This window comes from Pseudomonas knackmussii B13 (genome assembly GCF_000689415.1).
Taxonomy (GTDB): Bacteria; Pseudomonadota; Gammaproteobacteria; order Pseudomonadales; family Pseudomonadaceae; genus Pseudomonas; species Pseudomonas knackmussii.
The window spans coordinates 2,765,678-2,821,997 of sequence record NZ_HG322950.1; the positions used below are offsets into that span (position 1 = coordinate 2,765,678).

Consider the following 56,320-nt stretch of genomic DNA (forward strand, 5'->3'; position numbering starts at 1 on the left):
CAATCCGGTGACGCCCGAGCAGGTCAGCCTGCTGCGCCTGTCCGCCGTGCATGTATCGCGCGCCGGTGCCGAAGTCGTGCAGCGCGCCTACAGCCTGGCAGGCACCACCGCCATCTACCTGCGCCACCCGCTGCAGCGCTACCTGCGCGACGCCATGGTGGTGACCCAGCACGCCTTCCTCAGCGACGGCATGTACGACGGCGCCGGTGCGGTGCTGCTCGATGTGCCGCCGTTCCCCGGCTACCTCTGATCGACACAAGGACAAGAAACCATGACCCGTCCCACCGCCGAACCCATGCGCGTGCTGTTCTGCATCGGCATCACGCAGAACTTCTTCGACCTGCCCACCGGTGAGGGCCTCAGCGTCTGGAAAGGCTTCAGCCAGATGATGGGCGAACTGGGCGCGCTGCCCGGCATGAACGTCCTCGGTGTACTGGACGACGACCGCCTGATGGTCGGCGCTTCCACTACTTCGCCCTGGACCGTCTACATCATGGCCGACGTCGACTGCCACCAGACCGTGGTGGACGCCTGCAACCTGTTCCGTACCGTGCCGGTCGGCGAATACAGCCTGTGGAAGTACGCCAAGATCGAAGCGCGCATCGGCCGTCCGCTGACCATCCCTGAAGCTGCGCGGAGCTAAGCCATGAGCCAGGCCCTGGAGCAGTTGCAAGCGCGCCTGGCGCGGCTGGAAGGCGAGGCCTCCGTGCGTCGCCTGATGGCCCGCTACATGGACCTCTGCGACGTGCCGCGCGACAGCCTGGCACTGCAGTCCGAGCTCGCCGAGCTGTTCACCGAGGACGCCGTCTGGGAAGGCCTGGGCGCGCGCGCCGAGCAGAGCTTCGGCCGCCACCAGGGCCGTGAGGCGGTCGCCGCGTTCGTCGCGGGCTACCTGCCGCCGGCCGAGCACTTCGCCCTCAACCTGCACTTCATCGGCAGCGAATCCATCGCGGTCGAAGAGGGCGGCGAGAAGGCGAGCGGCCAGTGGCTGATGCAGCAGGTGTCGACCTACACCGATGGCCGCAGCGAACTCTTCGGCACCCGCCTGAACCTCGACTTCCGCCGCGTCGGCGAGGCCTGGCAGATCAGTCATTTCCGTACCCGGCGCCTGCTGGCCATGCCGCTGGGCGCGCTCGCGGAGGGCAAGGCATGAGCATCTTCGTCAGCGAATTCGAACTGGGCGGCGCCGGCAAGCGCGTCGCCGTCAAGGACACTATCGACATCGCCGGCTACCCGACCCGTTGCGGCAGCCGTGCGCTGGCCGACAGCGCGCCAGCTGCCCGGCACGCCGAAGTGGTGCAGCGCGTGCTGGACGCCGGCTGGAAGATCGTCGGCAAGACCAACCTGCACGAGCTGGCCTTCGGCGTCACTGGCATCAACGACTGGAGCGGTACGCCGGTCAACCCGCAGGCGCCCGACCGCGTACCCGGCGGCTCCTCCAGCGGCTCGGCCGCAGCGGTGGGGGCGGGCCTGGCGGAAATCGCCCTGGGCACCGACACCGGCGGCTCCGTGCGTGTGCCGGCGGCCTGCTGCGGCGTGGCCGGGCTCAAGCCGACCTATGGCCGCGTCAGCCGCGTAGGCGTGCACCCCGAACACAGCAGCCTGGATTGCGTAGGGCCCTTCGCCCGTGACATGGCCAGCCTGATCGAAGCCATGCAGGTGATCTGCCCCGGTTTCGCCCCGCGCGAACTGCCCGGCGCGAACGCCCGCGTGGTCTTCCTCGAAGTGCCCGCCGACCCGCACATCCAGGCTTGCCTGGGTGCCGCCGCCGACCGCGCCGGCTGGCGGCGGGCGAGCCTTTACCTAGGCGAGTTCGAAGCAGCCTTCGCCGCTGGGCTCACCGTCATCAACCACGAGAACTGGGCGGCTCTCGGCCAGCTCACTGGCAAGGGACTGCTGGGTGCCGACGTCGAGCAGCGTCTGCTCGCCGCCGGTCGCACCACTGCGGCGGAGCTTGCGGATGCGCAAGGCGTGCGGGCGAGCTTCAGCCGTGCCATCGATGCCGCCCTCGACGACTACGAAGTACTGCTGCTGCCGACCCTCGCCAGCCTGCCGCCGCTGCTTTCCGAAGCGCGCACCGGCAAGAGCGTGGCCGCGCTGACCTCGCTGGTGCGCCCCTTCAACCTCAGTGGCCATCCGGCGCTCAGCGTGCCGGTGGAACTGGAACACGGCGGGCTCAAGGTCGGCCTGCAGATAGTCGGCCGCAAGGGCGACGACGAACGCGTCTGCGCCTTTGGCGCGCAGCTGGAACAAGCCTTGGCCGCCGAGCGGCCAACGAACAAGAAAATGGCATGAGGAGAACCCCATGAGTGCCCCCGAGTACCGGCTGATCGCCAAGACGGGCAGCCCCGAGCAACTGGTCCAATCCGACCGCGTCGACGTCTCGCTCTACCACGACCCTGCGCTGTTCGAGGCCGAGCTCGAGAAGATCTTCTACCGCACCTGGGTCTGGGTCGCGCACGTCAGCGAAGTGGCCAACCCCGGCGACTTCAAGACTGCCATGATCGGCCGTCGCCCGGTCATCGTGGTACGCGACAAGAAGGGCGTCATCAACGTCCTGGAAAACCGCTGCCGCCACCGTGGCGCCACCGTCTGCGAGAAGCACAAGGGCAACGCCACCGGCTTCACCTGCCCGTACCACAGCTGGTCCTACGGCCTGGACGGCAAGCTGCGCGCGCTGCCGTACCCGGACGGCTACGAGGACATCCTCGACAAGGCCGAGCTGCCGCTGACCAGCCTGCGCGTGGAAAGCTACGCCGGCATGATCTTCGCCAGCTACAACGCCGAGATCGAGCCGCTGGAAGACTTCCTCGGCGGCGCCAAGCACTGGATGGACCTGTTCATGAAGCAGGGCGCCGGCTACCCGATCAAGACCCAGGGCGAACACAAGTTCACCTTCAAGGGCAACTGGAAGATCCAGCTGGAGAACACCACCGACGGCTACCACTTCCCGATCGTGCACAAGTCGTGGATGTCCTCGGTCGATGACGAGACCAGCGAAATGCTCTCGTTCATGACCGACCCGCAGGCAGTGACCCACGCCCTGGGCAACGGCCACAGCGTGATGGTGATGGTCCCCGAGCACGTCGACCTCGACCACGACGACGGCACCGAGCAGCTCCAGGAGCGCTTCGCCCACGTCACCGAGGAACTGTCGAAAACCCTGCCGCCGGAACAGGTGCGCCGCATCGTCCGTTCGCTGCACGGCGCCGGCTTCAACCTCAACCTGTTCCCCAACGTGGCCATGTCCATGTCGTTCTTCCGCGTGCTGCGCCCGGTCTCTGTCACTGAAACCGAGATCCGCCACGTCGCCCTCGGCATGGACGGCGGCCCGGAAATCGCCAACCGCGAACGCCTGCGCATCCACGAGCACTTCCAGGGCCCGTTCGGCTTCGGCAGCCCGGACGACGCCGAAGCCTGGGACCGCGTGCAGCGCGGCTCCTACGCCGGCCCCGACGCGCCGATCCTGGTCAACCGCGGGCTGAACCGCGAGATCGTGGCCGAGAACGGCGACAAGGTTTCCCATGCTACCGACGAAGGCGGCATGCGCGAGGCCTACCAAATGTGGAAAAGGATGATGAGCCAATGAGCAACGACACCCTGAACGGCTTCTCCGGCCCGCTGGTCCAGGCCATCGAATTCATCTGGCGCGAAGCCGAGCTGCTCGACCGCAAGGACTACGCGCAGTGGAGCGACCTGTGGAGCGAGGAGGGCATCTACGTGGTGCCGATCGCCGAAGGCGACGACTTCGAAGCCAACTTGAACTACGCCTTCGACGACGCACGTATGCGCGCCCTGCGCATCGAGCGTCTGAGCGCCGGCTTCTCGCCGTCGGCAGTGGATGCGGCGAAAACCGTGCGCAGCGTGTCGCGCTTCCGCCTGGTGGAAGCGGCGGGCGATCTGGTCGAAGTGCATTCGGCGCAGATCCTCTACGCCTACAAGCGTGGCGTGCACACGCCCTTCGTCGCGGACCTGGAGCACCGCATCCGCTTCACCGCCGAAGGCCCGCGCCTGGTGCGCAAGGTGGTGCGCCTGATCAACGCCCAGGACGCCCTCGGCGCCATCGGCTTCCTGCTCTGAGGACCCGCCCATGACCCGTACCGCACTCGTCACCGGGGCCTCGCGCGGCCTCGGCGAATGCATCGCCCGGCGCCTGCACGGCGCCGGCTACCGCGTGGCCCTGGCCGACGTGCGACTGGACGACGCCCAGCGCCTGGCCGATGAGCTCGACCCCAGCGGCGCAAGCGCCCTCGCGCTGGAGCTGGACGTCCGCGAGAAGGCCGACTTCGAGCGCGCCCGCGACCTGCTGCAACAGCAGTGGGGCGGCTGCGACATCCTGGTGAACAACGCCGGGGTGTCGAAGGTCGCTGCGCTGATGGACATCAGCCCGGAAGACTTCGACGCGTCCATGGCAGTCAACCTGCGCGGCACCTTCGTCGCCTGCCAGGTGTTCGGCGCGCACTTCGCCAGCCGCGGCTTCGGCCGCATCGTCAACATCGCCTCGCTGGCCGGGCAGAACGGCGGCACCGCCACCGGCGGTCACTACGCCGCGGCCAAAGGCGGCGTGGCGACCCTGACCAAGGTCTTCGCCCGCGAGCTGGCGCCGGCTGGTGTCACGGTGAACAGCATCTCGCCCGGTCCCCTGGACCTGCCGGTGGTGCGCGAAACCGTGGCCCCGGAGCGCCTGGAGCAGATCCTCAAGACCATCCCGGTGGGCCGCCTCGGCGATCCGGACTACGTGGCCGACAGCGTGCTGCTGCTGGTCGCGGACAACGCCACCTCGGTGACCGGCGCCTGCTGGGACATCAACGGCGGCTTGTTCATGCGTTGAGAAAGACGGCGGATAACGCAGAGCGTTATTCGCCCTACGCCGATCCCGACGTAGGGCGAATAACCGGAACGGTTATCCGCCGAATCCGTGGAGAGGGCGCCCGTCGTCCGCCCAGAAAGCCTTGCAAGGTAAGACCATGATGAAGGTAAGAATCCAAAGCATCGTCGACGAAGCCCTGGACATCCGTTCCTTCCGCCTCGTGCGCAGCGACGGCCAGCCGTTCGACGCCTACGAGCCGGGCGCCCACGTCGACGTCACCGGCCCCACCGGGGTGACCCGCCAATACTCCCTGTGCAGCCCGCCCGACGACCGCGGCGCCTACCTGGTGGCAGTGAAGAAGGAAGCCGCCTCGCGCGGTGGCTCCAGCGCACTGCACGACGTGGAAGAGGGCGCGGAGCTGGACATAGGCGCGCCGCGCAACCTGTTCCGTCTGGCCCCGGAAGCCCGCGAGCACGTGATGTTCGCCGCCGGCATCGGCGTGACGCCGCTGCTGAGCATGGCCTACAAGCTCAATGCCAACGGCGAACCGTACCTGCTGCATTACTTCGCCCGCTCGCCCGAGCATGCGGCCTTCGTCGAGCTGCTGTCCGGCCCGGCCTTCGCCGGCAAGGTGCAGTTCCACTACGGTGTGGAGCCGGCCGACCTGGAAGCCGCGCTGGCGGCCTGCCTGGAGAACGCATCGGCAGCGGCCCACGTCTACACCTGCGGCCCGGCGCCGTTCATGAACAAAGTGGTGGACGTCGCCAAGCGCAGCCGCAGCGAAGACGCCATCCACCTGGAACACTTCCAGGCCGACCCGGCCGCCAACAGCGCCCCGGCCGGCAGCTTCGAAGTCGAGCTGGCAAGCAGCGGCGTGGTCCTGCACGTCCCGGCCGACAGCAGCCTGGTGGACGTCCTCCAGGCCCACGGCTGCGACATCGACACCGAATGCCGCGAAGGCATTTGCGGCACCTGCATCGTCGAAGTCCTGGAAGGCGAACCCGAGCACCGCGACAACTGCCTGTCGACCAAGGAGAAGGCGTCGAACAAGCAGATCTGCGCCTGCGTCTCCCGCGCCAAATCAGCGCGGCTGGTGCTGGATCTCTGATCGCGACTCCTCAGTAGGCGGACCTTGTCCGCGAATCGCTGCTCCTACAGGATCAGCTCCATGAAGTGGCCTAATGATTCTGGACACCCCGATAGGGCGTTAAGCTTTGCCCACAGCAGAGGTGTTCATGAGCAGAAGATCATTCAGTCCAGATTTCAAACTGGAAGCCGCCCGCTTGGTGGTGGATCAAGGCTATACGGTGCCGGCCGCCTGCAAGGCGATGGGGGTGGGGCCCACGGCGATGCGTCGCTGGGTGGCGCAGTTGCAACTGGAGCGTGGCGGCCAGACGCCTGCGCATAGCAAGGCGCTGACAGAGGAGCAGCGGCGCATTCAGGAGCTGGAGGCACAGGTCCGTCGCCTGGAGCGGGAAAAAGAGATTCTAAAAAAGGCTACAGCTCTCTTGATGTCGGACGCCCTCGACTAATCAGGCTGGTCGAGGCATTGGGCGAGCAGTATTCGCGTACGGAGCTGTGCCGGTTATTCCAGGTGAATCGCAGCAGTGTTTATGCGGTGCGCTGCCGGCAGGCGCGTGTTTGCAGTCGACGGGAAGCGCTGCGTCGGCGCGTGGTGGAACTGCATGTCCAAAGCCGCTGCGCGGCGGGCGCCCGAACCCTGTCGGCGGCCCTGCGTAACGAGGGTTTTCACGCGGGTCGTTATCTTGCCGCTCGGTTGATGAAAGAAGCCGGTCTCGTCAGCACGCAGCGCCGTAAACATCGCTACCGGGTTGCCAAGGAACACAGCGCCATCGCGGCCAATGAGCTGGAGCGTCGGTTCAATGTGAGCGGCCCCAACCAGGTGTGGTGCGGGGACGTGACGTACATTTGGGCCGGTGGCCGCTGGATTTACCTGGCCGCCGTAATGGACCTGTATGCCCGCCGGATCGTCGGCTGGGCTATGTCCAACCGGCCAGACTCACAATTGACCGGTCGGGCTCTGCGGGTGGCCTATGAAGCCAGGGGGATGCCCCAGCAACTGATGTTCCACTCCGACCAGGGCTGTCATTACACCAGCTTCGAATTCCGCCAGTTGCTATGGCGCTACCACATCCGGCAAAGCATGAGTCGTCGAGGAAACTGCTGGGATAACGCGCCGATGGAGCGCTTTTTCAGAAGCCTCAAGTCGGAATGGGTGCCGTCCTCTGGCTACGTCGATCAGGCCCAGGCCGAAGCCGACGTGCTGCGTTACGTGACCGATTACTACAACCATCAACGGCCACACAGCCACAACGATTACCAGACACCAGCACGGCGTGAAGAGCTGGCTGGATAGACCTAAACCAGTGTCCAGTTTTACTTGACCACTTCAATCTCATCCGCGAACCGCGTTGCACGGTGTATCCCTGTAGGAGCGGATTCATCCGCGATCTTTTTCGCGGACAAGGGCTAGGCGCCCCCGTCGCTCCTACTGTCACGCGCGATATTTCCCTTCACGTCATCCCCGTGAATGCGGGGACCCAGAAGACTTCGTGTTTCTGCGCCGCTTCTGTGTGTTCGGATAGATCTTGTTTCGCCTCTCGGCGACCCACTTTGTCAAACGACACAAAGTGGGCAAAAGTCTTGCCCCGACATACGGGTCCGGCGGAGCCGGACTTCCCTCGCACATCCCCACACACCCGGAGGCCCGCCCCGAGGGTACGTCCCTGTAGCCCATCGGGGCTTTTGCGACATCCATGTCGCGCAACCTCCTCTGCGTGGGCTTTGCTCGGCCTTCTGTAAGGGGCGGTTCGGAGTGCGCGGACACTCCTGCTCTTCGTAGGAGCGAGCTTGCTCGCGAACCGCACGGCAGAGAGTTCCCCTGTGTAGGAGCTGCCCATGGCCGCGAATCGCGCGCATGGCGCGCTCCTGCAAGGGGATAGGCGCAGGGTTTTTCGCGGATGAATCCGCTCCTTCAGGTGCTTTCCTGGCGCACAACCTCGCCTGGTTGTACGCCCTGCATCACGCCTTGAACTGCTGCACCAGCCGATGCTGCTGTTCGGCGCTCTGGTTGAGCTGCTGGCTGATGCGGGCCGAGGCTTCGGCCTGGTCGGAGAGGGCCTGGGTGACGTCGCGGATCGCGCCTATGTTGCGGCCGATCTCTTCGGCCACGCTGCTCTGTTCTTCTGCCGCGCTGGCGATCTGCAGGTTCATGTCGCTGATGAGGTTCACCGCGCCGGTGATGCGTTGCAGTGCGTCTATCGCCTGGCGGGCTTGCTGGACGTTGTCCTGAGCCTGGCGGTAGCTGCTGTGCATGGCGCCGGCCACCGACAGGCTGCGGGCCTGCAGGTTTTCGATCACCACGCGGATTTCTTCCACCGAGTCCTGGGTGCGCTTGGCCAGGCCACGGACCTCATCGGCGACCACCGCAAAGCCACGGCCGGACTCTCCCGCTCGTGCCGCTTCGATGGCCGCGTTGAGTGCCAGCAGGTTGGTCTGTGCGGCGATGCTCTGGATCACTTCGAGGATCGCGCCGATCTGGTCGTTGCTGCGCGAGAGGTTCTGCAGCTCTTCCATGGCCTGGTTCATGTCGCCGGCGAGGGCGTCGATGCCGGCGCTGGTCGCCTCGATGGTGGCGTAGCCTTCCTGGCTGGCGCGCTCGGCTTCGCTGGCGGCTCCGGCGGCGCTGGCCGCGCTTTGCGCCGAGGCGTTGGCCGTGGCGGACATCTCCTGCAGCGCCGTGGCGACCATGTCGATCTCGCGGAATTGCTGCTGGATGCCGTCGCTGGTCTGGCGGGCGATGGAGGCCGAACGATCGGCGCCGGAACGAGCCTCGCCGCTGGCTGCCTGCACGGCGGCGATGCTCGGTTGCAGCTTGTCGAGGAAGCGGTTGAAGGCGCGCGCCAGACGGCCTAGCTCGTCGCCGCGCGGATAGTCGAGGCGGCGGGTGAGGTCGCCTTCGCCGTCGGCGATGTCTTCCAGCATGCGCGCCAGGCCCAGGATCGGCCGGCTGATGCCGCGCGCGGTGAGCGCTACCAGAAACAGGCCGAACACGCCGACCAGCACGCCCAGGCCGATTTCCAGCCAGGTGCTATGGGTGCGCTGCGCGTCGAGGGTGTTCTTCAGCGATTGCGCCGGTGCCAGCAGCACCTGCTTGGGCACGCTGAGCAGGATGCCCCAGGGGTGCGCGCCGGGCAGCGGTACCAGGCTGCTCAGCACGCTGACGTCGGCGCCCTCGTCGTAGGTCAGCGAGCGGCCTTGAGCCATGTCGCCGAGTGCCTGCGGCAGCGCAGGGTCCTTGAACGGCTTGCCGAGGCCGTCGGCGTTGGCGCTGTCGCTGGCGAGCAGGCCGTTCGGGCTGAGGATGCGGATGCGACCCTGGCCGTCGAACAGCTGGCGGCTGCCTTCGACGCTGTTCTGTTGCAGGGCGGCGAGGTCGATGTCGAAGCCGACCACGGCGACGAACTTGCCGTTCTCCAGCACGGGCAGGGTGATGCTGGTGACCAGCCGGCGCTGGCCCGAGGCGTCGTCGAAATAGGGGTCGAGCACGCAGGGTTTGAGGCTGTCCCGTGAGCAGGTGAAGAAGGCGTTGTACGGCTGGCCGCTCGGGCCGGGGGTGGTGTCGGCGAGCACCAGTTCGGTGCCGATCACGTTCTGCTGTTTGCCGTCGCTGCGCAGCAGATAGAGGGTGTAGCGGCCGTTCTCGTTGCTGCCCAGGTCCTCGCGGGCCTTGAAGGCGGCGTCGTTGCCATCCAGGCCGTCGGCGGCGAAGACCACGAACAGGCCGAGCAGCTCCGCGTGTTCGGCCAGGGTGCCGCCCATTTCCGCTACCAGCTTGCGGCGCAGCGCCTCGGCGCCGAGGTTGCCCTGGTGGTTCTGGTCGCGCAGGGCCTGCAGGGTCCGCGAGAGGCCTTCGCCGAGCAGCAGCTTGTCTTGCAACTGGCGTTGCAGTTGCAGCGCCTGCACCTGGCCCTGGGTCTGCAGGCTGGCGCGGGCGGACTCGGCGAACAGCTTGCCGCTGTCGTCCTTGATTACCTGGCTGTCCTGGCGCGCCTGGTAGAGCGACAGGCCGATCAGGCTGGCGGCCACGCCCAGCAGGCAAAGGCCCGCCAGCCAGGTGATGCGCCCTTGGAGGGTGGACTGGATGCTGCGCATGGATTGCCTCCTTGAAACTGCGAAACCCGCCGGCCCGCCAGGGCCGTGATAGGGGACGGCCGTGGCGCGCGGGCGGGTCTGCAGCGGGTGGTTTAGAAAGTGGTGCTGAAGATCAGCTGGCTATACAGGTTGCTGTCGTTGCTGCCGATCTGGGTGCCGCCATCCTCGGCGCTTTTCTTCGGCTGGTAGAGGCCGATCAGTGGGGTGATGGTCAGGTTCGGGCTGACGATCCAGTCGGCGTACAGGTCCAGCTCGCGGCCGCTGAAGTTGCCCAGGTCGTTGTCCAGGGTGTGGAAGTCGAACCACTGCAGGCCGATGTCGACGTTGTCCGCCGGGTTGACCTTGGCGCCGATGTTGTGGACCCGGGTGTTGTTGTTGAACGGGCCGGCGTAGTTGCCTGCCACCTCGCCCTGGAACCAAGTGCCGAAGCCACGGCTGAAGCCGTAGAAGAGGGTGTCGTAGCCTTCCGAGAAGCGGCTGAAGCGGTAGCTCACGTAGGGCTTCCAGGGCAGGTCGGAGAAGGTCCAGCCGGCTTCCAGGTACCACGCGTTCTCATTGTCGGCGTGGCGCTTGTTCTGCTCGGCGTACTCGCCGGAGAGGAACAGGTCCTGCACGCCGGCGTTGCCTTGGGCACGCAGGCTGTAGGTCTTCATGTCCTTGCGGTCGAGCTGCAGGGGCGAGGCGTATTGCTCGTCGATATCGGTGACGTCGATGTAGGTCAGGCCGACGGTACCGGCATCGGCTACGTGCTCCAGGGTGCCGACGTACAGCTCGGAGTTGGCCTGGGCGCGGTTGTTCGACTTCAGGTGCATGATGTCGCCGCGCCAACCCTGCTTGCCGCCGATGCGCAGGACTTCGGTCTGGTCGAAGTTGCGCCGGCCGGCCAGGTAGTAGGCGCCGCCGCGGTTGAACTCGCCATCGGCCAGGCCCTTGCCCAGGTTGAGGGCGTCGCCGTCGATCAGGAAGCCGTCGCCGACCACGATGTTCTGGCGGCCGAAGGAGAAGTCGATGCCGTCGTCGCCCAGTACCGGGAACAGCTTGCCCGAACGCCAGCCGGCGTAGGCGTCTTCGATCTTGGTGGTGCGCTCGGAGCCGTCGCTGAAGCCGGCGGCGTCGCCGTCACCCCAGGTGGCGGAGCTGAGCAGGCCGAAGGCGCCGTAAGCGGTGCCGGCATCGCCCAGGCGCTGGTCGCCGCTCAGGCCGTACTTGATGAAACCTTCCTGCCAGGACGACGAGCCTTTGTCCTTGGTGCCAGTCTGCGCGTAGTTCTCCTGGCTGTGGAACAGCGCATAGACCGCCGAGACATTGGCGTCGAGGTGGGTGTCGTCGGTCGCGTACAGCGAGTACGCCTGGGCGGAACCTGCGCTGGCCACCATCAGGGCGAGCAGCGTCGGGCGAAGCAAGGTGGGTCGGGTCATGGCTTGCATCCGTATCGTTATTGTTGGCAGGGGGACGAAACTGCCGAGGATGCTAAGGCGATGGGCGGTGCCGGCCTTGCGTGTGTCTGCCAAGTGCTTGGATGTGCTTGCCAGATGAGGCGCGCGAGCGGGCCGGGGGCTTCCACGCTTTGCCCTGGCGATCCGGCTTGTTGGTGTAATAAGTGCGAAATTCCTTACGGATAGATCGGATGTGTCTCGGCGATTCATTCGCCCTGTACGTGCAGCATCGCTGACCTCGAGCACATCAGGCGTGCTGCCTCAGAAGGCAGTTCCTTTTCCTGATCTAACCCCCGAGTTATCTGCCTCGCCCCCTCCCTGGCAGCACCCATCCAGATCTCACAGAGGTCATTGGTGCTCGAGCCATTTGCCAAACGGAGGTTTCACTTTGTCCAACGAAATCCGCCCGCTGTTCTTCTGCATGCATGCAAAAGCTGTGCATTTGCAAAAGGGGCTGCACAAGCACGCTTTGCGAAACTATCGACGCCTCTACTACGCGGATGTGCTCGACAGCGCCTCGACGCCGGAAGGAGAAGCGCCATGAGCCGACGCGATATCGTTGTCCCTCTTTGCCTCAAGTACACCAACGAAGCCACCTGCACCGCGCCCTGGTTCGTGGCCGACAGCGAATACCCGCAGATGCAGGCGCGCTACAAGCCGCTGGTCAATGGCGAGGAGGCGTTTGCCGCCGTGCACCTGGCCATCGCCAAGGCCAAGCAGTCGGTGGACATCATCTGCTGGGGCTTCCAGCCATCGATGTATTTCGTTCGCGACCGCCGTTACCACGACGACCCCGATGCCTTGAGCGAGCTATGCATTGGCGAGCTGCTGGAGCGCAAGGCAAAGCAGGGCGTGAAGGTGCGTGTGCTCGGCTGGCGGATGTTCTGGAACTTCGCCGGCCTTGCGGGCGAAGCCAACCTGCCAGGTAATGCCCCGTACTTCTGGGACGCAACGATGCAGAGCGCCACGCCCGAGCAACACGACTTCGACCACCGCTGGTTCTCCGAGTACGCGGTCGCCGACGACGAGGCGGCGGGGCTGGCGGCGGCCCACCGACCGCTGTTCGTCGGCCGCGATTTCGACGGCGACGAACGCGAGCGGATCGAGGGCCACCTGCGCGAGCACAGCGTGGACAAGGCGTTGAGCGACAGCTCGATCTGGACCATGGCCAACAGCGCCACCCACCACCAGAAGATGGTCCTGGTCGACTACGAGTTGCCAGCGGATACGGTGGGTTTCGTCATGGGCCACAACATGCTCGACGAATACTGGGACACCGATAACCACACTGCACTGCGCCGCGGGAGAACCGACAAGCCCGCTCCCAACCGAGGCCCGCGCGGCTTCACCCCGCGCCAGGACATCTCCTGCCGGGTCACCGGGCCGATCTTGGAATACCTCCACCGCAACTTCGCCCAGGCCTGGCAGAAGGAAACCGGCGAAACCCTGCCCGCGCTGCACTCGGACCTGCATGAGTCGGCCAAGCATTTCCCCTTCCGCGGCGGCAACCAGGACGACGGCACCGCACTGATGGCGCAACTGCTGCGCACCCAGGCGCAGGTGGGCGTGCGCGACATCGAGAAGCTCTACCTGCAGACCGTCAACAACACCACGCAATTCGTCTACGTCGAGAACCAGTACTTCCGCTGGCCACCGTTCGCCGAGGCGCTGAAGAAAACGGTCGACGCGCAGATGCGCATGGGCCGCAAACCAGAAGAGCACGGCAACGTGCACCTGTTCGTGGTCACCAACGACACCGACGAGGGCATGGGCAAGGGCACAGTCAATACCCAGCGCATGCTCGAATGCCTGGGCCGCGCCGACACCATCCCCGAGGTGACCAAGCAGATGCTCATCGACGAGGCGAAGCAAGCAGCGCCACCGAAGCCGCGCCCGGATGGGCCCAAAGACTTCTACGGAAAGTGGCAGCTCGCCGAGTGGGAGGCCCGCTACGGCGAGGAAATCAAGGCCATCGAACAGAGCACCGTCCACTCGCAGGACATCCCCGGCCTGAAGGTCCACGTCTGCTCGCTGGTAGCCCCCGACTCCCCGCCGGGCAAGCCGTGGATGCCGGTGTACATCCACTCCAAGCTGATGATCGTCAACGACGTCTTCACCACCCACGGCTCGGCCAACCTCAATACCCGCAGCATGGAAGTGGACAGCGAACTGAACATTGCCCATGAGTGGGCGAGCGTGACTCAGGCGCTGCGGCGGCGGTTGTGGGAGCTGCATACGGGGAAAAAGGGGGCGCAGGATCGGCCAGAAGAGGCGTTCAGGGCCTGGCAGGAAATCATCAAAGAAAATAAGAAACGCCGGGAAAGCAAGAGCAAGAAGGAGGAACCATTTGCCTCGCTCGTGGAGTTCCACTACGGCAAAGCCACCCTATGGAATCTCGACTGATGCGCCGTCTTTTGCCGCTTCCAACCCTCCTGCTGGCCGCCTGTAGTGCCAGTAACTCCGTTACTTATTTGAAGAAGGACTTTCATGTGGACCATCTTTCCCGGATCAAGGCCAACCTCGCCTTCACCTGCAAATACGAAAGCATTCCCGCACCCTCGGCGGACAGCGATGTGCTGTTCCAGTACGGTCGCTGGCTGGAAAAGAACAATGTGCTCAAGCAAGACCCGAACGTCGATATCGAGATCCAACGCCTATACCGCATTGCCAGCGAAAACGGCCATTTCAAGGCCAATATCAATCTCCAGAACGGCGCCATGAGCGGGCACTACAGGCTCAAAGGTGCTGAGCATCTGCGCATGAGCCAGCAACTGATAGATGCGAAGGTCGCCCGGGGTTATTTCTTCATCGGTTACTTTCTGCAACAAGGCTCGGTGGGACTACAGAAGGACCCTGGAATGGCCTTGCGCTACTTCCGTAAAGCCGCCGACGAGGGTAATGCCGAGGCTCAAGCATATGTGGGCGAAAAGTTGGCACCAGACGACGTTGCCCCAGATGTCGCACGACAGATGCGTCGCTGCGCTGCCGAACAGGGCCATGGCGAGGCCGCTGTCATGCTTTCGCTCTATCTCCGCGATGACAAGAAATTTGACGATGCAATCGAAGTTCTACAAATGGGAGTGGCAGGGGGGGATGAAACATCAGCGGGTTTATTAGAAAGCGCCTTTCGTAATCCACCACCTTCTGACGAGTTACATTACTTGGGGCAATCGGAAGACATTGAACGCGCTGGCCGCTACAAGAAAATCTGGAAAATTCTCGAGGGTTATTCCTACGCCCAACCCAAAGTCCCCGAGATCAACGAAATCGTCCCGCTACCGCCGGCCAAGCTGCCGCCGTGGGATGGCAAACTGAAGTGGGTGGAAGAGCGCAAGGCCAACATCCAGCCGCCCAAACCCAGCGAGTCGCTGATCCAGGAGCTGGCCAAGGCCAAGTTGCTCGACCCGAAGACCGGTCGTCCCACGCCCGGCTCGCCCGCCTTCGTTCGCGCCCGTTCGCCGGAGCCCATCTGCCACAGCGGCGAATCCTGCCCGCGCAGCGGCTACTGGCAAATTCTCGGCGTCGACAATTACTGGTCGACCGTCGAAGGCAGCACCATTCGTCGCTTCCAGCAGGGCGAGCGCATGCCCGCCGTGGTGATCGAGCGGCGGATCAGCCGAATCTGGCCATTGCCGGACAAGGTCATCAAAGGCTCTGAATACGTCAGATGGGTGATGCTCGGTGAGGCTTGAGCTTGCGGGTGTCTGCCTGTTGGGGATGGTCCTGTCCGCCTGCAATGCGGGAAGCAATCCCCAGGCCGCTGCCGCAGACAGTAGGCGCTCAACAGGAAAGGCCAACTGACGCTAGACACGTTGTCAGGGCATGGGCCCTGCAGGCACCGAACGAAGCCATCACACGAGCGTGACTCGCGTCGGCAACCTAACGCCGACGCAACGTCAGCGACGGCTGCTCGTCGAACAGGCGCTTGTATAGCGCGGAGAAGTGGCTGGAGCTGGCGAAGCCGAGGTCCAGGGCCAGGTGGGTGATGCTTTGCGGGGCTTCCAGCTTGAGGCGGCGGCGGGCTTCGCTCAGGCGCAGGGCGAGCTGGACCTGTTGCGGGGTGGCCTGGCAGAGCTGGCGGAAGCTGTACTGCAGGGTGCGCTGGCTGGTGTTCAGCTGGCGGCTGAGGTCGACCAGCGAGAGGGGCTGGGCGAGGTCCGCCTGCATTCTTTCTACCGCTGCCAGGACCAGCCGGCGGTGTTGTTCCAGTGAGCGCGGGGCCTTCGCCACCGAGGTTTCCGGGGAGTCGTCGAGGGCTTGCAGCAGGCAGCTCAGTGCCGAGTGGATGGCGGCTCCGGCGTGGGCCGGGTCGTCCGGGCACCAACTGGCGCGGAAGAAGGCGCCGAGTGAGTCGGTCAGGTTCTGCCGCAGGTGGGCGGCGGCGTGATGCGACAGGCGCAGGCGGCGTTGCTGCAGGGCGCGCTCGAAGCGCTCCTGCTCCTGCGCGCCGAGCAGGCGATCGAGCATGGTCCTGGAAAGGCCCAGGCCGAGCATGTGGATCTCGCCGGGCGCGCAGATTTCCATTTCCTCGCCGCCGGGCAGCACCAGCAGGGTGTCGTCCTGCAAGGGTTGGCCGTTGAAGCGCGAGTCGGCGCAGGCGCGCAGCGGGATGCCGACGACGATCTGGCCGGCCGGCGGCGCCATGTTCTCGCGCAGGTGCAGGTTGGAGTGCTCGTAGAACAGCGTGGCCTCCGGCAGTTGCACGTGCAGGAGTTCGGCCTGGAGGCGACCGCGGCCAAGCTGGGTATAGGACTGGCTCCAGCCGCTGAGGGCTCGGGCCAGTTCGTCGGAGTCGTTCGCCTGGTAGCGGGCAATGCCGGGCATCGGGTTGACCTCGTCGCGGTGGCGCCAGGGGGAGTATCGGTGAGGCCACTGGCGTGCGGCTTGCGCAGCATGCCAGTGGCCTTGCCCTGTCTGCCAGATGCGCGACTTCAGGCGCGGCTGGCCAGATACGCCTTGGCAAGTTGGCAGGCGCGCTCGATCAGCATCGGCGCCAGTTCCTCGGCGGTGCGGCTGTTGCGCCGGGTGTGCACCCAGCCGAGGTAGGTGGTGCCGCGCAGGGCGAGGAACAGCGGCAGGCTGGCGCGGTCTTCGGCGGTCAGCGGTTTCACCGAGTCGTAGCCGGCGAGCAGCGCTGCTTCTATATCCGCCAGGCGTGGGTCGTCCTGGCAGAAGTAGAGCGCAGTGGCCAACTCGAACATGTGCCAGCCGAAGCCGGCGTCGTCGAAGTCGATCAGTTGCAGCTTGCCGCCGTCCAGCAGCAGGTTTTCCGGCACCAGGTCGGCGTGGATCATGCCGAAGTTGTGCAGGTGGCGACCGTAGCGGCGCAGGTCGTGGCGGGCTTGCGCGCGGGCCTGTTGCAGCAGGTCGCGCTGCTCCGGCGTCAGCAGATCGAGCTCCCAGTAGCGGCCCCAGAACGGGTTGGCGCCGATCAGGCCTTCTTCGTCCCAGGCATGTCGGGTGAACTCGTTGGGCTGGCGCCACTGCGCCGAGTTCAGGTGGATGCGCGCGGCCACGGCGCCGGCCTGGAAGAACAGCGCCTCGATGTCGCCGTCGGTCTGCAGGCCGTGCTCGGCGGAGCCCAGGGTGGAGCCGGCAAGCCAGCCGAGCATGTCCACGTAACGCGGTTCGGCAAGTGCCGCGCTGCGTACTTCGGCCAGGTGCTCGCCCTCGCGGGTGCGGATGATCTGCGGCACGCCGATGCCGCCGGCGGCCAGTTGCTCCATCCAGGTCAGCTCCGAGCGCAGCTCGGCCTCGCTGTGGTAGCCGTCGCGGTGCACGCGCAGGGCGCTGCGGGTGCCATCGCTGCGGGTGGCGCAGAACACGGCGTTCTCGCGGTACTTGATCAGCTCCAGGCCGACGAAGTCGCCGTCCCAGTGGCGCAGCGCGTCCTGCGCCAGGGCGTGCAGGCGGGCGACCTGCTGGTCGTGGTCGAGGTGGGAGAAATCGGTCATGGGCAATTCCTCAGAGTTCGCTCAGGGCCTGGTCCAGGCGGTCGATGAACAGCTCGCCGTGCTCGGCCTCGAACACCAGCGGCGGGCGGATCTTCAGGATGTTGTCGTGGGCGCCGATCTTGCTGATCAGCACGCCGCGCTGGCGCAGCTGGTTGACGATGCGCCGCGCCTCCGTGCCGGCCGGCTCGCGGCTTGAACGGTCGCGCACCAGCTCGACGGCGAAGAACAGGCCCTTGCCGCGCACGTCGCCGATGATCGAATGACGCTCGGCCAGGCGATGCAGCGCGGCGTCCAGCTTGGCGCCCTGGCGCAGGGCGTTGCCTTGCAGGTCCTGCTCGGCGATCACGTCGAGTACTGCCTGGCCGACGGCGGCGGCCACGGGTGAACCGCCGAAGGTGTTGAAGTACAGGTTGCTGCGGCCGAATGCTTCGACCCGCTCGCGGTTGGCGATCACGCCGGCGAGGGGGAAACCGTTGCCCATCGGCTTGCCGAGGGTGACGAAGTCCGGCGTGACCGGATGCGCCTGGTGGCCCCACATGTGTTCGCCGGTGCGGGCGAAGCCGGATTGCACTTCGTCGACGATCAGCAGGCCGCCGGCATCGCGCACCAGTTTCGCCACGCGTTCCAGGTAGCCGGCCGGCAGGCGCGGGATGCCTTCGTTGGCGAACAGGGTGTCGATCAGCATGGCGGCGAGGCCGACGCCTTCCGCCTGCAGCGAGGCGATGGCTTCGGCGACTTTCGCCACGTAGCGCTCGGCCACTTGCTTGGGGCTGCCGTCGGCCTGGTACAGGCAGGGGATCGGCACCGCGCGAGCGTGCATCGAGAACGGCTCCGAGCTGGGCAGGGCGGTGGTCACCGCGGCCAGGCTGGTGGTGTTGCCGTGGTAGTTGTAGTCACTGACGATCACCCCACGGTTGCCGCTGAAGTAGCGCGCCATGCGCAGCGCCAGCTCGTTCGCCTCGCTGCCGGTGCAGGTGAACATCACTGCGTCCAGCGGATCGGCGAAGGTCGCGGTGAGGTTCTCCGCATAGCGCACCACGCGCTCGTTCAGATAGCGGGTGTGGATGTTCAGGGTCGCCGCCTGCTCGGCCATGGCCGCCACCACCTTGGGGTGGCAGTGGCCGACGCAGGGCACGTTGTTGTAGCAGTCCAGGTAGCGCTGGCCGTTGGCGTCGATGAGCCAGACGCCTTCGCCCTTCACCAGTTCCAGCGGCTCGTCGTAGAACAGCGGCGAGGCGTCGCCCATGACCCGGTGGCGGCGTTGCAGGAGGGTGGCTTCAGACATGTTCGGGGTTCTCCAGGGTTTTGCCGGTGCGCAGCAGGTAGTTGAGGACCAGCAGCGCGACCACGACGGCGAGGGCGCTGAGCATGGCCAGTTCGAGCTGGAAGCAGGCGGCGATGACGATCAGGGTCAGGCCCATGCCGACCACGGCCACCACGGGGCCGCCGCGCAGGCGGAAGGGACGGGCCAGTTGCGGCTGGCTGCGGCGCAGGCGCAGGTACGCGGCGAACAGCACCAGGTGGCAGCTGCCCAGCAGCAGGACGACGCACAGCAGCAGGTTTTCCGGCGGTACCAGGGTCAGTGGCAGGCCGATCACGCTCAGCACGAGCAGGGCGACGTAGGGCGAGCCACGGCGGTTGGTGCGGGTCAGGGCGGCGGGGAAGAAACCGTCGCGGGCCAGGGCATAGAGTTGGCGAGAGGCGGAGAAGACCACCGAGAAGAAGGTCGCCAGCAGGCCGCACACGGCACCGGAACCGACCAGCAGCGGCAGCCAGTCGTGTTCGCCGTAGAGACCACCGTGGGTCATGGCGGCGTACAGCGGGTCGGCTGCGTTACCGACGGTCTCCACGCCAGCGGCACCCGGTGCGGCGATCACCACCAGCAGGGCGGTCAGCAGCAGCGTGCCGACGGCGGCGAGGATGCCGCGCGGCATGTTGCGGCCGGGGTCGGCGGCTTCTTCGGCGGCGGAGCTGACCTGCTCCAGGCAGATGAACATCCAGATGGCGAAGGGCACGCAGGCGAAGATGCCGTGCAGGCTGGCGTTCTGCAGCAGGTCGCCGGAAGCCGGGACCAGGTTGCCCCACTGCACGTGCGGCAGCATGGCGCCGCCGAAGGCGAGCAGGGCGACGGCGGCCACGGCGCCGGCCAGCAGGGTCAGGCCCAGGGCCTCGCCGACACCGACGATATGGATGCCGATGATCAGCATGAATAGCCCGATGCGTACCGGCCAGCCGCCGAAGCCGAACACCGACTCCATGTAGGCCGCGAGGAAGTTGGCGGCGGCACCGGTGCCGATGGTCAGGGCCAGCGCGCAGGCGGCGCCGACCAGGTAGCCGACGAAGGGCCCGAAGGCCAGTTGCGCATAGGCGAACACGCCGCCGGCGTGCGGCTGCGCGGTGGAGAGTTCGGTGATGCACAGTGCCAGGCCGCCGCAGAGCACGGCCATCAAGAGGGTGGCGAGAAGCATGTTGGTCCAGCCGTTGCCGGCCAGGCCGTAGTTCCAGCCGGAGAACTGGCCGGCGATGACCAGCGAGATGCCGAGTCCGGCGACCTGGGGCCAGCGAAGAACGCCTTGTTTGAGCATGGAGCGAACCCTTCTTTTGTTGTTGTAGGGGGAACTGCACGCGCCCGGCTCTCAAGCGCGGGGCAGGGCAGAAGGTACGAAGGGAGGGCTTGGGGCGATATCAGAAATACGCAAACAAGTTCGCCCCGGAGGAATCCGGCAGCCGGCGCAGTGCGCGGGCTCGGCGCCGATGACCGGCATGCCAGTGGCTATACTCCTGGCTGCGCGCCGGGAGGGCCTGCTCCCGCGACCCCAGCCGGAAGGTGAAGGACGATGAACGCACCGGGCTCCGCCGCCAGACCGACGATCCTGATCGTCGACGACACACCGGACAACCTGGCGCTGCTCACTGAACTGCTGAAGCTTCTCTACCGGGTCAAGGCGGCGCGTTCCGGCGAGAAGGCGCTGCAGATTGCAACCGGCGACGAGCCGCCCGACCTCATCCTGCTGGACGTGATGATGCCGGGCATGTCCGGCTTCGAGGTCTGCCGGCGCCTGCGGGAGCTGCCGCAGACGCGCGACATCCCAGTGATCTTCATCACCGCCCTGGGCGCGGCCGACGACGAGATCCACGGCCTGGAGCTGGGCGCCGTCGACTACATCACAAAGCCGATCAACCCGCCGACGGTGCTGATGCGCGTGGACAACCAGCTGCGGGTGAAGGCCGCGGCCGACTTCCTGCGTGACCAGAACGCGTTCCTCGAACGCGAGGTCGCCCGGCGCACCGAGGAAGTGGTCGCCATCCAGGACGTCACCATCCTCGCCATGGCCTCGCTGGCCGAGACCCGCGACAACGAGACCGGCAACCACATCCGCCGCACCCAGCACTATGTGCGCGCGCTCGCCGAGCACCTGCAGCAGCACCCGCGCTTCGCCGCCGGGTTGGACGAGGACACCCGCCAGCTGCTGTTCAAATCGGCGCCGTTGCACGACATCGGCAAGGTCGGCATCCCGGACCGCATCCTGCTCAAGCCCGGCCGCCTCACAGCGGAAGAGTTCGAGGTCATGAAGACCCACACCACCCTTGGCCGCGATGCCTTGCAGCAGGCCGAGGAGCGCCTCGGGATCGGCGTGCCCTTCCTGCGCCTGGCCAAGGAAATCGCCTATGGCCATCACGAGAAATGGGACGGCACCGGGTATCCCGAGGGCCTGGCCGGCGACGCGATTCCGCTGTCCGCGCGGCTGATGGCGGTGGCGGATGTCTACGACGCGCTGATCAGCCGGCGCATCTACAAGGCCGGCATGCCCCACGAGCAGGCCGTGCAGTTCATCGGTGGGCAGCGTGGCACGCACTTCGACCCCGACATCGTTGATGCCTTCCTGACCTTGCAGGACGAGTTCCGCGCCATCGCCGCGCAGTATCGCGACAGCGACGAGGACCTGAACCTGAAGGCCGAGCAGGTGCAGCGCGGCTTGCCCTAGACCGCGAGACAAACCGTGCCCGGCGCGGCGGGCGAAGAGAGGTCCGGATGGTTTCCCCGCTCGGCATCCTGCAGCGGCTGCGCATGCGCAGCCGCCTGGTTATCGGCTTCGGCGGCCTGCTTGCGCTGGCCCTGTTCCTCGGTCTCTACAGCATCGCGGTGCAATACCGGCAGTACCAGCAGATCAACCTGATCGTCGACAAGGACCTGATCGGCCTGGCGCACATTCAAGGTGCCCAGGTAGCCCTCGCCGATATTGGCCAGAGCCTGCGGCAGGCGGTGATGGCGGCGGATATCGAGGGACACGACCAGGCCGTCAAGCAGCTGCAGGAGCAGAAGGACGTGCTGCGTGACGAGATCGAGCAGGCCCGGCCGCTGCTCTACCGCTCCCAGGCGCTGCAGGGTATGGCCCGCTTCGAGGCCGCCTACGGCGACTACGAGGACCAGATCGACCAGGTCCTGGCGTTGAACGACCAGCGCACGGCGTCGGGCTCGACGAGCGACCAGGCGGCGATCTCGCTGCTGTCGTCCACGCGCCTGCAACGCCCGGCCGAAGTAGCCCAGCAGGCGCTCGTGCAGCTGGTGCAGACCAAGCTGGATGGGGTGAGCCTGGAGGTCAACCAGGTCTCCGAGCGCTTCCGCCACAGCGTGACCCTGACCGTCTGGCTGCTGGCCCTGGGAACGGCTGTCGGGGGGCTGTTCGGGGTGCTGGTCAGCCTGTCGATCCGTCGCCCGGCCGACCGCCTGCGCGGCACGGTGGACGCGCTGAGCAAGGGCCGCCTGGACGTGGAAATCCCGTTCCAGGACTACCCCAACGAGATCGGCGAGCTGGCGCGGGCGGTGACTGCCCTGCAGTCCGAGGCGCAGCAGATGGCCGACCAGCGCTGGGTGAAGACCCAGGTGGCGACCCTTAGCAGCAAGATGCAGGCACTGGCGGAGTCGCAGGAACTGGGCGACCGCATCCTGGCAGCGTTGGCGCCTTCGCTCGCACTGGTACGGGCCAGCATCCACGCCTATGACGAGATCCATGACGAGCTGCTTTTGCTCGGCAGCTACGCCGCGCCGGCCGATCTGCCGCAGCGCATTCGCGTGGGCGAAGGGCTGGTCGGGCAATGTGCGAAGCAGCGCCGGCCGATCCGCCTGCAACGCTCGGAGGAAGAGCTGACGGGTGCCGACCCGCTGGCCGCGGTCATCGAGGTCTTGCCGCTGATCCACGGCGAGCGCCTGCTCGGCGTGCTGATGCTGGAGCTGTTCCGTCCGCTGGCCGCCAGTCAGGAAACCCTGTTGAGCGAGTTCGTCCCGCTGCTGGCGATGAACCTGGAAATCCGCGAGCGCCATCTGCAGAGCGCGCAATTGCTGGAAGAAACCCGCAGCCAGGCGAGCCTCATGGAGCAGCAGGCGGTGAGCCTGCAACGCCAGACCCAGGAGTTGGAGTCGCGCCAGCAAGAGATCCAGGCCACCAAGGCCTGGTACCAGGGCATCCTCGAGTCGGCGCCAGACGGCATGCTGGTGGTCGACCGCGAGGGCCGGATCATCCTGGCCAACCCGAAGCTGGAAGAACTGTTCGGCTACGCCAGCGGTGAGCTGCTCGGGCGTGAAGTCGACAACCTGGTGCCCGACGCCGTTCGCTCGCGCCATCGGCAGCTGCGCAGCGGCTTCATGGCGGAAAGCCATAGCCGCCAGATGGGCCGCTCGATCAGCGAGCTGCATGGCCTGCGCAAGGACGGCAGCCGATTCTCGGTGGAGATTGCCCTGGCGCCTTTGCCGGATTTGCTCGGCCATGGCGTCTGCGTGTGCGCCTCGGTGCGCGATATCAGCGAGCGCCGGGCGATGGAGGCGGCACTGCAGGAAAGCGAATCGCGCCTGCGCTATATCCTCGATTGCAGCCCGGTCAGCGTGACCTTCTCGACGCAGAACGACATCCACCTGGCCAACCCGGAGTTCGTCGAGGTGTTCGGCCTGGACGTCGGCGATCGCGCGGATCGGTTGTACGTCGATCCTGCCGATCGCGAGGCAATCTGGGCTTGCCTTGAGGCCGGCGAACAACGCCACGAGCGCGAGCTGCGCCTGCTCGACCGCAGCGGCAACGAGCGCGACGTGCTGGCGACCTACCTGCCGATTCAGTACCAGGGCGAGTTCGGCGTGCTCGGCTGGTTGTTCGACATCACCGCGCGCAAGCAGGCCGAGGCGCAGATGCGTCGCGCCAAGGAACTGGCCGAGGAGGCGACCCGCGCCAAGAGCGAGTTCCTCGCCAACATGAGCCACGAGATCCGCACGCCGATGAACGTGATCATCGGCATGAGCAGCCTGGCGCTGAAAACCGACCTGGAGCCGCGCCAGCGCAATTACATCCAGAAGGTCCACCGCGCCGCCGAGGGGCTGCTGGGGATCATCAACGACATCCTCGACTTCTCGAAGATCGAGGCTGGCATGCTCAGCGTCGAGCGCATCGAGTTCCGCCTGGAGGATGTGCTCGACCAGTTCGCCGGCATCATCGGCTTCCGCGCCGAGGAGAAAGCCCTGGAACTGCTCTTCGAGGTACGCCAGGACGTGCCGACCGCGCTGCTCGGCGACCCGCTGCGCCTGGGCCAGGTGCTGCTGAACCTGGGCAGCAACGCGGTGAAGTTCACCGAGCGCGGCGAGATCGTCCTGGGCGTCGAGGCGCTGGAAGTGTCCGAGAGCGAGGTGAAGCTGCATTTCTGGGTCCGCGACAGTGGCATCGGCATGACCGCCGAGCAGTGCGGGCGGATGTTCCAGTCGTTCATCCAGGCCGATTCCTCGACCTCCCGCCGCTACGGCGGCACGGGTCTTGGATTGTCGATCTCGCGCAGCCTGGTGGAGCTCATGCACGGGCGCATCTGGGTCGAGAGCGAGCCGGGCAGGGGCTCGCTATTCCACTTCGAGGCGCGCTTCGGGATGCAGTCCGCGCAAGGGCCGCGACGGATGTTCCGCGCCGATGAGTTGCTGCGTGTGCGCGCCCTGGTGGTCGACGACAACGCCATGGCCCGCGAGATTCTGTCGGGCATGGCCAGCAGCTATGGGCTGGAGGTGGACGTCGCACGCGACGGAGCAGAGGCCCTGGCCTTCCTGATCGACGGCGAGCGCCGTGGCCTGCCGTACCAGTTGGTGCTGGTCGACTGGAAGATGCCGGGCATGGACGGCATCGAGCTGGTGGCACGCATGCGGTCGGCCGATTTCGACAGCTTGCCGGCGGTGATCATGGTCACCGCCTTCGGCCGCGACGAGGCGCTGGAAGCGGCGTCGCAACGCAGCGTCGAACTGGATTCGGTGCTGACCAAGCCGGTCACGCCCTCGACCCTGCTGGAGGCGATCAGCGTCGCCCTGGGCAAGGGCAGCCTGGTCGAGCGACGCAGCAGCGAGCGCGACAACGCCGCGGCCGAGGCGATGACCGCTGTTTCCGGCAGCCGGGTGCTGCTGGTGGAGGACAACGAGCTCAACCAGGAGCTGGCCCTGGAGTTGCTTGGCGAGGCCGGCATGCAAGTGGTGCTGGCGAACAATGGCCAGGAGGCGCTGGATCGGCTGGCCGTCGATCGCGCGTTCGACTGCATCCTCATGGATTGCCAGATGCCGGTGCTCGACGGCTACGCGGCCACCCGCGCGATCCGCCAGATGCCGGAACTGGCGGACCTGCCGATCATCGCCATGACCGCCAACACCCTGGTGGGCGACCGCGACGAGGCGTTGCGCGCCGGGATGAACGACCACATCGGCAAGCCGATCGATCCGCCGGCGATGTTCCTCACCCTGGCGCGCTGGATTGGCTCAAGGCGCCCACGAGAGCCTGCTGCGGCTGTCCCGCCAGCGGAGCCTGACGATTCCGGCATGGTGCTGCCGGGTATCGATACGCGCGCGGGCCTGGCCACCTGCAATGGACGCGAAGCGCTGTACCGGCGTCTGCTGCGGCGCTTCCACGGCGGACAGGGCGATTTCGCCGAGTGCTTCCGGGCGGCGACGGGGCAGGCCGATGACCCCGCTGCCCAGACGCGCACTGCCCATTCGTTGCGCGGGGCGGCTGCCAACATCGGAGCGCGGGCGCTGGCGCAGGCTGCTCTGGAACTGGAAACCGCGTGCCGAGAAGGTGCTCCGGCGACGGGCTTGCTGGAAGCGGTGCTGGCCGAGCTGGGAAGGGTGCAGGCGGGGCTCGCCGCTTACCTTGCCGCAGCGCCAGGCGAGGCGTCGGCACAGCCAGCTGTCGATGCCGGGCAGACCGCGACCCTGCTGGCCAGCCTGCGCGACCGACTGCAGCACAGCGACACCAGCGCCGAAGACCTTATCGCCCGCCTGTGCGAGATCTTCGCAGGCCGCCCGCAGGCGCCGTACCTGCGCGAGGTAGCGTCGGCCATCGAGGCCTTCGATTACGAACTGGCGTTGGAACGGCTGGAGCAGTTGCCCGGCTAGCAGGCAAAAAAAGACCGGCCCGAAGGCGGGTCGAGGGTGACACCGGAGTTAATGCGGAATCAGGCGCGCTTGAGCACCAGGGTCAGGATGTCGTAGCTGGCTACCAGCTCGCCATTCTGGTTGGTGACTTCCACGTCCCAGGCGACCACGCCTTGCGGCTCGCCCTTGGGGCTCTTCTTGCCCTGGTCGATCTTGCGCTTGCAGGTCAGGCGGGCCTGGATGGTGTCGCCGATGCCCACCGGATTGATGAAGCGCAGGGTGTCCAGGCCGTAGTTGGCCAGCACCGGGCCGACGCCGGGGGAGACGAACAGGCCGGCGGCCGCGGAGAGCACGAAGTAGCCGTGGGCGATGCGCTTGCCGAACTGCGAGTCTTTCGCCGCCAGCTCGTCGAAGTGCATGTAGAAGTGGTCGCCCGACAGGCAGCCGAAGTTGACCAGGTCGGCTTCGGTGACGGTGCGGCGGTGGGTCAGCAGCGACTCGCCGATCTGCAGGTCGTCGAAGTAGCGGCGGAACGGATGCACTTCGGTCTCGTAGACCTTGGCGCCGCGCACGTATTCGCCAGTGACGGCCATCAGCATGGTCGGCGAACCCTGCACCGCGGTGCGTTGCAGGTAGTGCTTGACGGCGCGCAGGCCGCCCAGTTCTTCGCCACCGCCGGCGCGACCCGGGCCGCCGTGCTTGACCCCGGGCGGGGGGGAGCCGTGGCCGGTGGACTCGGCGGCAGACTCGCGGTCGAGGATGTGCAGGCGGCCATGCAGCGCGCCCATGGCCGGAACCACTTTGGCCGCCACTTGCGGATCACGGGTAATCAGGCTGGCTACCAGGCTGCCTTTGCCGCGCGCGGCCAGGGCGATGGCTTCGTCGATGTCGTCGTAGCCCATCAGGGTGCTGACCGGGCCAAAGGCCTCGATGTCGTGGGCACCGCCTTCGGCGTGCGGATCTCGGCTGCGCAGCAGGGTCGGGGCGAAGAAGGCGCCTTCGTTCACGCCTTCGCCGCGCGGGGCGAAACCATCCTTCGCGCCAAACAGAAGATCGCTGGATTTCAGCAGGGCCTCGACGCGCTCGGCGACGTCGGCCTGTTGGGCGTGGGAGGCCAGCGCCCCCATCTTCACGCCTTCCACCGTAGGGTCGCCGACCACGACCTTGGCCAGGCGATCGCGCAGGCGTTCGGCAACGGCGTCGATGTGCTTGGCGGGGACGATGGCGCGTCGGATGGCGGTGCATTTCTGCCCGGCCTTGGTGGTCATCTCGCGGGCCACTTCCTTGACGAAGAGGTCGAATTCTTCGTCGTCCGGGGTGACGTCCGGCGCGAGTATGGCGCAGTTCAGCGAGTCGGCCTCGGCGTTGAAGGGCACCGAGTTGCGGATCAGGTTGGGGTTCACGCGCAGCTTGGCGGCGGTGTCGGCGGAGCCGGTAAAGGTGACGATGTCCTGGCCTTGCAGGCGGTCCAGCAGGTCGCCCGTGCCGCCGATGATCAGCTGCAGGCTGCCAGCCGGGAGCAGGCCGGACTCGTGCATGACGCGCACGGCGGCTTCGGTCACGTAGCTGGTGGCCGTGGCCGGCTTGACGATACAGGGCATGCCGGCGAGGAAGCTCGGTGCGAACTTCTCGAGCATGCCCCAGATCGGGAAGTTGAAGGCGTTGATGTGCACGGCGATGCCGCCGCGCGGGACCAGGATGTGGCTGCCGGCGAACTTGCCGGTCTTGCCCAGCGGTATCGCCGGGCCTTCGTGGACCACGTTGCCCGAGGGCAGCTCGCGGCCGCCGACGCCGGCGTAGGCGAACAGGGTGCCGGCGCCGCCTTCGATGTCGATCCAGCTGTCGGCGCGGGTGGCGCCGGTGTGGCGGGAAATCTCGTAGAGCTGTTCCTTGCGCTCCATCAGGTACAGCGCCAGGGCCTTCAGGCGCTGGGCGCGCTGCTGGAAGTCCATGGCCATGAGCTCGGCCAGGCCTTGCTGGCGGGCGTGGGCCACGGCTTCGGCGAAGTCCAGGGACTCTTCGTGGGTCTGCGCGACCAACTGGCCGTTGAGTGCGCTACGCAGCGCCTGGGCGCCGTGCTGGCCGATCCAGCGGCCGCCGATGAAACTCTGCAGGATGGGCTCTTGGGCCATCGCTTATTCCTCCAAATCGCTACGCAAGGGTGCCGGCCCGAGGCCGGTTGGCCGCCGCGCCGGGTGGGCGTCGGCGGCGCGTGAAAAGGGGCGGTACGAAGCCGCCGGATTGGGACGCCAGGGGCCTTGTGGGACCGAGGCGGCGTAGGAGCGGGCCATGCCCGCGATCGCGCCCATGGGGCGCTCCTACAGGTTGACTCTGTTCTGAATCAGAGCTGGTCGAAGTCCAGCACCACCTTGTCGCTGATCGGGAAGGCCTGGCAGGACAGCACGTAGCCGGCCGCCACTTCGTAGTCTTCCAGGGCGAAGTTGCTGTCCATCTCCACCTCGCCCGAAACCACCTTGCACTTGCAGGTCGAGCACACGCCGGCCTTGCAGGAGTAGGGCAGTTCGGCGCCCTGGGCGTTGCCGGCGTCGAGCACGCTGACGCTGTTGCGGGCCAGCTCGAAGGACAGCTCGCGACCATCGCTGATCACGGTGACCTGGCTCTTGCCGCTGTCGGTCGCGGCGGCGGCCTGGCGGGCTTCGCGCTTGCTTTCGCTGCCGGCGGCGGCGAACAGCTCGAAGTGGATGCGTTCGGCCGGCATGCCGTTGCCCTTGAGCTGGTCGCGCACGGTCTCGGTCATCGCCTGCGGGCCGCAGATGAAGGCGGCGTCGAGGTGCTTGACGTCGATCCAGCGGCTAAACAGCTGGCCGCACTTGTCGGCGTCGATGCGGCCGTTGTACAGGTCCACGTCCTGCTGCTCGCGGCTGAACACGAAGATCAGGTTCAGGCGCTGCAGGTAGCGGTTCTTCAGGTCTTCCAGTTGCTCGCGGAACATCGCCGCGTTGCTCGAGCGGTTGCCGTAGATCAGGGTGACGCGGCTGTGCGGCTCCGTTTCCAGGGTGGTCTTGACGATCGACAGGATCGGCGTGATGCCGCTGCCGGCGGCCACCGCCAGGTAGTTGCCGTGGCGCGCCGGGTCCAGTTCGACGTGGAAGTGGCCGGACGGCGGCATCACTTCCAGGCTGGCGCCGGCCTTGAGCGAATCGTTGGCGTAGGCCGAGAAGCGGCCGCCGGCCACGCGCTTGATCGCCACGCGCAGCTCGCCGTCGTTGACGCCGCTGCAGATGGAGTAGGAGCGGCGCACTTCCTCGCCGTCCATCTGGGTGCGCATCACCAGGTGCTGGCCCTGGGTGAAGCGGAAGCTGTCGGCCAGGTCCGTCGGCACCTCGAAGAGGATGGACACCGCATCGCGGGTCTCCGGGCGCACTTCCTTGATTTTCAGGCTGTGGAACTTGCTCATTGTTCTTCTCCGGCGGCGGCGCCGCTTGGGGGGCGAATACAAACGTCGCGAGCGATGGTCAGGCTAGGCGGAAGCGACTCTGGAAGCGCAGTTCACGTGTGTGAATGAGCATTCCGAAGTCGTTTCCAACGACGCATGGCCGAGCGCAGCAGGTTGTCTTCGTCCTCCTAGATGCACTTGAAATAGTCGAATGGTTCGCGGCAGTCGATGCAGCGGTACAGCGCTTTGCAGGCGGTCGAGCCAAACTGGCTCAGCTGCTCGGTGTGCGCGCTGCCGCATTGCGGGCAGCACACTTCCGGGCTCTCGCCGAGCAGGCTGCGCTTGCTGGTGCTGCCGGCCGGCGGTGCTATGCCGTAGGCGCGCAGCGCTTCGCGGCCGTGCTCGCTGATCCAGTCGGTGGTCCAGGCCGGGTCCAGGCGGCGCTCCAGTTGCGGCGCGGCGAAGCCGGCGTGCTCCAGGGCGTGCTGGATGTCCTGTTCGATCACCTCGGTGGCCGGGCAGCCGGAGTAGGTGGGGGTGACCACCACGTGCAGGTGCCCGTCCCGCCAGTCGAGGCCGCGGACGATGCCGAGGTCGACGACGCTGACCACCGGCACTTCCGGGTCCATCACCTGGCCGAGCACGCTCCAGGCCTGGCTGAGGTCGTCAGCGGAGCCTGCGCGCGCGCCACGGTCGCTGGCGATCAGCTCACCAGGTCGCATCGGGGTAGGCTCGCTGAAGGAATTGCATCTCGGCCAGGAGAATGCCCAGGTGCTCGGTGTGGAGGCCGCGGCGGCCGCTGAGGTAGAAGTTCACCGCGGGCTCCGGCAGCGGCAGGGTGGCGCTGGCGAAGATGTCGGCGACCTTGGCGCGCCAGGCGGCGGCCAGTTCTTCCGGATTCGGCGCTACGCCCTCGGCGAACAGGCGCTGCTCGACGTCGTCGGCATTGGTCATTTCGACGGTGAATCGCCACACCTGCGGGATGGCCGCGAGCATGCGCTTGTGGCTTTCCTCGGTGCCATCGCCCAGGCGCTCGACCCACTCGCCGGAGCGACGCAGGTGGTAGGTGACTTCCTTCAGGCCCTTGGCGGCGATGGCGGCGATGCGCGCGTCGCTGGAGTCGCTCAGGGCGCGCAGCACGTGGAAGTGCCAGGCGTCGTAGAGGAACTGCTTGGTCATGGTCACGGCGAAGTCGCCGTTGGGCTGCTCGACCAGGAGCAGGTTGCGGAAGGCGCGCTCGTCGCGGCGGAAGGCCAACTGGTCGGCGTCGCGGCCGTCATCCAGCAGCTCCACGGCGTACTCGTACCAGTTGCGCGCCTGGCCGACGAGGTCGAGGCCGACGTTCATCAGCGCCAGTTCTTCTTCGAGCGCCGGGGCGCGGCCGCACCATTCGCACAGACGCTGGCCCTGGATCAGGGCGCTGTCGGCGAGGCGCAGCAGGTATTCGATCTTGTCGTTGTTCGGGTTCATGCACGCGATCTCACATGTGGCCGACTTCGGGCGGCAGCTCGTAGAAGCTGGCGTGGCGGTAGACCTTGTCCTGAGCCGGGTCGAACAGCGGGTCTTTCTCGTCCGGCGAAGAGGCGGTGATCAGCGCCGAGGGCACGACCCAGAGGCTCACGCCTTCATTGCGGCGGGTGTAGAGCTCGCGGGCGTTCTCGATGGCCATGGCGGCATCGGCGGCGTGGACGCTGCCGACATGCTTGTGGTTCAGGCCGTGCTTGCTGCGCACGAAGACTTCGAAAAGGGTCCATTCAGCCATGGTGGTTATCTCCTCGCGGCTCAGGCAGCGTCACGTTTCTGTTGTTTTTTGCGGGCGTGGGCGACCGCGGCTTCGCGGACCCAGGCGCCACTCTCGATGGCGTTGCGGCGGGTGGCGACGCGCTCGGCATTGCACGGGCCATTGCCCTTGAGCACCTCGTAGAACTCTTCCCACTGGATCTCGCCGAAATCGTAGTGGCCGCGTTCCTCGTTCCACTTCAGGTGCGGATCGGGGGCGGTGCAGCCGAGCAGCTCCAGTTGCGGCACGGTCTGGTCGATGAAGCGCTGGCGCAGTTCGTCGTTGCTCTGCCGCTTGATCTTCCAGGCCATGGACTGGGCGCTGTTGGGGGAATGCTCGTCGCTCGGGCCGAACATCATCAGCGCCGGCCACCAGAGGCGGTTGATGGCGTCCTGGACCATGTCCTTCTGCGCCTGGGTGCCGTGGCGCATCATGGTCAGGAGGATTTCGTAGCCCTGGCGCTGGTGGAAGCTCTCTTCCTTGCAGATACGGATCATGGCGCGGGAGTAGGGGCCGTAGGAGGTGCGCTGCAGCACCACCTGGTTGACGATCGCGGCGCCATCCACCAGCCAGCCCACCGCGCCCATGTCGGCCCAGTTCAACGTCGGGTAGTTGAAGATGCTGGAGTACTTGGCCTTGCCCGAATGCAGCTTGGCGATTTCCTCGTCGCGGTCGGCACCCAGGGTCTCCATGGCGCTGTACAGGTACAGGCCGTGGCCGGCTTCGTCCTGGATCTTCGCCATCAGCTGCAGCTTGCGCTTCAAGGTCGGTGCGCGGGTCACCCAGTTGCCTTCGGGCAGCATGCCGACGATTTCCGAGTGGGCGTGCTGGGAGATCTGCCGGATCAGGGTCTGGCGGTAGGCGTCGGGCATCCAGTTCTTCGCCTCGATCTTGATCTCGGCGTCGATCTTCTCCTGGAAGGCGCGCTCCTCGGCGGACATCTCGTCCAGCGCCTTGACGCGCTTCACGCCGGTCTCAACCAGTTGTGCGTACATGCTGTGTCTCCAGCCTTTGTTCTGTTGTGGGGGAGGCCTTGGCCATGGGTGTATTTTTAAATGATACAGAATCTAATGTCTAACACTAAATAGTGTGTCGTATGCGTTTTTTGTATCGCTTCAGCCATGAGCAAAGCGGCGGCGGGCGAGGGCTTGGCCAGCCTTTCTCGCCTTTTATGCAGGTATTTACGTTGATTGTGCTCGGATATTTCGGGTTTCTAAGGGTCGGTGAGCGGCATCGGGGTCAATCTGATGATTGACCTGCCGGGGCGCGAGAGGCGGGCAGGGGACGAACGGCAGTTCGATAAAGCGATACGAAAAATTGAGTTTGATGTACTTATGGTGTTTCGTTGAGGCGCCGGCAGTGCCGGCGCCTCCGGCCATCAATGGTCGAGGATCACCTGGAAGCCGCCATAGATCATGCGCTTGCCGTCAAAGGGCATCGTCTGGCCCTCGGGCCATAGGCGCTTGTCCTCCATGGCCTTCTGCATGCCGACATCACGAGCCTCGCGCGAGGGCCAGGTAATCCAGGAGAACACCACCGTCTCGTCCTCCTGGCGCTTCACGGCCATGGGGAAGGAAGTGAGCTTGCCCTCGGGCACGTCATCGCCCCAGCACTCGACGACATTCAGCGCGCCATGCTCCCTGAACACGCCCGCCGCTGAGCGGGCCAGCCGGGTGTACTCCTCGCGCTTGGCGGTGGGCACGGCGAGGACGAAGCCAACGATGTAGTTCATGGTCGTATCTCCATTGCGAATGGGTGTGAGGGCGCCCGCGTGGGTGCCATTCACTGATTGGTCGAGTGGAGCGGGGGAGGATCGACAGGGGCAGGGCGGTGGGCGATGGATGGTCGGCGCCGGCCGGGTGCGCAGGCGTTTCGGTGTGACTCCGTTCCCTCTCCCGCAAGCGGGAGAGGGAACTGTTCGACGTGCGCGGCGAAGATAGACGCAATCCTGTAGGAGCGGATTCATCCGCGAAAATCCCCGCGCCAATTCCAACCGTGGGGCGCATAACCGCGTTCGCGGTTATGCGCCGTTACCTGGAACGAAAACGGCGGATAACCCCTTCGGGGTTATTCGCCCTACAGGGTCGGCATTTGTGCCGTGCGGTTCGCGAGCAAGCTCGCTTCTACGAAAAGCATTTTCAGAGAAACATCCGCGCGCACCGGAGCGCCCCTTACAGAAGGCCGAGCTAAGCCCACGCAGAGGAGGTTGCGCGACATGGATGTCGCAAAAGCCCCGACCAGTACAGGGACGTACTGTCGGGGCGGGCCTCCGGCTGCGTGGGGATGTGCGAGGGAAGTCCGGCTTGCCGGACCCGTATGTCGGGGCAAGCGTTCTTGGTTACTTCTTTGGCGTTTGAAAGAAGTGACTCGCCGAGGGGCGAAACAAGATGCATCCGAGCATTCCGATGCGGCGCGCTAAACCAGCTTTTCTGGGTCCCCGCGTTCGCGGGGAAGACGAGGGTGGTGGGGGCACGGATATGTAGGAGCGGACCTTGTCCGCGAAAAAGATCGCGGATGAATCCGCTCCTACGGGAATACGCCGCACATGGCCGTTCGCGGATGGCATGGCCGCGCCGCCCCAGCAAAGAAAAAAGCCCCGCACAAGGCGGGGCTTTGAAGGGCGCTACAGGGAGAGATCAGCCCTGGTTGCGCTTGTCGAACACGTGGCAGGCCTTGCCTTCGGAGCGCTTCAGGCTGTGGAAGGGCTGGATCAGTACGCGGGCGCTGATGCCGATGTAGGTCTTGATCTGCTTGCCCAGCTCGTTGGCCACCTGCTTCTGCTGCTCGGCATCGAGTTGCAGGTCGTGCTTGAGCTCGACGTGCACGTCCATGCTGTCCATGTTGCCGTTGCGGTACAGGTGGATCTCGTAGACCTCAGCGAGTTGCTTGACCTTCAGTACCTGCTCCTCGATCTGCGTCGGGAACACGTTCACGCCGCGGATGATCAGCATGTCGTCGCTGCGGCCAGTGATCTTGTCGATACGGCGCATGGGGCGTGCGGTGCCCGGCAGCAGGCGGGTCAGGTCGCGGGTGCGGTAGCGGATCATCGGCAGCGCTTCCTTGGACAGCGAGGTGAACACCAGCTCGCCGTATTCGCCGTCAGGCAGGACCTTGCCGGTCGCCGGGTCGATGATCTCGGGGTAGAAGTGGTCTTCCCAGACGGTCGGGCCGTCCTTGGTCTCGGCGCATTCCATGGCCACGCCCGGGCCCATGATCTCGGACAGGCCGTAGATGTCCAGGGCGGTGATGCCCAGGCGCTCTTCCACGGCGCGGCGCAGCTCGGCGGTCCACGGCTCGGCGCCGAAGATGCCCAGGCGCAGCTTGAGGCTGTGCGGGTCGACGCCCTGGCGTTCGATCTCGTCGGCCAGGTTGAGCATGTAGGACGGGGTGACCATGATGATGTCCGGCTGGAAGTCGCGGATCAGCTGGACCTGCTTCTCGGTCTGGCCGCCGGACATCGGGATCACGGTGCAGCCCAGGCGCTCGGCGCCGTAGTGCGCGCCCAGGCCGCCGGTGAACAGGCCGTAGCCGTAGGAGATGTGCACCTTGTCGCCCTTGCGCCCGCCGGCTGCGCGGATCGAGCGGGCCACCACGTTGGCCCAGGTGTCGATGTCGTTCTGCGTGTAGCCGACCACGGTGGGTTTGCCGGTGGTGCCGCTGGAGGCGTGCAGGCGCACGATCTCGCTTTGCGGCACGGCGAACATGCCGTAGGGGTAGTTGTCGCGCAGGTCGTTCTTGCCGGTGAAGGGGAACTTCGCCAGGTCGTCCAGGGACTTCAGGTCGTCCGGGTGCACGCCGGCTTCGTCGAAGCGCTTGCGGTACAGCGGGACGTTCTCGTAGGCGTGCTTGAGGCTCCAGCGCAGGCGCTCCAGCTGGTGCTGGCGCAGCTCGTCGATACTGGCGGTTTCCATCGGGTCAAGCAGGGCACGTTCGGCGTCGTAGTACATGTTCATGGGTTCACTCGAATTGTTCTTGTGCGCCAGCCCGCGTGCGGGCTGCGAGTGTCATGGGAGCAGCATACCGCTCCCGTTCTTCGTGGTCTTTGCGCCCTTGGACAGGCTCTTTGGAATGCCTGCCGCAGCAGGCGCCGTCCGTCGGGCGCGGGCCGTCAGAGCCGCTCGATGACCAGGGCGATGCCCTGGCCGACGCCGATGCACATGGTGCACAGCGCGTAGCGGCCGCCGCGTTCTTCCAGTTCGTGCAACGCGGTGGTGACCAGGCGCGCGCCGCTCATGCCCAGCGGGTGGCCCAGGGCGATGGCGCCGCCGTTGGGGTTGACCCGCTCGTCGTCGTCCGCGAGGCCCAGTTCGCGCAGGACCGCCAGGCCCTGGGCGGCGAAGGCCTCGTTGAGTTCGATCACGTCCATCTGCGCCAGCGACAGGCCGGTCAGCTCCAGCACCTTGCGGGTCGCCGGCACCGGGCCGATGCCCATGATGCGCGGCTCGACGCCGGCCACCGCCATGCCGACCACTCGGCCGCGGGCCTTCAGGCCGTGGCGCTGGGCTGCTGCCGGGCTGGCCAGGAGCAGGGCGCAGGCACCGTCGTTGACGCCCGAGGCGTTGCCGGCGGTGACGCTGCCGCCTTCGCGGAACGGCGTGCCGAGCTTGGCCAGTTGTTCCAGGGTGGTGTCGCCGCGCGGGTGCTCATCGTGCTCGACGATCTTCGCCGGGCCTTTGCGCTGGGCGATTTCCACCGGGACGATCTCTTTAGCCAGGCGGCCATTGGCCTGCGCGGCGGCGGCCTTGTGCTGGCTGCGCAGGGCGAAGGCGTCCTGGTCGGCGCGGGAGATGTTGAACTGTTCGGCGACGTTCTCCGCCGTTTCTGGCATGGAGTCGATGCCGTACTGCGCCTTCATCAGTTTGTTGACGAAGCGCCAGCCGATGGTGGTGTCGAAGATTTCCGCGCTGCGGCCGAAAGCCTGCTCGGATTTGCCCATGACGAAGGGCGCGCGGGACATGGATTCCACGCCGCCGGCGATCATCAGCCCGGCTTCGCCGCAGCGCAGGGCGCGGGCGGCGTTGCCGATGGCGTCGAGGCCCGAGCCGCACAGGCGGTTGATGGTGGTGCCGGGTACGGAGGTCGGCAGGCCGGCCAGCAGCGAGGCCATGTGCGCGACGTTGCGGTTGTCTTCGCCGGCCTGGTTGGCGCAGCCGTAGATGACGTCGTCGATGGCGCTCCAGTCCAGCTCCGGGTGGCGCTGCATCAGGGCCTTGAGCGGGACGGCGCCGAGGTCGTCGGCACGCACCGCGCTCAGGGCGCCGGCGTAGCGGCCGATGGGCGTGCGCACCGCGTCGATGATCAGGGCGTCGCTGAGGGTGGCGTTGGTCATTCTTCGGTCTCCTGCGCCAGCACGGTGCCGCGCACTTTGTAGGATTTGCCGTGGAACAGGGCGATCAGCTGTCCGTGCTGGTTTTCGATGCGTACGTCGTAGTTGCCGGTGCGGCCGCTGCGGCTCTGTTCGAAGGCGCTGGCGGTCAGTTCGTCGCCCAGGCGCGCCGGGGCGACGTAATCGATGCTGCAGCCGATGGCTACGGTGGCGTCGTTGTAGCTGTTACAGGCGAAGGCGAAGGCCGAGTCGGCCAGGGCGAAGAGGAATCCGCCGTGGCAGGTGCCGTGGCCCTGGATCATGTCCTCGCGTACCGGCATGGCCAGCTTGGCGCTGCCGGGGCCGGCATCGAGCAGGCGCATGCCCATGCGCTGGGTGGCCTGGTCGCGGCTGAACATGGCGTCGGCGCAGGCGCGGGCCAGTTGTTCGGGGCTGCGATCAGTCATGGAAGCGGCTCCCTTCGGCGTGCTTGCGACGCAGCAGCAGGGACGGGCGGTAGCGTTCCTCGCCATAGCTGCGCTGCAGGTTGTCCAGAGTGTTCAGCACGTAGCCGATGCCGATGGCTTCGGCCCAGGCCAGCGGGCCGCGCGGGTAGTTCACCCCGGCGCGCATGGCCAGGTCGATGTCCGCTGCCGAGCCCACGCCTTGCAGCACGGCGTCGGCGGCTTCGTTGGCGAGCATCGCCACGGTGCGCAGCACGGCCAGGCCCGGCAGGTCGGCCAGGGCGGTGACTTTCAGGCCGGCGCGTTGCAGCAGGGCAACAGCCTGGTCGCGGGCTTCGGCGGTGGTGTCGGCGGACCAGCTGATGGCCAGGCGCGAGGCCTTGGTGTAATCCAGCGCCAGGTCGAACAGAACCAGGTTGCGCAGGCCGTCTTCCTTGGCGCGTTGGCTGGCCAGGCGGCCGTCGGAAAGGGCCAGGACGGCGTCGCCGACGCGCAGCAGGCCGCTGCCTGCACGTTGGATCACCGGTACGCCCGCGTCTTTCAGGCGTTGTACCAGCGGCTGGGCCACGCCCAGGTCGCCTTCGACCACGCAGCTCGCCACGTCGGTGGCGCTGGTCAGTTCAGCGGCCTGCGGGCGCTCGGCGCCTTCGGAATAGTCATAGAAGCCGCGGCCGGTCTTGCGGCCGAAGCGGCCGGCGTCGACCAGTTCCTTTTGGATCAGCGAGGGCTGGAAGCGGAAGTCGCCGTAGTAGGCGTCGAACACCGAGCAGGTCACGGCGTAGTTGACGTCGTGGCCGATCAGGTCGGTCAGCTCGAAGGCGCCCATGCGGAAGCCGCCGGCGTCACGCAGCAGGGCGTCGAGGCTGGCGCAGTCGGCGGCGCCTTCCTGCAGCAGGCGCAGGCTCTCGGCGTAGAACGGACGGGCCACGCGGTTGACGATGAAGCCCGGCGTGGAACGGGTGTAGACCGGCTGCTTGCCCCAGTTCTTGCTGGTGGCGTGCAGGGCTTTGGCCAGCGCGGGATCGGTGGCCAGACCGGAGACGACTTCCACCAGCGCCATGATCGGCGCCGGGTTGAAGAAGTGCATGCCGATGACGCGCTCGGGGTGCTTGAGGCTGGCGGCCAGGGTGGTGATGGACAGCGAAGAGGTGTTGCTGGCGAGGATGCAATCTGCCGCGCAGATTTCTTCCAGCTGGCGCAGCAGGCCGTGCTTCACTTCCAGGTTCTCGACGATGGCCTCGATCACCAGGCGGGCGTCGGCCAGGGTCTCGATGGCTTCCACCGGTTGCAGGCGCGCAACGATGGCGCTGCGCTGTTCGGCAGCGAGCTTGCCTTTCTCCACCAGCTTGCCGAGCTGCCGGTCGATGCCTTCGACGGCCTGGGCGGCGGCGCCGGGGCGGTTGTCGTAGAGCTTCACCGGGTGGCCGGCCTGGGCCGCCACCTGGGCGATGCCGGCACCCATGGCGCCGGCGCCGATCACCGCGACCAGTGCGGTGGTTTCGAGTGCTTGCATGATCAGCGGCCCTTGAAGCTGGGGGTGCGTTTTTCCATGAAGGCGCCGACGCCCTCGCGGTAGTCCTCGCTGCGGCCGGCCAGGCGCTGCAGGTCGCGCTCGAGCTCCAGCTGCTCGTCGAAGCTGTTGTTCAGGCTGGCGTTGAGGCTGCGCTTGATCAGGGCCAGGCCGTAAGTCGGCTGGGTGGCCAGATGGCGGGCGAGTTTGAGGGCTTCGTCGCGCAGGTTGGCATCGTCCACCACCTGGTAGATCAGGCCCCACTGTTCGGCTTGCTCAGCGGAAAGGCGATTGCCCAGCAGTGCGAGGGCCTTGGCGCGAGCCATGCCGACCAGGCGCGGGAGGGTCCAGGTGCCGCCAGAATCCGGGATCAGGCCGATCTTGCAGAAGGCCTGGATGAAGCTGGCCGAACGCGCCGCCAGGACCAGGTCGCAGGCCAGCGGGATGTTCGCGCCGGCGCCGGCGGCCACGCCGTTGACCGCGCAGATCACCGGCAGCGGCAGGTCGCGCAGGGCGCGGATCATCGGGTTGTAGAACTTCTCGATGGACTCGCCCAGGTCGGGCATCTCGGCGCCCGGGGCGACGTTGCGGTCGGACAGGTCTTGCCCGGCGCAGAAACCACGGCCTTCGCCGGTCAGCAGCAGCACGCGGGCTTCTTCGCTCTGGCGCACCAGTTTGAGCGCCTCGCGCACCTCGCCGTGCATCTTCGCGTTGAAGCTGTTCAGCTGATCCGGGCGGTTCAGGCTGAGGAGGGCGACGCCGTCCTCGATGGAAAACAGGATGTGCTCGAAGTTCATGGGCGGGCTCGCTCCATCAATCGGGTGATTTCAATCGGGTCATTAACAGTAGGCGGATCGGCGGCGGCGGGCCGTCACTGACCCTTGAACTGGGCTGGGCGCTTTTCCTGGAAGGCGCGGATGCCTTCCTCGCGGTCGGCGGTGCCGGCCAGCAGGGTGAAAGCGTGGCGCTCGAAGCGCAGGCCGCTGGCGAGGTCGGTGTCCTGCGCCTTGAGCAGCGCTTCCTTGGCCATGCGCACGGCCAGCGGCGCCTTGCGCGCGATGACCTTGGCGATCTGCAGGGCGCGCTCGACAGTGAATTCGGGTTGGGTGACTTCGCTGACCAGGCCGGCGCGCTGGGCGTGACGGGCGTCGATGGCTTCGCCGGTGAGGACCATCTGCATGGCCAGCGACTTGCCGACCGCGCGCAGCAGGCGTTGGGTGCCGCCGGCGCCGGGCATGATGCCGAGGTTGATCTCAGGTTGGCCGAAGCGGGCGTCTTCGCCTGCGATGAGGATGTCGGCGTGCATCGCCAGTTCGCAGCCGCCGCCCAGGGCGAAGCCGTTGATCGCAGCGATCAGCGGTTTGGAGAAGGCGGTGATGCGTTGCCAGTGGGCGACGCGCGGGTCGTTGAGGATGCCGACCAGGTCGCGCTCGGCCATTTCCTTGATGTCGGCGCCGGCGGCGAACGCCTTGCGGCTGCCGGTGATGACCACCACGCGGGTTTCGGCATCGCGTTCGGCGGCGTCGAGCTCCGCCGCCAGCTCACCGAGCAGCTCGGTGTTGAGGGCGTTGAGCGCTTCGGGGCGCTGCAGGGTGATCAGGCGGACGCCGTCCTCTGGCGCCTGCACGGCGAGGGTACGAGGCATGAAAAACTCCTCAGGCTGCACGCACGGCTCTGGGCCGGCTTCGTTGGAATTGTTATGGGCTGCGCTGGCCGAATGACGGACGGGCGGAGCCTGGCGTGGATTCAGTATATGCCTAAAGCGATACAAAACTACAAGCAAAAAAGTTATTTATGTGTCTTAAATGGAAGCGTCTACGGTGAGCCCGGATTACCGGGTGTGCTCCTAAGGGCCGGTATATGGGGCCTTCAAGCCATGTATTCATGGGTTGCCGTTGGTCTGCTGGCGGGCTTTTGAAAAGCGATACAGCATTTGCTCCATTGACGATCGGATTTGTTGTGATACAAGATTTTCAAAACAACGAATCATGACGGAGTGCTTTCCGTCCCGCCTTGCCGGCGCCCACGGGTGCCGATGTGCAAAAAGGAGCCTTATCCATGCCGTTCGCCCGAGCCGCCGTGCTGGAGCCTCTTGACCCTCGCGGAGAAGCCTGAGATGCCTTGCTACAGCCTCGACGGCCTGACCCCGGTGGTTCATCCGACCGCCTACGTGCACCCGACGGCGGTGCTGATCGGTGACGTGATCGTCGGCCCGGGCTGCTACGTCGGCCCGCTGGCGGCATTGCGTGGCGATTTTGGGCGGATCGTCCTGGAAGAGGGGGCGAACCTGCAGGATACCTGCGTGATGCACGGCTTCCCCGACAGCGACACTGTCGTCGAGCGCAACGGTCATATCGGCCACGGCGCGGTGCTGCACGGTTGCGTCATCGGCGCCGACGCGCTGATCGGCATGAACGCGGTGGTGATGGACAAGGCGCGCATCGGCGAGCGCTGCATCGTCGCCGCCACAGCCTTCGTCAAGGCCGGCTTCGAGTGCCCGCCGCAAAGCCTGGTGATGGGCTCGCCGGCCAGCGTCAAGCGTGAGCTGAGCGCCGAAGAGATCGCCTGGAAACAGCGTGGCACCGTCGAATACCAGGAACTGGCCAAGCGCTGCCTGGCCAGCCTGGTGGAATGCCAGCCGCTGGCGGCGGTCGAGGAGGGCCGTCCGCGCATGGGCGACTCGGGGTTCCGGCCGAAGGGGCAGGGCGCATGAGTATTGGGGTTCGCTCCAATGGCCAGGCCGTACGGCGGGCGGGTATAGTCGGCGCTTTCTCCGCGCCCAACCGAGCCATGAGCAGTCTCGCCCCGCTGAACCAGCTGATTACCCGCTTCCAGGAACAGACGCCGATCCGCGCCAGTTCGCTGATCATCACCCTTTATGGCGACGCGATCGAACCGCACGGCGGAACCGTCTGGCTGGGTAGCCTGATCGGCCTGCTGGAGCCCATGGGGATCAATGAGCGGCTGATCCGCACCTCGATCTTCCGCCTGACCAAGGAAGGCTGGCTGACCGCCGAGAAAGTCGGCCGGCGCAGCTACTACAGCCTCACCGGCACCGGCCGGCGGCGCTTCGAGAAGGCTTTCAAGCGGGTCTACAGCGCCGGCGTGCAGGGCTGGGACGGCGCCTGGACGCTGGTCATGCTCTCGCAGCTGTCTGCCGACAAGCGCAAGCAGGTGCGCGAGGAACTGGAATGGCAGGGCTTCGGCGCCATTGCCCCGACCGTGCTGGCCTGCCCGCGCTGCGAGCGCGCCGACGTCACCGCGACCCTGCTCGACCTGGACGCGCTGGACGACAGCATCGTCTTCGAGACCCACGCCCAGGAAGTGCTGGCCTCCCGCGCCATGCGCCTGCAGGTGCGCGAGAGCTGGAAGATCGACGAACTCGGCCAGCACTACAGCGAATTCATCCGCCTGTTCCGCCCGCTCTGGCAGGCGCTGCGCGAGCAGGCCGAACTGGACGCCCAGGACTGCTTCCTGGCGCGCACCCTTTTGATCCACGAATACCGCAAGCTGCTGCTGCGTGACCCGCAATTGCCCGATGAGCTGCTTCCTGGCGACTGGGAAGGGCGGGCCGCGCGCCAGCTGTGTCGCAACCTCTACCGCCTGGTTTACGCCAAGGCGGAGGAGTGGCTGAACAGCGCCCTGGAGACCGCCGACGGCCCCTTGCCGGACGTGGGCGAGAGCTTCTACCGGCGTTTCGGCGGGCTGAACTGAAGCGGATTGGCCCGAACCGTGCTTTGAAAGCGCCGTACTGAGGCGGCGCTGCGGAACCACCGGTCGCGAGATCGGCAATGACGGATGTGCGCCTAGGCGTCCGCTGATAACAACAAATGCGTGTATGAGGCTTTGCAGGTCATGAACCCATCATCGATCTACCGGGATGAGGCTTTCGAGGCATGGCTGGGTCAGGTCAACCAGGCCTGCGGGCGTTTCGACGCGCGCACCCTGGGGCCGTCCTTCCACGGAAAGCTGCGGGAGTACCAGGAAGGTGCCATCAAGCTCAGCGTCGTCGACATGGCGCAGGTGCACCTGTACCGGACCAGCAAGGAAGTCAGCGCCAGCGGCAACGGCCACTTCTATGCGGTGTTCCAGTTGGAAGGCCGCTCGCACCTGGAGCAGGACGGCAGCCGCGTGGTGCTGTCGCGCGGCGACATCACCCTGGTCGACGCCAACCGCCCGTGCGACATGACCTACGAGGACAACTCGCGGCAACTGTCGCTGATCCTCCCGCGCCAGGTGCTCGAACGCGGCCTGCGCCACACCGGCATCGCCTGCGCGCGGCGCATTCCGGCCAGCTCGCCGGTGGCGATCCTGGCCAATACCCTGGTGCTCGAAACCAGCCGCCAGGACGGCCTGGGCATGCAGGAAAGCGAGGCGACCCTCGACGCCCTGGTCAGCCTGTTGCGCCCGGCCCTGGCCAGCCAGGAAGCCGAGTGCGACAGCCACGAGCGGCTGTTCCGCAAGGCGGTGGCCTTCATCGACGAGCACATCGGCGCCGAAGAGCTCTGCCCGGAGCTGATCGCCCGCGAAGTGGGCGTGTCGGTGCGCGGCCTGTACCGCATGTTCGCCAAGAAAGGCCTGGTGGTGGCGCAGTACATCAAGAACCGCCGCCTGGACTTCTGCGCCGAATCCCTGCGCAACGCCGCCGGCGAGCAGAAGCTTTCGGCGCTGGGCTACGCCTGGGGCTTCTCCGATTCGAGCTACTTCTCGACGGCGTTCAAGTCGCGCTTCGGGGTTTCGCCGGGCGAATACCGCAAGCGCTACGCGCATTGAGGGAGGGGCGGTGGCGACACCGCCCCTCGCGGCACCAATGCCTCTGTAGGAGCGGATCTCATCCGCGATGCTTTTCGCGGACAAGGTCCGCTCCTGCACACGTTCACGCCATCCCCGCCATCTCCGTCTTCCCCGCGAACGCAGGGACCCAAGAGCAACGCGTGCCGGCGCTCTTCGTAGGGTGAATAACCCCGAAGGGGTTATCCGCCGTTTTCGTGCCGGGCGACGGCGGATAACCGCGAACCGCATGGCACGGTGTGTCCCTGTAGGAGCGGCCCATGGCCGCGAATCGTGCGCATGGCGCGCTCCTACGGGTTCGAAGCGAACGGCACAGGGACTAGACCCCCGCTATTGGCACTCCTGCCAACACGACTGGCACAGACAAAAAGACCCGCTTCCCGCCGCCTGGCGACAATCGACCTCGACCGGCCGTGCCCCAGGTGCGTCCGAAGAAAATCTACAAGAGTGCTTTCGTCATGCTGTTCACCGTGAAAACCCGAATCAAGACCGGCCTCTGCGGCCTCCTGCTGGCCCTGGGCGCCGTCCAGTCCGGCCTCGCCCTGGCCGACGATGCCGCCAAGGGCCAGGCCGTGTTCGAGCGCGACTGCTCGCTGTGCCACACCGCCAATGCCGGCGGCCCGAACATCATGGGTCCGAACCTGCATGGCGTGGTCGGGCGCAAGGCCGGCTCGCTGGCTGGTTTCAGCTACTCCCAGGCGATGAAGGACCACGGCGCCACCTGGTCCCGCGACAACCTCGAAGCCTTCCTGGCCCAGCCGCAGACCGCCGTGCCCGGCACCTACATGCCGTACCAGGGCCTGGCCGACGCCGACGAGCGCAAGGCCCTGAGCCTGTGGCTGAGCCAACAGCACTGAAATTCCCTGGCCGCCCCCGGCGCCTGCCGGGGCTGCGGTTCCCTGCCTGATCGCGGCCTTGCCCGCGGGAACGAAGAACAGGAGTCACCATGAGCATCACTGCAACCCTGCCGCAGGTCGCCGAATTCCTCCAGCGCCGCCACGGCTGCTTCATCGACGGCGCCTGGGTGGCCTATGACGGCCCCACCAGCGACGTGGTCAACCCGGCCACCGGCGAAGTCATCGCGAAGATCGCCGACATCGATACCGATATGCTCGACCGCGCTGTGCGCTCGGCCCATGCCGCCTTCAAGTCGCGCGTCTGGTCCGACCTGCGGCCGGCCGACCGCGAGCGCATCCTGCTGCGCTTCGCCGACCTGGTGGAGCAGCACGCCGAGGAACTGGCCCAGCTGGAAACCCTGAGCCAGGGCAAGTCGATCAACCTGACCCGCATGCTCGACGTCGGCGCCACTGTGGAGTTCATGCGCTACATGGCCGGCTGGGCGACCAAGATCGAAGGCCAGTCGCTGGACGTGTCCATCCCGCTGCCGCCGGGCACCAAGTTCACCGCCTTCACCCGCCGCGAGCCGGTAGGCGTGGTCGCCGGCATCGTGCCGTGGAACTTCCCGCTGATGATCGCCGTATGGAAACTGATGCCCGCGCTGGCCACCGGCAACACCGTGGTCATCAAGCCCGCTTCGGAAACCCCGCTGACCGCCCTGCGCCTGGCCGAACTGGCCTTCGAGGCGGGCGTGCCGGCCGGCGTGTTCAACCTGGTCACCGGTGACGGCGCGCGCATCGGCGGCGGCCTGGCTTCGCACAAGCTGATCAGCAAGGTCTCCTTCACCGGCTCCACCGCCGTGGGCCGCAGCGTCGGCATCGCCGCGATGCAGAACATGACCCGCTTCGCCCTGGAACTGGGCGGCAAGAACCCGATGATCATCCTGGCCGATGCCGACATCGACAAATGCGTGCAAGGCGCGCTGCTGGGCGGCCTGCTCAACAGCGGCCAGGTCTGCGCCGCGGCCTCGCGCTTCTACGTGCACGAGTCGCGTTATGCCGAGTTCGTCGAGAAGCTGGGCGCCGTAGTCGCCGGCATGAGCATCGGCGAAGGCATGGACGACACCGCGCAGATCACCCCGCTGGTTTCGCGCAAGCAGCAGACCTCGGTGCTCAAGCACATCGAGACTGCCCGCCGCGAAGGCGCGCGCGTGGTCTGCGGTGGCGAGCCGGTGGACTGCAACGGCTTCTTCGTGCGTCCGACCGTACTGGCCGAAGTCAAGCAGAGCATGTCGGTGGCCCACGACGAGGTGTTCGGTCCGGTGCTGGCGGTGCTGCCGTTCAAGACCGAGGACGAAGCCATCGAGATGGCCAACGACAGCGAGTACGGCCTGGGCGCCAGCCTCTGGACCAACGACCTGACCAAGGCCATGAACCTGGTGCCGCGCATCGAGTCGGGCACCGTCTGGGTCAACGCCCACGTGCTGCTCGACCCGAGCATGCCCTTCGGCGGCGTCAAGCAGTCGGGCATGGGCCGCGAGTTCGGTCGCGCCGTGGTCGAGGCCTACACCGAGATCAAGTCGGTGTGCATCGCCCACTGATGGGGCTTGCGCAGCGTGCCGCCCGGCGGCACGCTGCGCCGCTTCATCCGCCAGCGGCTTAGGCTGGCAGAGGCGTTCCAACGGAGGAGGGTGATCGAATGTACGCACTGACCATGCGCATCGCGCTGGGCTGCCTGCTGCCGTTCGCCGCCATCTTCCTGCTCGGTGCCATGCCCGGGGTCAGCCCGGCCTGGGATTTCGCCAACGCCGTCGGCATGCTCGCCAGCGCGCTCTTCCTCCTGCTGTTCGCCTACACCGGCAAGCCGATGGCCCAGCCGCGGCACGACGGCAAATTCTTCATGGTGCTGCACCGCGACCTGTCCTTCGTCGCCGTGGCGCTGCTTGCGCTGCACATCGGCGTGATGCTGGTGGACGAGCCGCTGGTGATCGATGAGCTATTGCCCGGTGCGGCCTGGCACATGCTCGCTGGCGACGCCGCGACCCTGATCCTGCTGCTGATGGTGCCGCTCAGCCTGACCGCCGTACGCCGCAAGCTGTGGCGCAAGCACGCGGACTTCCGCCGCACGCATTACTGGGCCAGCGCGCTGATCGTGGCCCTGGCGGCGGGACACATGATCGGCGCCGGCTACTACAGCGGCACGCCCTGGAAGATGCTGCTGTGGGGCGCGCTCAGCGTCGCCGCGCTGGCCTGGCCGCTGCTGCCGCGCAAGACCCCGCACTACGCCGAGGGCGGCCGTCGCCGGCACAGCGCCTACCTGGCCACGCGCCTGAGCGTCGCCGCGCTTGTCGCTGGCCTGGTATTGGCAGGCGCCTATTCACTGCTCAGCAGCGTGGATCTGCCGCTGCTATGAAGCGCTGGTACTGGTTGCTGCTGATCCCGTTCCTGGTGGCCTTCGCGATAGGCGCGCGCAGCGGTCACGACCGCCTGGTGAGCGCCCACCCGGTGCTGCCGATGAACTTCGAGCACAGCAACCACGGCAGCATCAACTGCGTGGTTTGCCATCACGACTTCAACGACCACTCAGCTCCGGCGCCTACCGGCACGCGCACCTGCATCCTGTGCCACAAGGAGACGCCGAAGCTGGCCGTGACCATCGAGCACGACTTCCACCAGCTCTGCGAAGGCTGCCACCTCAAGAACCTGCAAGCCTTCCGCCAGACCGGCCCGGTGCGCTCGTGCAAGGCGTGCCATACGCCGAGTGCTTCCGCGTCATCGGGTGGGTTCTAGCGGCCCAAGACCGGGCCCGACCCTCATCCGCACCAATTCCCTGCTGTAGGAGCGAGCTTGCTCGCGAACAGAGCTCCCCGGATACGTCGATATTTTGGCTTGGCTGCAATCCCTCTCCCCAACCCTCTCCCGCAAGCGGGAGAGGGGGCTGGTCGGCGTCTGCGCAAATCCCGGCGTCATCCTGTAGGAGCGGATTCATCCGCGAAAATCCCCACATCGATTCCCACCTGTAGGAGCGCGCCATGCGCGCGAATCGCGGCCATGGGCCGCTCCTACGGTGAAAACACCGTGCCGTGCGGTTCGCGAGCAAGCTCGCTCCTATACCCTCCCGTCTTCCCCGTGAAGTGGTCAAGTAAAACTGGACACTGGTTTAGGTCTATCCAGCCAGCTCTTCACGCCGTGCCGGTGTCTGGTAATCGTTGTGACTGTGTGGCCGTTGGTGGTTGTAGTAGTCGGTGACGTAACGCAGCACGTCGGCTTCCGCCTGGGGCTGATCGACGTAGCCGGAGGGCGGTATCCATTCCGACTTGAGGCTTCTGAAGAATCGCTCCATCGGCGCGTTATCCCAGCAGTTTCCTCGACCGCTCATGCTTTGCCGAATGCCGTAGCGCCAGAGCATTTGGCGAAATTCGAGGCTGGTGTAATGACAGCCCTGGTCGGAGTGAAACATCAGTTGCTGTGGCATGCCCCTGGCTTCGTAGGCCACCCGCAGAGCGCGCCCGGTGAGTTGTGAGTCGGGCCGGTTGGACATGGCCCAGCCGACGATCCGACGTGCATACAGATCCATCACGGCGGCCAGGTAGATCCAGCGGCCACCGGCCCAGATGTACGTCACATCCCCGCACCACACCTGGTTGGGGCGGCTCACATTGAACCGGCGCGCCAGCTCATTGGCCGCGATGGCACTGTGTTCCTTGGCAACCCGGTAGCGATGTTTACGGCGTTGTGTACTGACGAGCCCGGCCTCTTTCATCAACCGGGCGGCAAGGTAACGGCCTGCAGGAAAGCCCTCGTTGCGCAAGGCGGCCGATAGCGTTCGGGCACCGGCCGCGCTGCGGCTCTGGGCATGCAGTTCCACCACGCGCTGGCGTAACGCTTCTCGTCGACTGCAGACGCGTGCCTGCCGCTTTCGGGCCGCATAAACACTGCTGCGATTTACCTGGAATAACCGGCACAGTTCCGTACGCGAATACTGCTCGCCCAATGCCTCGACCAGCCTGACTAGTCGAGGGCGTCCGACATCAAGAGAGCGGTAGCCTTTTTTAGAATCTCTTTCTCCCGCTCCAAGCGGCGGACTTGCGCCTCCAACTCCTGAATGCGCCGCTGATCCTCTGTCAGCGCCTTGCTATGCGCAGGCGTCTGGCCGCCACGCTCCAGTTGCAACTGCGCCACCCAGCGACGCATCGCCGTGGGCCCCACCCCCATCGCCTTGCAGGCGGCCGGCACCGTATAGCCTTGATCCACCACCAAGCGGGCGGCTTCCAGTTTGAAATCTGGACTGAATGATCTTCTGCTCATGAACACCTCAGCTGTGGGCGAAGCTTAACGCCCTATCGGGGTGTCCAGAATCATTAGGCCACTTCAGTACTTTCGGGGCGGGCCTCCGGTGCGGGGGAGTTCGTGAGGGTAGCCCGGCTTCATCGGGCCCGTATGACGGGGCAAGCGTTCTTGGTTACTTCTTAGGCGTTTGTTGTACGGACCGGGGACATAGCTGACAGGTGTGCGGGGACATGGTTGACACTTTCCGGCGAGCAGCCTTGTCGGGAATCCACGCCATGCCCTGGAACACGAGAGACACCATGAGCCTGAAAGAGGAATTCATTGCCCTAGCCTTACAGCCCGACAGCAACAAGCGAGAGCTTTGCCGACGTTTCGGAATCAGCCCGCAAACGGCCTACAAGTGGCTTAAGCGATACGCGCAGCAAGGGCGAGAGGGATTGCATGAGCAATCCCGCCGGCCGCTCAGCAGCCCCAGACGCACCCCGCCGGAGCTGGAGACAGAGGTGGTCGCCTTGCGCCAGGCGCATCCCGCGTGGGGCGGACGCAAGATCAGCCATGTCCTGAGACGCTGCATTGCTCCTAGCACCGTGACCAATGTCCTGCACCGTCACACGCTGATCCTGCCGCCTGAAAAGGAAGCCAAGAAGCCTTGGCAGCGCTTCGAACACGAAGCCCCCAATGACCTCTGGCAGATGGACTTCAAGGGCTACTTCCCGACCCAGCAAGGCCAGTGTCATCCGCTGACCGTGGTGGATGACCACTCCCGTTTCAACCTGGCGATCCAAGCCTGTGCCAATGAGCGCAAGGAAACGGTCCAGGAAAAGCTGACCGAAATCTTTCGACGCTATGGCCTGCCAGCCCGAATCAACACCGACAATGGCTCGCCCTGGGGCTCGCCACGCAACCCCGGGGAATTATCCGAACTGGGTGTCTGGCTGGTCAGGCTGGGAATTCGCTTGAGTTTCAGCCGGCCCTACCACCCACAGACCAATGGTAAGAACGAGCGCTTCCATCGCGCCCTCAAGGCCGAGGTGCTCAAGGGAAAGCACTTTCACGACCTGGTCGAAGCCCAGGCGGCCTTCGACCAGTGGCGTGAGATCTACAACCATCACCGGCCCCACGAAGCGCTGGGCTACCAGGTTCCCATGGAGCGCTACCGCCCAAGCCCTTGGTCATTTCCAGAGGAACTAGAGGACTTCGAATACGCCATGGACGACGAAGTGACGAAGGTCTATCACAGCCGATTCCGCTTCAGAAAACGCTACTTCCGCATCGCCAAAGGGCTTGCTGGGCACCTGATTGCCATCCGTCCCAGACCCGATAGCGAGGTCCTGTACGACGTGTATTTCTGCCATCAACTGCTCCGCACCATCGACCTGAACAATCCCGACTACGGACCATAATGTGTCAACCATGTCCCCGCACATGTGTCCACCATGTCTCCGGTCCATACAAGGCGTTTGTAAGAAGTGACTCGCCGAGGGGCGAAACAAGATCTATCCGAGCACGCAAAAGCGGCGCGCTACACCGTTTTCTGGGTCCCCGCGTTCGCGGGGATGACGGAGATGGCGGGAATGGCGGGGAAGTGTAGGAGCGCCTGGCGGGCAGCGGAGCGCCTATCAGAACCCCAGCAACTGCCCCACCTGATCCACCCGCGGATCGTCGCTGCGGCTGACCACGGCGTAGTTGTAGTTGCCCTTGCTCCAGTAGCGCGTCAGCAGCTCACCATCCTGGCGTTGGCCGTGGGGCAACAGGTGGTTGGCCGGGCCCGGCGGGCGGATGAAGAAGCTCAGGCGGTGGCCCTGGTCGTCCTCGTAGACCACCAGCGCCGCCGCGCCTTGCTCGGTGGCGAGCAGGCGGGCGCCAACCGTGCGCAGGCCGAGCTGGTCGAGGTCGGCCGGCAGGCTGGCGTTTTCCAGGTATCGGCCGAGCCAGGCGCGGACGTTGTCGCCGGAGCCGGTGTCGAGGCGTGCGCCGCTGCCGTTTTCGGCGAACAGGCGATAGGCCTGCACCGCGTCCTGCATCGGCTTGTCGACCTTGGCCAGGCTCATGTCGCGGGCCTGCCAGCCGCCGAGGCTGCCGACGCCGAGGGCCACCAGCAACGCGGCGGCTATGGCAAGGCGCGATTGCCGGCGCGCGCGCAGGCGGGTGCGGATGTGCTGCGGATCCAGCTCCGGGGCCGGCGGCAGCGCCGCGCTGGCGAGGGCGGCGCGCAGGCGCTGGGCATCCTGCTTCCAGGCCTCGACGCGGCGGGCTTCGTGGGGGTGGTTGGCGAGCCAGGCTTCCACCCACTCGCGACGCTCGGGGTCGAGCTGCTCGTCGACGTAGGCGTGCAGGTCGTTGTCGTTGGGAGTCATGGCGTTCATTTGAGTACCCGTAGGGAAGGGGAACCGCTGCTGCCTTCGCTCAGCGCGCGCAAGGCCTGGCGCGCTCGCGACAGGCGCGACATGACGGTGCCCATGGGAATCTGCAAGGCTTCGGCGACCTCGCGGTAGCTCAGCCCCTCGACGCTGACCAGGGTGAGCAGCGCGCGCTGCTCGGCGGGCAGGCGCTCGAAGGCTTCCAGGGTCGAGCGGGCGCTGACGATGTCCTCGGTGGAGGCGCTGTGCTCCTCTTCGCCACCGAACAGCGAAAGGATGCGGGCGTAGCGGCGGGCGCGGCGCTGACCGTCGACGAACAGCCGGTAGAGGATGGCGAACAGCCAGGCGCGCAGGTCGCCGTCGCCGCGCTTGCCGCCCCAAGCGGACAGGGCCTTTTCCAGGGTGGCCTGGACCAGGTCGTCGGCGCTCGCCGCATTGCGCGTCAGGGACAGCGCGAAGCGCCGCAGGCGCGGCAGCAGTTCGCGGAGTTGATGGTCGTCCAGTGTGTTCATCTCGATGCGGCGGGGCCGGCTCCGATGGTCGTTGAGCCCGTATGACGAACCCCCGTGGAGTTTATTCCAGCGCCCCTCGACTTTCGGAAATTTTCCCGTCGCGGGAATAACCCGGTTCGCGGTGCGTCGTACGGGCTCATGAACCCCGAACGAGGACGCACCCCATGACCGAACCCACTTCGGCGCCACCGAACCTGCCCCTGCGCCTGGCGGCGATAGCCGTCGCCGTGGGCGGCCTGGCCGCCGCCTTCGCCTTTGCCGCCGGCTTGTTCTCCCCGCAACGCCTGACCCCGGCGAAGCTGGTCAACGTGCTGGAGCAGAACGGCGGCGTGCACCCGGCCTACCGGCGCAACCACGCCAAGGGCATTTGCGTGGTCGGCCATTTCGAGAGCAATGGGGCTGGCAGCGAAGTTTCCCGCGCCACCGTCTTCGCCAAGGGCTCGGTGCCGATAGTGGGGCGCCTGGCGATTCCCGGCGGCAACCCGGCCGCCAGCGACGGCGCCGCGCCGATCCGCAGCCTGGCCCTGCGCTTCCTGCCCGAACACGGCGAGGAATGGCGCACCGGGATGAACGCCATGCCGGTGTTCGTGGTGAAGGACGCCCAGTCCTTCTATGAACTGCAGCAGGCCTCGCAGCCGCAGCCGGGCACCGGCAAACCCGATCCGGCGAAGATGGGCGCGTTCTTCAAGGCGCACCCGGAGAGCGCGGCCTTCCTCAGCTGGGTGAAGACCGCCGTGCCCTCGTCGAGCTACGCCAATAGCGCCTACTACGGCCTCAACGCTTTCCTGCTGGTCGACGCCCAGGGCCGCGAGCACCCGGTGCGCTGGTCGGTGCAGCCGCAAACGCCTTACCAGCCGCTCGCCGCCGAACAGCGCAACGAAGCGAATTTCCTCGCCGCCGATCTGCAACAACGCCTGGCCCAGGGCCCGGTGCGCTGGCACCTGCAACTGACCCTCGGCGAGCCCGGCGACCCCACCGACGACGCCACCCGTGCATGGCCGCAGAACCGCCGCAGCATCGATGCCGGCGAAGTCGTCATCGAGCGCGCCGTGGCCGAGCAAGGCGGGCCCTGCCAGGACGTCAACTACGACCCGCTGGTCCTGCCCGACGGCATCCGCGCCTCCGACGACCCGCTGCTGAGCGCGCGCTCGGCGGCCTATTCGGAATCCTTCAACCGCCGTACCCGCGAACAGGCCGCGCTGCCGGCCCAGGAGCAGCACCCATGAGCCGCCGTCCCGAGTATTTCCCGCTGACCCTGCGCGTCCTGCACTGGCTGATGGCCGTGCTGGTGATCGCCATGCTGCTGATCGGCCTGGGCATGGTCGCCAGCGTCTCGCCGCGCCATGCGCTGCTGGTGTCGATCCACAAGCCGCTCGGTGCGCTGCTGCTGGTGCTGGTGCTGATTCGCCTGTTCGTGCGCCTGCGCAGCCAGGTGCCGTCGTTGCCGGCCGAGATGCCTGGCTGGCAGCAGCGCATCGCCCACGCTTCGCACGTCGTGCTCTATGTGCTGCTGATCCTGCAGCCGCTGGTGGGCTGGGCCATGCAGTCGGCCGGTGGCTACCCGGTGGTGCTGGTCGAAGGCCACGAGTTGCCGGCGCTGGTCGACCCGTCAGTGTGGCTTCACAGCCTGTTGCGTAGCGCGCATGGCCTCATCGCCTTGCTGCTGATCGCGACCATCCTGCTGCACATCGCGGCAGCCCTGTTCCATGGCCTGGTCCGCCGCGATGGCGTCCTGGCCAGCATGACCGGCGGCCGCTTGCCGGCCGCCACTCCGTCCCCTGTACCGGGAGAACGCCCATGAAAACCCACCCCCTCAAACCGCTGCTATTCGCCCTGAGCCTGGCCGCTGCCTCGGCCGCCTTCGCCGCCGGCCCGACGCCGCCGGTCGAGGACTACCGCTACGGCAGCCACCCCGACATCGCCAAGGTGCTGCGCCCGGCCGACCTGGATTTCTGCGGTATCCGCGAAGTGGAAATGCTCTATGAGGATCACCAGGGTCAGCAGCACCTGCTGCGCTATCCGGTGTGGGGTCAGAACTGCCCGGACGGCGACTGAAGGGCGTACGCGGGGCCACCTGGAGGCCCCGCCTTCAGCGCTTGAGCAGCGCGCAGGCGATGCCGCCGAGGGTCAGCGCCAGGGCGGCGAACTCGCGCAGGCCCAGCGGCTCGCCGAGCATCACGGCAGCCGCCAGCACACCAACCGTCGGGGTCAAGAGCGTGCTGATCGAGGCAAGCGCCGGCGGCAGGCGTTTGAGCGCGGCGAACCAGGCGATGTAGCACAGGCCCATGGGCACCAGGGTCATGTAGACGAACACCGTCCAGCCGGTGCCGGTCAGCCGGCCCAGGTCGGGGCGCTCGAACCACCAGCCGTAGAGGGCCATCGGCAGGCAGCCGATGACCAGTTGCCAGGCCACGTTGCTCAATGGCGGCAGGCGCGGCGGGTTCATCGCCACCGTACCCAGGGCGAACAACACGGCCGCGGCCAGGGCGAAGAACACCCCCGGCGCCTTGTCCATGGTCAGCGGATGGGCGCTGCCGGCGAACAGCAGGCCGATGCCGACCAGGCACAGCCCGAGGCCGAGCACGGCGGCCAGGCTCGGCCGCCGCCCGGTGATCGGCCAGGCCAGCAGGATCGCCCACACCGGCATGCTGTAGACCAGCAGCGCCCCCTGGCTGACGCTGAGCCAGCGCATCGACAGGGTCGAGAAGCCCATCCAGACCACCACGTTGAAGCAGGCCGCCGCGACCAGGCGCAGGCGCTCACCCGACGGCACCCGCAGGGACTGCCCGGAGAACACCGCGAGCGCACCGATCAGCAGCGCCGCGCAGAGCCCGGAAGTGCCTCGGGCGAACAGCGGCGTGCATTCCTGCAGCAGGAGTTTCATGGCCGGCCAGTTCAGGCCCCAGCCGGTGGAGGTGACGACCAGGCAGGCGAGGCCGAGGCGGGCGGAGCGGTTGTTCATCGTGGCGGGCGGCAGGCAGCTGAAGGGAGCGGCGCATGACCGCTCGGTCGCGCCGCGCGGCAGGGTAGCAAGGGCAGTGGCGGGGCGACCAGTACGGGCGCTGCGATTGCCGAAGGACTTGTCGCAAACAGGGCTGGCGCGACGGATGCGCGCCAGCCTCGAACGCTTCAGTGGGTGATGGAGTTGCGTATTTCCCGCGCGGTGCAACCGAATTGCTGACGGAAGGCGCGGGTGAATTGCGCCTGGTCGCCGAAGCCCCAGCGGAACGCGAGTTCGCCAATGGAGAGGTGGCACTGCGGGTCGCGCAGCTGGCGGTGCACCGCTTCCAGGCGCTGTTGCCGCACCCATTCGCCGAGGGTGAAAGGCGTACTGGCGAAGAGCTTGTGCAGGTAACGCACGGACAGTCCGCAGGCACTGGCGATGGACTGCGGCGACAGGTCCGGGTCGCCGAGGTTCTGCGCCACGTAGCGCTCGACGCGGGTGAGGTGCAGGGTGCTGAGATTGGAGCCTTCGCTGCCGAGCACGCGCTCGTCCTGCTGCAGGGCCAGCAGCAGCGTCGACAGGCTCTGCTCCAGCAGCAGGTGGCGAGCCTCCGGCGGGCAGTCGTCGAAATGCCGGGCGCAGAGGTCGAGCTGTTCGACAAATACCCGGCCCAGGCCCTGGGTGGCGTCGAAGCAGTAGCGGGTGTAGCGCTCGGGGCCGCGCAGGTGGTTCTTCAGCGCGCGCTCCGGGAGCTTGAGGACCCAGAGGTCGTTATCGGCGCCGTAGTGGAAACGGTACGGCGAGTCGCCCCGTTCGACGATGAAGCCGCCGGGGCTGCAACTCAGCTGGCGGCCATCCTGCTCGAAGTGCACATCGGCGCGACGCGGCACCGTCACCAGGTAGAAGGCGTCGTGGTCCTGGCCGATCTGTGCCTTGCTGCGGGAGTAGCCCAGCTCGCTGGAGCGCAGGCGCGACAGGCTCAGCGCGGTACTGGGTGTGCTCCAGCGCTGCAGCTGGCCGTCGAACGGACGGTCGGCGGCGAACTCCAGGCTCAGGGCGAAATAGGTGTCGCTGATGGCTTCGGCCCAGCGCGCCTGGCGCTCCGGCTGCGCCCAGCTGTGCGTCGATAATTCTTGGGGCATGGTTCGTCCTTTTTCGAACAGGGCAGCCTGGAAAAAAGGAACTGCAAGCAAGCTACTCAAGCAGCTCTTGTTATTGTGTGAACAGCCCGGCAGCGCTGGGCTGCCGGGCTGGTAACGGGTCGATGATCGACGCGCTGGCGAGTTACATCAAGCGCCGCGCGTCACCCGGTAGGTGGCCGAGGGTTCGAGGGTCGCTTGCCAGCCTGGCGGTACCACGATGTTGGTGGTGTCTTCCTCGATCACGCAGGGGCCCTGCACGGTCTGCCCCGGCAGCAGGCGGTTGCCGTCGAATACGGCGGTGGACTGCCAGTCGCCGTCGGCGCTGAAGAGCATCGGCCGCAGGCTGTCCGGCACCGCGCGCGGCGGGTTCGGCGGGCCTTGCAGCTCCGGCTGCGGCGGACGCGGCAGGTGGCCGATTACCGAGCATTCTAGGTTCACCAGCTCCACCGGGCTGCTGGCTTCGCTGTACGAGTAGAGCGTCTGGTGGTGGCTGTGGAAGGACTCGATCAGCTCGGCCAGGCTGCTTTCGTCGAGCTGATGGCGCTCAAGCTCCACGCTGCACTCGTGGATCTGCCCCAGGTAGCGCATCTCCAGCGTGTAGTGGCAGCTGCTGGCCTCGTCGCCGAAGCCGTCGTCGCGCAGGTTGACCAGGCCCTGCTGGCGCAGGTCGGCGAGGGCGAGGTTGAGGCGGGACAGGTCGACGTGCCCGGCGTCCAGGCGCATCGGCAGGCTGGTCAGCTGGTCGTAGCGCACGTCCGAGAGGATTTGGCCGAAGGCGCACAGGCCGGAGGCGACCTTGGGGATCAGCACCGTCTGCATGCCGATTTCCTCGGCCAGGCGCACCACGTGCATGCCCGCCGCGCCGCCGGCGCCGATCAGGGCGAAGTCGCGCGGGTCGTGGCCACGCTCGATGGACACGCGGCGAATGCCGTTGACCATGTTCAGGTTCACCAGCGTGGTGATGCCGAAGGCTGCGCGTTCGACGCTGATCCCCAGCGGCTCGGCGATCCGGCTGCGAATGGCGTCCAGCGCGGCCTGGCGGTTGAGGCGGATGCTGCCGCCGAGCAGCGCGCCGTCCGGCAGGTAGCCCAGCGCCAGGTTGGCGTCGGTGACGGTCGGCTCGGTGCCGCCCTTGCCGTAGCAGACCGGCCCCGGCTTGGCGCCGGCGCTGCGCGGACCGACCTGGAGCATGCCGAACTCGTCGAGATGGGCGATGGAGCCGCCACCCGCG

The 56,320-nt window shown here is 66.5% G+C and carries 50 protein-coding genes and 1 pseudogene (2 of these 51 cut by a window edge); 25 read left to right on the forward strand and 26 right to left on the reverse strand.

Going from position 1 to position 56,320, the window contains the following annotated elements:
• From PKB_RS13100 to PKB_RS29125, 9 genes are all read left to right on the forward strand, one after another.
• Positions 1-250 carry the 3' end of an acyl-CoA dehydrogenase family protein gene (locus PKB_RS13100; protein ID WP_043252333.1) on the forward strand. It extends 905 nt beyond the left edge of the window, so the window shows 250 of its 1,155 coding nt (coding positions 906-1,155); its start codon lies off the left edge, out of view; the stop codon is at positions 248-250.
• A 21-nt stretch (positions 251-271) separates the two neighbouring features.
• Positions 272-643 carry a hypothetical protein gene (locus PKB_RS13105; protein ID WP_043252335.1) on the forward strand — a complete coding sequence of 124 codons (372 nt, stop codon included), beginning with the start codon at positions 272-274 and terminating at the stop codon, positions 641-643.
• Between the two features lie 3 nt (positions 644-646).
• Positions 647-1,153 (forward strand): nuclear transport factor 2 family protein, encoded by a 507-nt coding sequence (locus PKB_RS13110; RefSeq protein ID WP_043252337.1) that lies wholly within the window; start codon positions 647-649, stop codon positions 1,151-1,153.
• Positions 1,150-2,295: an amidase gene (locus PKB_RS13115; RefSeq protein WP_043252338.1), complete on the forward strand. Its 1,146-nt coding sequence runs from the start codon at positions 1,150-1,152 to the stop codon at positions 2,293-2,295. Before PKB_RS13110 ends, PKB_RS13115 begins: the two co-directional genes overlap by 4 nt.
• 10 nt (positions 2,296-2,305) lie before the next feature.
• Positions 2,306-3,589, forward strand: a complete 1,284-nt coding sequence (locus PKB_RS13120) for an aromatic ring-hydroxylating oxygenase subunit alpha (RefSeq protein WP_043252340.1) — start codon at positions 2,306-2,308, stop codon at positions 3,587-3,589.
• On the forward strand, positions 3,586-4,080 hold the full coding sequence (locus PKB_RS13125) for an aromatic-ring-hydroxylating dioxygenase subunit beta (protein WP_043252341.1): 495 nt from the start codon (positions 3,586-3,588) through the stop codon (positions 4,078-4,080). The genes PKB_RS13120 and PKB_RS13125 overlap by 4 nt, the downstream gene beginning before the upstream one ends.
• Positions 4,081-4,090: 10 nt before the next feature.
• Positions 4,091-4,831, forward strand: coding sequence for an SDR family NAD(P)-dependent oxidoreductase (locus PKB_RS13130; RefSeq protein WP_043252343.1), 741 nt, complete (start codon positions 4,091-4,093; stop codon positions 4,829-4,831).
• A gap of 136 nt (positions 4,832-4,967) precedes the next feature.
• Positions 4,968-5,918, forward strand: a complete 951-nt coding sequence (locus tag PKB_RS13135) for a PDR/VanB family oxidoreductase (RefSeq protein WP_043252346.1) — start codon at positions 4,968-4,970, stop codon at positions 5,916-5,918.
• Positions 5,919-6,045: 127 nt separating this feature from the next.
• Positions 6,046-7,187, forward strand: a protein-coding gene (locus PKB_RS29125; RefSeq protein ID WP_422613530.1) for an IS3 family transposase whose coding sequence is annotated in 2 segments (ribosomal slippage) — positions 6,046-6,298 and positions 6,298-7,187 — 1,143 coding nt in all. Because the reading frame shifts where the segments join, the coding sequence is not laid out codon by codon here.
• Positions 7,188-7,852: 665 nt separating this feature from the next.
• Here PKB_RS29125 and PKB_RS30570 read toward each other — a convergent pair.
• The 3 genes and pseudogenes from PKB_RS30570 to PKB_RS13155 form a co-directional block, all read right to left on the reverse strand.
• A complete protein-coding gene (locus tag PKB_RS30570; protein ID WP_422613536.1) occupies positions 7,853-8,407 on the reverse strand; it encodes a methyl-accepting chemotaxis protein in 555 nt (184 codons plus the stop codon).
• Between the two features lie 303 nt (positions 8,408-8,710).
• Positions 8,711-9,985, reverse strand: a pseudogene (locus PKB_RS30575) (cache domain-containing protein); the annotation flags it as partial.
• A gap of 92 nt (positions 9,986-10,077) precedes the next feature.
• Positions 10,078-11,403: an alginate export family protein gene (locus PKB_RS13155; protein WP_043252354.1), complete on the reverse strand. Its 1,326-nt coding sequence runs from the start codon at positions 11,401-11,403 to the stop codon at positions 10,078-10,080.
• A gap of 406 nt (positions 11,404-11,809) precedes the next feature.
• On the opposite strand from PKB_RS13155, the gene PKB_RS29605 reads away from it, so the two are divergent.
• The 3 genes from PKB_RS29605 to PKB_RS13165 are packed head-to-tail and all read left to right on the forward strand — an operon-like array spanning position 11,810 to position 15,113.
• Positions 11,810-11,965, forward strand: coding sequence for a hypothetical protein (locus PKB_RS29605; protein ID WP_156958031.1), 156 nt, complete (start codon positions 11,810-11,812; stop codon positions 11,963-11,965).
• A complete protein-coding gene (locus tag PKB_RS13160) occupies positions 11,962-13,824 on the forward strand; it encodes a phospholipase D-like domain-containing protein (protein WP_043252355.1) in 1,863 nt (620 codons plus the stop codon). The genes PKB_RS29605 and PKB_RS13160 overlap by 4 nt, the downstream gene beginning before the upstream one ends.
• Positions 13,824-15,113, forward strand: a complete 1,290-nt coding sequence (locus PKB_RS13165) for an SEL1-like repeat protein (protein ID WP_043252357.1) — start codon at positions 13,824-13,826, stop codon at positions 15,111-15,113. The genes PKB_RS13160 and PKB_RS13165 overlap by 1 nt, the downstream gene beginning before the upstream one ends.
• Positions 15,114-15,300: 187 nt before the next feature.
• Here PKB_RS13165 and PKB_RS13170 read toward each other — a convergent pair whose 3' ends face one another.
• The 4 genes from PKB_RS13170 to PKB_RS13185 all read right to left on the reverse strand — a co-directional run bounded on the left by PKB_RS13170 (position 15,301) and on the right by PKB_RS13185 (position 19,960).
• A complete protein-coding gene (locus PKB_RS13170) occupies positions 15,301-16,245 on the reverse strand; it encodes a helix-turn-helix domain-containing protein (RefSeq protein ID WP_043252360.1) in 945 nt (314 codons plus the stop codon).
• A gap of 107 nt (positions 16,246-16,352) precedes the next feature.
• The gene (locus PKB_RS13175; protein WP_043252362.1) at positions 16,353-17,375 is read right to left on the reverse strand and encodes a phosphotransferase enzyme family protein; all 1,023 of its coding nucleotides are present in this window, start codon (positions 17,373-17,375) and stop codon (positions 16,353-16,355) included.
• 10 nt (positions 17,376-17,385) lie between these two features.
• On the reverse strand, positions 17,386-18,660 hold the full coding sequence (locus PKB_RS13180) for an aspartate aminotransferase family protein (protein WP_043252363.1): 1,275 nt from the start codon (positions 18,658-18,660) through the stop codon (positions 17,386-17,388).
• Positions 18,653-19,960, reverse strand: coding sequence for an amino acid permease (locus tag PKB_RS13185; RefSeq protein ID WP_043252366.1), 1,308 nt, complete (start codon positions 19,958-19,960; stop codon positions 18,653-18,655). The genes PKB_RS13180 and PKB_RS13185 overlap by 8 nt, the downstream gene beginning before the upstream one ends.
• A gap of 252 nt (positions 19,961-20,212) precedes the next feature.
• Between PKB_RS13185 and PKB_RS13190 the strand changes: the two genes are divergently transcribed.
• On the forward strand, positions 20,213-21,361 hold the full coding sequence (locus PKB_RS13190; RefSeq protein ID WP_043252368.1) for an HD-GYP domain-containing protein: 1,149 nt from the start codon (positions 20,213-20,215) through the stop codon (positions 21,359-21,361).
• A gap of 47 nt (positions 21,362-21,408) precedes the next feature.
• Entirely contained in the window at positions 21,409-25,779 is a 4,371-nt protein-coding gene (locus tag PKB_RS13195) for a response regulator (RefSeq protein WP_043252371.1), read from the forward strand.
• 59 nt (positions 25,780-25,838) lie between these two features.
• On the opposite strand, the gene paaZ is transcribed toward PKB_RS13195, so the two are convergent.
• From paaZ to paaF, 13 genes are all read right to left on the reverse strand, one after another.
• Complete coding sequence (gene paaZ / locus PKB_RS13200; RefSeq protein ID WP_043252373.1) at positions 25,839-27,890, reverse strand: phenylacetic acid degradation bifunctional protein PaaZ; 2,052 nt, start codon at positions 27,888-27,890, stop codon at positions 25,839-25,841.
• Positions 27,891-28,099: 209 nt separating this feature from the next.
• Positions 28,100-29,176, reverse strand: a complete 1,077-nt coding sequence (gene paaE / locus PKB_RS13205) for a 1,2-phenylacetyl-CoA epoxidase subunit PaaE (RefSeq protein WP_043252375.1) — start codon at positions 29,174-29,176, stop codon at positions 28,100-28,102.
• Between the two features lie 167 nt (positions 29,177-29,343).
• A complete protein-coding gene (gene paaD / locus PKB_RS13210) occupies positions 29,344-29,877 on the reverse strand; it encodes a 1,2-phenylacetyl-CoA epoxidase subunit PaaD (protein ID WP_043252377.1) in 534 nt (177 codons plus the stop codon).
• Positions 29,864-30,625 (reverse strand): 1,2-phenylacetyl-CoA epoxidase subunit PaaC, encoded by a 762-nt coding sequence (gene paaC, locus PKB_RS13215; protein ID WP_043252379.1) that lies wholly within the window; start codon positions 30,623-30,625, stop codon positions 29,864-29,866. The genes paaD and paaC overlap by 14 nt, the downstream gene beginning before the upstream one ends.
• A 10-nt stretch (positions 30,626-30,635) precedes the next feature.
• Complete coding sequence (paaB, locus tag PKB_RS13220; RefSeq protein ID WP_009622486.1) at positions 30,636-30,917, reverse strand: 1,2-phenylacetyl-CoA epoxidase subunit PaaB; 282 nt, start codon at positions 30,915-30,917, stop codon at positions 30,636-30,638.
• Positions 30,918-30,937: 20 nt separating this feature from the next.
• Positions 30,938-31,930: a 1,2-phenylacetyl-CoA epoxidase subunit PaaA gene (gene paaA, locus PKB_RS13225; RefSeq protein ID WP_043252382.1), complete on the reverse strand. Its 993-nt coding sequence runs from the start codon at positions 31,928-31,930 to the stop codon at positions 30,938-30,940.
• 383 nt (positions 31,931-32,313) lie between these two features.
• A complete protein-coding gene (locus PKB_RS13230) occupies positions 32,314-32,667 on the reverse strand; it encodes a DUF1428 domain-containing protein (protein ID WP_043252384.1) in 354 nt (117 codons plus the stop codon).
• A gap of 904 nt (positions 32,668-33,571) precedes the next feature.
• Complete coding sequence (paaK, locus tag PKB_RS13235; RefSeq protein ID WP_043252387.1) at positions 33,572-34,888, reverse strand: phenylacetate--CoA ligase PaaK; 1,317 nt, start codon at positions 34,886-34,888, stop codon at positions 33,572-33,574.
• A gap of 155 nt (positions 34,889-35,043) precedes the next feature.
• Positions 35,044-36,264, reverse strand: coding sequence for a 3-oxoadipyl-CoA thiolase (gene pcaF, locus PKB_RS13240; RefSeq protein ID WP_043252390.1), 1,221 nt, complete (start codon positions 36,262-36,264; stop codon positions 35,044-35,046).
• Positions 36,261-36,707: a hydroxyphenylacetyl-CoA thioesterase PaaI gene (gene paaI / locus PKB_RS13245; RefSeq protein WP_043252393.1), complete on the reverse strand. Its 447-nt coding sequence runs from the start codon at positions 36,705-36,707 to the stop codon at positions 36,261-36,263. Before paaI ends, pcaF begins: the two co-directional genes overlap by 4 nt.
• Positions 36,700-38,217 (reverse strand): 3-hydroxyacyl-CoA dehydrogenase PaaH, encoded by a 1,518-nt coding sequence (paaH, locus tag PKB_RS13250; RefSeq protein WP_043252395.1) that lies wholly within the window; start codon positions 38,215-38,217, stop codon positions 36,700-36,702. The genes paaI and paaH overlap by 8 nt, the downstream gene beginning before the upstream one ends.
• 2 nt (positions 38,218-38,219) lie before the next feature.
• Positions 38,220-39,011 (reverse strand): 2-(1,2-epoxy-1,2-dihydrophenyl)acetyl-CoA isomerase PaaG, encoded by a 792-nt coding sequence (paaG, locus tag PKB_RS13255; RefSeq protein ID WP_043252397.1) that lies wholly within the window; start codon positions 39,009-39,011, stop codon positions 38,220-38,222.
• 74 nt (positions 39,012-39,085) lie between these two features.
• Positions 39,086-39,859 (reverse strand): 2,3-dehydroadipyl-CoA hydratase PaaF, encoded by a 774-nt coding sequence (gene paaF, locus PKB_RS13260; RefSeq protein ID WP_043252399.1) that lies wholly within the window; start codon positions 39,857-39,859, stop codon positions 39,086-39,088.
• Between the two features lie 471 nt (positions 39,860-40,330).
• On the opposite strand from paaF, the gene paaY reads away from it, so the two are divergent.
• The 7 genes from paaY (at position 40,331) to PKB_RS13295 (ending at position 46,631) form a co-directional block, all read left to right on the forward strand.
• Positions 40,331-40,927, forward strand: a complete 597-nt coding sequence (paaY, locus tag PKB_RS13265) for a phenylacetic acid degradation protein PaaY (protein WP_043252401.1) — start codon at positions 40,331-40,333, stop codon at positions 40,925-40,927.
• A 77-nt stretch (positions 40,928-41,004) separates the two neighbouring features.
• Positions 41,005-41,928 (forward strand): phenylacetic acid degradation operon negative regulatory protein PaaX, encoded by a 924-nt coding sequence (paaX, locus tag PKB_RS13270; RefSeq protein WP_043252403.1) that lies wholly within the window; start codon positions 41,005-41,007, stop codon positions 41,926-41,928.
• A 141-nt stretch (positions 41,929-42,069) separates the two neighbouring features.
• Positions 42,070-42,987: a transcriptional regulator FeaR gene (feaR, locus tag PKB_RS13275; protein WP_043252404.1), complete on the forward strand. Its 918-nt coding sequence runs from the start codon at positions 42,070-42,072 to the stop codon at positions 42,985-42,987.
• A gap of 440 nt (positions 42,988-43,427) precedes the next feature.
• The gene (locus tag PKB_RS13280) at positions 43,428-43,862 is read left to right on the forward strand and encodes a c-type cytochrome (protein ID WP_339325542.1); all 435 of its coding nucleotides are present in this window, start codon (positions 43,428-43,430) and stop codon (positions 43,860-43,862) included.
• Between the two features lie 89 nt (positions 43,863-43,951).
• The gene (locus PKB_RS13285; RefSeq protein ID WP_043252408.1) at positions 43,952-45,442 is read left to right on the forward strand and encodes an aldehyde dehydrogenase family protein; all 1,491 of its coding nucleotides are present in this window, start codon (positions 43,952-43,954) and stop codon (positions 45,440-45,442) included.
• 98 nt (positions 45,443-45,540) lie between these two features.
• A complete protein-coding gene (locus PKB_RS13290) occupies positions 45,541-46,254 on the forward strand; it encodes a ferric reductase-like transmembrane domain-containing protein (RefSeq protein WP_043252411.1) in 714 nt (237 codons plus the stop codon).
• Positions 46,251-46,631, forward strand: a complete 381-nt coding sequence (locus PKB_RS13295; protein WP_052355274.1) for a cytochrome c3 family protein — start codon at positions 46,251-46,253, stop codon at positions 46,629-46,631. Before PKB_RS13290 ends, PKB_RS13295 begins: the two co-directional genes overlap by 4 nt.
• 376 nt (positions 46,632-47,007) lie before the next feature.
• Here the strand turns inward: PKB_RS13295 and PKB_RS29130 are convergent.
• Positions 47,008-48,149, reverse strand: a protein-coding gene (locus tag PKB_RS29130; protein WP_371365441.1) for an IS3 family transposase whose coding sequence is annotated in 2 segments (ribosomal slippage) — positions 47,008-47,897 and positions 47,897-48,149 — 1,143 coding nt in all. Because the reading frame shifts where the segments join, the coding sequence is not laid out codon by codon here.
• A gap of 257 nt (positions 48,150-48,406) precedes the next feature.
• On the opposite strand from PKB_RS29130, the gene PKB_RS13310 reads away from it, so the two are divergent.
• Complete coding sequence (locus PKB_RS13310; RefSeq protein ID WP_043252413.1) at positions 48,407-49,534, forward strand: IS481 family transposase; 1,128 nt, start codon at positions 48,407-48,409, stop codon at positions 49,532-49,534.
• Between the two features lie 216 nt (positions 49,535-49,750).
• Here the strand turns inward: PKB_RS13310 and PKB_RS13315 are convergent, their stop codons facing one another.
• A complete protein-coding gene (locus PKB_RS13315; RefSeq protein WP_043252415.1) occupies positions 49,751-50,497 on the reverse strand; it encodes an anti-sigma factor family protein in 747 nt (248 codons plus the stop codon).
• A complete protein-coding gene (locus PKB_RS13320) occupies positions 50,494-51,003 on the reverse strand; it encodes a sigma-70 family RNA polymerase sigma factor (protein ID WP_043252416.1) in 510 nt (169 codons plus the stop codon). Before PKB_RS13320 ends, PKB_RS13315 begins: the two co-directional genes overlap by 4 nt.
• Positions 51,004-51,167: 164 nt before the next feature.
• Here PKB_RS13320 and PKB_RS13325 point away from each other — a divergent pair, with 164 nt between their 5' ends.
• Genes PKB_RS13325 through PKB_RS13335 form a run of 3 tightly spaced genes read left to right on the forward strand, consistent with a single transcriptional unit; the run spans position 51,168 to position 53,058 of the window.
• Entirely contained in the window at positions 51,168-52,229 is a 1,062-nt protein-coding gene (locus PKB_RS13325) for a catalase family peroxidase (protein ID WP_043252417.1), read from the forward strand.
• Positions 52,226-52,804, forward strand: coding sequence for a cytochrome b (locus PKB_RS13330; RefSeq protein WP_043252418.1), 579 nt, complete (start codon positions 52,226-52,228; stop codon positions 52,802-52,804). The genes PKB_RS13325 and PKB_RS13330 overlap by 4 nt, the downstream gene beginning before the upstream one ends.
• Positions 52,801-53,058 (forward strand): DUF2790 domain-containing protein, encoded by a 258-nt coding sequence (locus PKB_RS13335; protein WP_043252419.1) that lies wholly within the window; start codon positions 52,801-52,803, stop codon positions 53,056-53,058. Before PKB_RS13330 ends, PKB_RS13335 begins: the two co-directional genes overlap by 4 nt.
• A gap of 34 nt (positions 53,059-53,092) precedes the next feature.
• Here the strand turns inward: PKB_RS13335 and PKB_RS13340 are convergent, their stop codons facing one another.
• The 3 genes from PKB_RS13340 to capA all read right to left on the reverse strand — a co-directional run.
• Entirely contained in the window at positions 53,093-53,965 is an 873-nt protein-coding gene (locus PKB_RS13340) for a DMT family transporter (protein ID WP_043252420.1), read from the reverse strand.
• Positions 53,966-54,132: 167 nt separating this feature from the next.
• Entirely contained in the window at positions 54,133-55,089 is a 957-nt protein-coding gene (locus PKB_RS13345; protein WP_043252421.1) for an AraC-like ligand-binding domain-containing protein, read from the reverse strand.
• Between the two features lie 147 nt (positions 55,090-55,236).
• A protein-coding gene (gene capA / locus PKB_RS13350; protein ID WP_043252423.1) for a caprolactamase subunit alpha crosses the window boundary here: on the reverse strand, positions 55,237-56,320 show its 3' portion. Its footprint extends 1,001 nt past the window's final position; the window shows 1,084 of its 2,085 coding nt (coding positions 1,002-2,085); its start codon lies beyond the right edge, outside the window; it ends in the stop codon at positions 55,237-55,239.

Excerpts from the sequence above, each read along its gene's own strand:
- PKB_RS13135 (WP_043252346.1), top strand. The coding sequence starts at position 4,968 with ATGATGAAGGTAAGAATCCAAAGCATCGTCGACGAAGCCCTGGACATC.
- paaE (WP_043252375.1), bottom strand. The coding sequence starts at position 29,176 with ATGAGCAAGTTCCACAGCCTGAAAATCAAGGAAGTGCGCCCGGAGACC.
- feaR (WP_043252404.1), top strand. The coding sequence starts at position 42,070 with ATGAACCCATCATCGATCTACCGGGATGAGGCTTTCGAGGCATGGCTG.
- PKB_RS13285 (WP_043252408.1), top strand. The coding sequence starts at position 43,952 with ATGAGCATCACTGCAACCCTGCCGCAGGTCGCCGAATTCCTCCAGCGC.
- paaY (WP_043252401.1), top strand. The coding sequence starts at position 40,331 with ATGCCTTGCTACAGCCTCGACGGCCTGACCCCGGTGGTTCATCCGACC.
- PKB_RS13115 (WP_043252338.1), top strand. The coding sequence starts at position 1,150 with ATGAGCATCTTCGTCAGCGAATTCGAACTGGGCGGCGCCGGCAAGCGC.
- paaB (WP_009622486.1), bottom strand. The coding sequence starts at position 30,917 with ATGGCTGAATGGACCCTTTTCGAAGTCTTCGTGCGCAGCAAGCACGGC.
- paaC (WP_043252379.1), bottom strand. The coding sequence starts at position 30,625 with ATGAACCCGAACAACGACAAGATCGAATACCTGCTGCGCCTCGCCGAC.
- PKB_RS13335 (WP_043252419.1), top strand. The coding sequence starts at position 52,801 with ATGAAAACCCACCCCCTCAAACCGCTGCTATTCGCCCTGAGCCTGGCC.
- paaI (WP_043252393.1), bottom strand. The coding sequence starts at position 36,707 with ATGACTGATCGCAGCCCCGAACAACTGGCCCGCGCCTGCGCCGACGCC.
- PKB_RS13175 (WP_043252362.1), bottom strand. The coding sequence starts at position 17,375 with ATGACCGATTTCTCCCACCTCGACCACGACCAGCAGGTCGCCCGCCTG.
- PKB_RS13120 (WP_043252340.1), top strand. The coding sequence starts at position 2,306 with ATGAGTGCCCCCGAGTACCGGCTGATCGCCAAGACGGGCAGCCCCGAG.
- PKB_RS13315 (WP_043252415.1), bottom strand. The coding sequence starts at position 50,497 with ATGAACGCCATGACTCCCAACGACAACGACCTGCACGCCTACGTCGAC.
- PKB_RS13180 (WP_043252363.1), bottom strand. The coding sequence starts at position 18,660 with ATGTCTGAAGCCACCCTCCTGCAACGCCGCCACCGGGTCATGGGCGAC.
- PKB_RS13125 (WP_043252341.1), top strand. The coding sequence starts at position 3,586 with ATGAGCAACGACACCCTGAACGGCTTCTCCGGCCCGCTGGTCCAGGCC.
- PKB_RS13185 (WP_043252366.1), bottom strand. The coding sequence starts at position 19,960 with ATGCTCAAACAAGGCGTTCTTCGCTGGCCCCAGGTCGCCGGACTCGGC.
- PKB_RS13195 (WP_043252371.1), top strand. The coding sequence starts at position 21,409 with ATGGTTTCCCCGCTCGGCATCCTGCAGCGGCTGCGCATGCGCAGCCGC.
- PKB_RS13165 (WP_043252357.1), top strand. The coding sequence starts at position 13,824 with ATGCGCCGTCTTTTGCCGCTTCCAACCCTCCTGCTGGCCGCCTGTAGT.
- paaG (WP_043252397.1), bottom strand. The coding sequence starts at position 39,011 with ATGAACTTCGAGCACATCCTGTTTTCCATCGAGGACGGCGTCGCCCTC.
- PKB_RS13290 (WP_043252411.1), top strand. The coding sequence starts at position 45,541 with ATGTACGCACTGACCATGCGCATCGCGCTGGGCTGCCTGCTGCCGTTC.
- PKB_RS13190 (WP_043252368.1), top strand. The coding sequence starts at position 20,213 with ATGAACGCACCGGGCTCCGCCGCCAGACCGACGATCCTGATCGTCGAC.
- PKB_RS13110 (WP_043252337.1), top strand. The coding sequence starts at position 647 with ATGAGCCAGGCCCTGGAGCAGTTGCAAGCGCGCCTGGCGCGGCTGGAA.
- paaF (WP_043252399.1), bottom strand. The coding sequence starts at position 39,859 with ATGCCTCGTACCCTCGCCGTGCAGGCGCCAGAGGACGGCGTCCGCCTG.
- paaZ (WP_043252373.1), bottom strand. The coding sequence starts at position 27,890 with ATGGCCCAAGAGCCCATCCTGCAGAGTTTCATCGGCGGCCGCTGGATC.
- paaH (WP_043252395.1), bottom strand. The coding sequence starts at position 38,217 with ATGCAAGCACTCGAAACCACCGCACTGGTCGCGGTGATCGGCGCCGGC.
- PKB_RS13170 (WP_043252360.1), bottom strand. The coding sequence starts at position 16,245 with ATGCCCGGCATTGCCCGCTACCAGGCGAACGACTCCGACGAACTGGCC.
- PKB_RS13345 (WP_043252421.1), bottom strand. The coding sequence starts at position 55,089 with ATGCCCCAAGAATTATCGACGCACAGCTGGGCGCAGCCGGAGCGCCAG.
- paaA (WP_043252382.1), bottom strand. The coding sequence starts at position 31,930 with ATGTACGCACAACTGGTTGAGACCGGCGTGAAGCGCGTCAAGGCGCTG.
- paaK (WP_043252387.1), bottom strand. The coding sequence starts at position 34,888 with ATGAACATGTACTACGACGCCGAACGTGCCCTGCTTGACCCGATGGAA.
- pcaF (WP_043252390.1), bottom strand. The coding sequence starts at position 36,264 with ATGACCAACGCCACCCTCAGCGACGCCCTGATCATCGACGCGGTGCGC.
- PKB_RS13340 (WP_043252420.1), bottom strand. The coding sequence starts at position 53,965 with ATGAACAACCGCTCCGCCCGCCTCGGCCTCGCCTGCCTGGTCGTCACC.
- paaX (WP_043252403.1), top strand. The coding sequence starts at position 41,005 with ATGAGCAGTCTCGCCCCGCTGAACCAGCTGATTACCCGCTTCCAGGAA.
- PKB_RS13320 (WP_043252416.1), bottom strand. The coding sequence starts at position 51,003 with ATGAACACACTGGACGACCATCAACTCCGCGAACTGCTGCCGCGCCTG.
- PKB_RS30570 (WP_422613536.1), bottom strand. The coding sequence starts at position 8,407 with ATGGAAGAGCTGCAGAACCTCTCGCGCAGCAACGACCAGATCGGCGCG.
- PKB_RS13330 (WP_043252418.1), top strand. The coding sequence starts at position 52,226 with ATGAGCCGCCGTCCCGAGTATTTCCCGCTGACCCTGCGCGTCCTGCAC.
- PKB_RS13310 (WP_043252413.1), top strand. The coding sequence starts at position 48,407 with ATGCCCTGGAACACGAGAGACACCATGAGCCTGAAAGAGGAATTCATT.
- PKB_RS13105 (WP_043252335.1), top strand. The coding sequence starts at position 272 with ATGACCCGTCCCACCGCCGAACCCATGCGCGTGCTGTTCTGCATCGGC.
- PKB_RS13155 (WP_043252354.1), bottom strand. The coding sequence starts at position 11,403 with ATGACCCGACCCACCTTGCTTCGCCCGACGCTGCTCGCCCTGATGGTG.
- PKB_RS13160 (WP_043252355.1), top strand. The coding sequence starts at position 11,962 with ATGAGCCGACGCGATATCGTTGTCCCTCTTTGCCTCAAGTACACCAAC.
- paaD (WP_043252377.1), bottom strand. The coding sequence starts at position 29,877 with ATGCGACCTGGTGAGCTGATCGCCAGCGACCGTGGCGCGCGCGCAGGC.
- PKB_RS13130 (WP_043252343.1), top strand. The coding sequence starts at position 4,091 with ATGACCCGTACCGCACTCGTCACCGGGGCCTCGCGCGGCCTCGGCGAA.
- PKB_RS13325 (WP_043252417.1), top strand. The coding sequence starts at position 51,168 with ATGACCGAACCCACTTCGGCGCCACCGAACCTGCCCCTGCGCCTGGCG.
- PKB_RS13295 (WP_052355274.1), top strand. The coding sequence starts at position 46,251 with ATGAAGCGCTGGTACTGGTTGCTGCTGATCCCGTTCCTGGTGGCCTTC.
- PKB_RS13230 (WP_043252384.1), bottom strand. The coding sequence starts at position 32,667 with ATGAACTACATCGTTGGCTTCGTCCTCGCCGTGCCCACCGCCAAGCGC.